The following is a 57,671-nucleotide window of genomic DNA, read 5'->3' as shown; positions in this document are numbered from 1 at the left end:
AAGCGCCCCCGGGTCAGATCTGACCGGAGGGCATGTATCATTGTTCATTAAAAATTGAAATAGGGATCATATCCTGGATAATATCCACTTTGGAGATTGTTCAGGGACAGACCGAAGTCCATCTGGAGGTGAGGGTAGTCTTTGAAGTCTTCCCAGTCTCCTCCCCATGTAAATCCAAATTCTTTGGCCATCTCTCCAACTTCAAACCAGTCCGGTTTGCTGTTACCATTTCCATCATATTCGAGATTCCACGTCACTTCACCGTTCTCCAATTCAATCGCATAATCCACAGCCAGGCCGTAGTTATGATATGATTCTCCGCCTTTTGCATAAGTAACGATATTGCCCGGTTCAGTTCTGCCCTGGCTGTACAGTTCGTCCTGTGCCTCAAATGAACGGAAACCGTCTGTGAAGCGGATCAGGATGCCCTGGTCGGCAGCTTTCTGCTGCAGCGCTTCAGCGTTGGCTTCGACAGTCGGATGTAAGTCTTCCGGCAGAGAATCTTTATATGTTTCGTCCGCTGAGGCGGTATTCGCATTGGCACTCAAAAATATTAAGGAAGGTACGAGGGCAAATGCAAAAAATACTGCAGAAAAAGATTTAATTGTGTTTTTCATGGATAGTAATGTCTCTCCTTTATAATTTTGATAAAAAATGGTACGGACTCACGTTAACATTTTGTCCAAATATTTGCACTTTGATTTAGGACTTAAATCAATTCTTAACCTCCTGTTAATAGGATTGAAAACTCAGTGTAATATTCATGGGAAATTTTATGAAATATATTTTACAGTTAAAATATTAATTTACTATTTATGTTAATTGGAGATTACTAGTATCGGACTTTCGGAATACTCCCTTTTTTAGCATAGACTTTAAAAATTGACTATAATGAAGAGAGAATATTCAAATATTTGGAGGTGTATCATGCATTATACAGAATTGGACACGCCAGCATTCTTGATTGATAAGAAAATCATGGAAAAAAATATCGAAAAGATGCAGCGCACAGCAGAGAGGAACAAAGTGACGCTGCGGCCCCATACGAAGACCCACAAAATGTCCAGGCTTGCCGAAATGCAGGAAACAGCAGGGGCAGCCGGCATTACTGTTGCCAAAGTGGGGGAAGCGGAAGTGATGGCATCCCGCGGTCTCAACAATATATTCATTGCGAATGAAATTGTCGGAGAGCAGAAACTCGCAAGAATCCGGAAACTCGCCGAATCTATTGATATATCGTTCGGCATTGATTCGATTCCGCAGGTGAATGAGATTGAGAGCGTGTTTGAAGGTGCGTCAGAAAAAGCACAGGTGCTTGTTGAAATCGAAGTCGGCGAGAAGCGCTCCGGTGTCATTGAGGAGGAATACTACAGGGCGCTGCTGGAAGCGCTCAGACAGTGTAGAAATGTGCAGTTCAAGGGAGTGTTCTCCCACGACGGCCATACATACAAAGCGGAAACCATTGAAGAATTGAGAGAACTGTTTTTGGAAGCGGCGAAAAGGACGCTGCATTTTGCCGGAATCGCATCTGAGACGGGATTCGAACCGGAGACAGTCAGCATCGGCTCTACGCCGCCCTTTATCCTCAATTTTGAAGTGCCCCGCGGCGTGACTGAAATCCGTCCGGGGACGTATATCCTGATGGATGCCGGCCAGTCGAACGTCATCGGCAGTTTTGAGAGGAGTGCGGCAACGGTGCTGACGACCGTCATTAGCAAGCCGACGAATGAGCGTGTGATTACGGATGTGGGAGCGAAAGGGATTACGATGCAGACGCGGACGAAAGGCCTGACTGCGACTGAGGGTCTCGGACTGATCAAAGGGTTCGACGGCGTGCATATCGACAGTGTGTTCGATGAGCATGCGATCATCTGCAATGAGGTGTTCAGCAGGCGGGTTGAAGTCGGGGATAAGGTCCGGATCATTCCGAACCATATATGTCCCGTATCCAATCTGCATGAAACGGCGTATCTGATCGAGGATGATGAAGTTGTGGAAGAAATCGATATCGACTGCAGGGGGAAACTTAAATAATGGAACAGTATAAATGCAGCAGCTGCGGCAGCACTTATGAAATTACGCTCTCCAGATGGAAATGCGGGTGCGGCGGCATGCTCGACCTTGAATATGACAGGAAGAAGATAAAACCGTCAGGTTGGCCGCAATATCCGAATTCGATTTTCAGATACGCCGATGCGCTGCCGTTCGATGGCGGAGAATGGCAGTCTGTGACGATGGGAGAGGGGCAGACACCGCTCATTGTGCTGGATGCCGGTGAGCCGGAAACTTATGTGAAAGTGGACTACATGATGCCGACATTGTCATTCAAAGACCGCGGTGCGGCGGTTCTGATGACAAAGGCGAAACAGCTGGGCGCACGGAAGGTCATCGCCGACAGCAGCGGTAATGCCGGGACTTCTATCGCAGCCTATGCGGCACGGTGCAATATCGGCTGCGATATTTATCTGAACGATGCGACATCGCCTAAGAAAGTGGCGCAGGTAAAGGCGCATGGTGCGAATATCGTGCAGATCAGCGGTACCCGTGAGGACATTGCAGCGGCTGCGCAAAAGGCAGTGGAGGATGAATCTGTTTTCTACGCAAGCCACGTATATAATCCGTATTTTTATGAAGGGACGAAAACCTATGCCTTTGAAATTTTCGAAGAGCTCGGGTGTGCCCCGGATACGCTGATCATCCCTGTGGGCAACGGGACTTTATTACTCGGAGCCTATTACGGGTTCAGGGAGCTGCTCGATAATGGACTCATCGGTACATTGCCCAAAATTGTAGCTGTACAGGCTGCGAACTGCGCACCGATTGCAGAGGCGTTCGGCAGCGGCGCTGAAGTGGCGGAGCCGGTGGAGAACACCGGGACGCTCGCCGAGGGGATTGCGATTGCGGCACCTGCACGGTCTGCCGGGATTCTTGAAGCGGTCAGAGAAACAGGCGGCACATTCATTTCAGTTGAAGAGCCGGAAATTGAGGCCGCCCGTGATGTGATGAGCGAAAAGGGATTTTATGTTGAAGTGACGACTGCAGCCAATTATGCGGGATTTCTGAAGTATGTGAAGGAAGCTGATGAAACAGTCATCATTCCTCTGTGTGGTGCGGGAATCAAATCCAAGTGACCGGATGGGATGAAGGAAAGTTTCCTGTGAACATTGTACCGGCAACTTTCCTATGCGTATAATTGGTTAAAGAGAGCTTTGAGACGGAGGAATCATGAAATGGGATCAAAAACTTTAAAGACCGGCAACGGCAACTTGTGGAAAGGCCGGCGGCCGATTCCGGGAAAACTTTACCTGACTGAGACGATTCTGCACCATGTGCCGAACTTTTCAGCATTTCACCGGACGGAAAGAACGGTTGAACTTGGGGATATCGAAAGTGTCGAAACCGGGACGACGATGGCATACGGTATCGTGCCGCTGCCGAATGAGATTATTGTCGTTTTAAAAGACGGCGAAGTGCTGAAATATATTGTGAACGGCAGGAAAAAATGGAAGAAGGCAATAGAAGAAGCGGCCGGAAAATATTGAAAGTGTTTGTGATGAAAAGGTTTGATATGTCAGTCTAAAAGGGGATTTGTGTAATGTCCGGACAGAATGCTTTGAGCTTTAAGGGAATGGGGATGCTTCTGCGGGTGATTGCGGTTGTCGGTTCCAGTGTGGCAACGGTCATTTCCACATGGCTGCCCCTCCTGCTTTTTTATGAATTTTCAGCAGCTGCTCTGCTGATGCTGCTGATGCTGCTCATCATCGGTGCATTCCTGATTCATGGTCTTTTGACCCATGTATTCAATGATATCACCGATTTCGAATCCGGAACCGATCAATTCAGTCCGGCCTTATTATCGGGAGGCAGCAGGGTGATCCAGACAGGGGTCATGAGTCTTCAGATGCTGAAAAAGATGGGGCTGACTGCTGCTTTGCTTCTTGCACTCATTGCAGCGGTGCTGGCAGGAGCCGGACAATTCGAACTTGCAATACTCATAATCGTGGGTACCTGGGGAGCGGCGACGTATTCACTGAAGCCATTCAGATTTGCATATCATCCATTTTTAGGGGAGTGGCTGAGTTTATTCCCGTCTATGCTGTTCCTGGGTCTGGCCGCGCCGTGGCTGATGCTCGAAACGATCCCTGTATGGGGATGGCAGAACGCTCTGGTCAATGCATTATGGTGCATGGCCTGGGTGATGGTGCATCATATACCTGATCTTGAGGCGGACCGCCGTGCGGTGCCCCTCAAACGGACAAGCGTCGTCTGGTCTGTGGGCAGGTTCGGAATCCGGGGCGCACGCTATCCTGCTGTTTTATATCTTGGAGTCATCGGATTGATGTCGCTCTGGATTCTGGCCAGCCGCCCGGTTGCCGCGATCGGCGTTGTTGCAATACTGGTGTACAGCGTGTTCCTGATCGGCAAGATGAATCCGGAGGATGCAGAGGAAGTAACTGATATTGAGAAGAAACTGCTGCTCGCTGCGATGGCTACGGCAGTATGGATGGGGATTTTCATCTGATGTGAAAACAGCCCGCTTCGTCACGAAGCAGGCTGTTTTTTCTCTTTGCGTCCGACCGAGATGTAGATCGCGATCCCGAGTATGATGATGATTCCGATGATCTGGTATATCCCCATGCTGACGTTCAGCCAAATGACGGAACTGACTACTGCAGAGGCCGGTTCTATGATGCCGAGGATTCCGGCTTCTTTTGAGGAGAGGTGTTTCAGGCTGCTGATATAGAGCAGGAAGGCGAGTGTCGTCCCAAGCAGGACAGACAATATCAATACTGCTGTAAGTCCGAACGTCCAGTTGAAACTGAAATCAAAGTCCCACAGCGGATGGATGAAGTTCATCGCAATCCCTCCGATCAGCATCGAGCCGCCGACCAGCTGCAGCGGATGCAGCCGGTAGAGCAGCTTTTGAGCATGCAGCGTGTAGTAGGCGAGGGCGATGCCTGAAATCAGTCCCCATATGAGTGCGGCGGGCTTTACGATCATTTTATCCAGATTGCCGTTTGTTGCAAGCAGCACTACGCCTGCAATCATACCGATGATGATGACGCCGTCTACCCGGGACCATTTTGAATATTTGCGGATGACGAGCCACAGGATGATGTATATAGGTCCGGTATACTGGAGTACCGTGGCGATTGCGGCGTTACCATGGCTGATCGCCGCCATGAAGGAATACTGGACCAGCGTCATGCCCAAAAGGCTGTAGACGAAAAGCATGCCGAGCGTTTTTCTGTCCATTCGGACGGGCTGCTGCTTTCTTGAGAAGAATGCATAGGCCCCGAGCAGGATGATTCCGCTGATTGTCAGCCTGAAAGTGACGTACCAGTCGACCGTCACAGGTGTGTTTCTGAATATGTAATCGGCCGCCGTGCCGCCGATGCCCCAAAGTGCGGCACCGATAATGACGAAGATAAGCCCTCGTATATGTCTGGAATTTTCATGCATTGATTACCGCCTCCTTTCAGTCATTATTAAAAGAATAGGATATAAACATGTAAAATACAATATGAAAATCAGTTTGGAGCAAAGTGGATGGGTGACATCCGCCATTATGATAAAATTGAAGTGATATAGAAAAATCAGATGGAGGTATGTATGATGACCGAACTTGATAACTGGTTTGACCAGGCGATGAGTGCAGAGGTATATATAAATGATATGGAAAAGCATAAGGAAAACCTGCAGAATGTGTATAACAACTTTGCGATTCCGGATGATGAGGAATTCTTCAGAAGATTGGAGAATAAAAACCTCCGTGCCATCGTCATCACAGAAGACTGGTGCGGGGATGCAATGATGAACACGCCGGTATTGCTGCATCTGGCGGAAAAGAGTCATATGGAAGTCCGTATGTTGCTGCGTGACTCCAATCTGGAACTGATGGATCAGTATTTGACGAACGGAAAATCCCGTTCCATTCCGATCATCATCTTTATCGATGAAAACGGGGAGGAAGTGACGCACTGGGGCCCCCGTTCAGAGTTCATCCAAAAAGAGGTCAACGAATTGATGTCCGGACTGCCCGACAAAGAAGATCCAAAGTATAAAGAGAAATTCACAAAGAAGATTTCAAGACTGACCGCACGATTTTCAACAGAAGCGGAATTGTGGCAATCCGCATATCAGAGTATGAAAAAGAAGTTGGAGGAAAACTTGTAAATAAACGCCCGGCCGGAGTGTCCCAATCACTCCGGCCGGGCGTTTTAACCCTTTTTGCTGTTTTGGTTTATCGGCCGTTGAGAAATCACAGCGTCCGAAAAGCCGGTTTTATCGCTCATTGAAAAATCACAGTGTCCGATAAACTGACAGTTACCGCTCATAGAGACAGCTATTCCGACTGTATCTTTTCACCGGAACCGTAGATTTCGAGTGAACTGAAGTCGACAGCTTCTGTTTTGATGAAGAAAGTTGTCGGCACCGCAGCTTCTGTACACGTGACGTCTTCCGGGTCTTCCCCGTTTTCAACAACAGGTGTCAGTTCGAACATGAACTGTAGTGCGCCGCCCTTATCAATGAGATCTTCGAGCAGGTAGCCGCACCCGTTTTCATATAAAGAGACCTGGAATATGTGGGATTCATCGAAATCCACGGCACCGGCATCGAGTTCCACACCGGTCTGTTCCACCGCCATCCTGAGCATTTCCTTATCTGTGATGTGCTGGGCTGAATTGGTGAGCGCCCCTGCATCTCCCGATTCCGCTTTTGCAACCACTTCATAATCGACACTTTTGTCCAGATTGCCGCATGCGGAAAACAGGGATATGCTGAAGACCAGCACTGGGAATAAAACAAAACGCTTTAAATTAATCATATTTCAACCCCACGAACTGCAGTTTTTTGTTGAACAGCTTTGGATATGCCATATATCCGACCATGACGGAGGCCATCGCCGCATTGTTGAGTATCAGAAACAGGATCAGCAGCTGGTACATCACGGCCTCTATCGGATCGGCACCGCCGATGATCAGGCCGCTCATCATACCGGGAAGCTGTACGAGCCCCATCGTCTTCTGCCCCTCGATCGTCGGTATCATGCTTGTCTGGATTGCGGATCTCAGGCTTTTCCTGATCGCTATTTCAGGCTTCCCGCCCATGGACAGGATGAGCTCAATCGTTTCATCACTGCGCTCCACTTCGTCTTTGAATTTATTCAAAAACAGGAGCGAGAGCACCATGCAGTTGCCGATGATCATCCCGCTTATGGGAATGATCTGCTCAGGCTCATCCGGTATGATTCCGAACCCCAATAATATCAGCATCGAGAGTGATTCTACAGCAATAAGGGTAAAGAATACCATCCAGGTGATTCCCGGAATCCCGCTCCCCTTTTTGATCACATTCTGGGTGGCGGCTCCGATCATGAGCATGATCATCAGTACGATATATACAGGATGGTCTGCTTCGAACACGAATGTCAGTATGTATCCGATGATCAGCAGCTGGACGATCGAACGCACAGTTGCGATGATGATATCTTTTTCGAGGCCGAGTTTCAACCATAGCGTCAGTCCAAGAGGGATCGCGACGAAGATCAGGGACAGGCTGAGCTGTGCAAATGTCATAGGGCTTCACCTCTTGTGAATTGTCTGATTTCATTATTCTCTGTTTCATCTATGAATGAAGCATCACCGAATTCGATGAGCTCCCCGCTGCGCAGAAACCACATGTCGTCACTCACGCGGCGTGCCTGATCCAGGTCATGCGTGATCCATATCACTGTCACTTTCTCCTCACGCTGCAGCCGGACGATCAGCCGCTCAATCTCCTTGACCAGGGTGTAGTCGAGGCTGGAAGTGATCTCATCAAGCAGCAGGACTTTCGGACGGTTGACGAAAGTGCGGGCGATGGAGATCCGGCTGCGTTCACCGCCGGATAACGATTTTATATTCTGGTTCAGCGGAATCGCATCGAGGTCCACCATCTCAAGGAGTCTTTTTGCCCGTTCTTTGGACAGGGTATCGCCAAATATTTCCCGGGGAAGGCTGAGGTTGTCGAACACAGTGCCCGCAATCATCGGCGAACTCTGGAAAGCCATGCCGATCTCTTTGCGGAGTTCTATGATATCGATATTTTCCAGGTTTTCACCGCGGTAATAAATTTCCCCTGCATCCGGCGAAAGAAGACCATTTATGTGTTTCAGGCAGGTTGTTTTTCCGGCGCCGCTCGGGCCGACGAATGTCGTAATCCTGCTTTCCCTGAAGTGGCCCGTAATATTGTGGAGAATGCCGCCGTGACTGACATTGTTGAATTCTATAATATTCATATGTAAGTGTCCCCCTTTAAAATTGTGTTACAATAAAGTAAGGTGATTTTTATGATTTATGCAGGTTTGACTGGCTGGGGAGATCACCATGATCTCTACACAGACATTACTAATAAAAAAGATAAACTGGCTACATATGCATCCCACTTCCCCATAGTGGAGCTGGATGCAACTTATTATGCTGTACAACGGACTTCCACAATAGAGAAATGGTGCAATGAAACGCCTGAAAAATTTAAATTTATCGTCAAGGCGCATCAGTATATGACCGGCCACAGTGACTACAGGGATCATTACAATTCCATAAAAGACGTATTCTCCGCATACCGCGACATGCTCCTGCCAATGGAGAAAGCCGGGAAGCTCGCTTTCGTACTGCTGCAGTTCCCGCCGTGGTTCGACTGCACTAACAAAAACATACGCTATGTAAAATATGCAATTACACAGCTCGTTCCTTACAAAGTAGCCGTCGAGTTCAGGAACCAAACATGGTTTTCCGAAAACTACCGCGAAGAGACCCTTTCCTTCCTGCACAATAACGGTGCGATCCACAGCATCTGCGACGAGCCCCAGGCCGGCATCGGCAGCATCCCGTTCGTGGGAAGGGTGACGGACAAGACCGCATTCATCAGACTCCACGGGCGGAATGTCCATGGATGGACACAAAAGGACAGGACAAGTGAAGAATGGCGCAATGTAAGATATCTCTATGATTATAACAGAACAGAGCTTGAATGGCTGAAGCGTCAGGTTGAAATTTTGGGACATAAGACAAAAGACATATACATCGTCTTCAACAATAACTCCGGCGGTCACGCAGCCGGCAATGCGCAGGATTTCCTGAAGATGATGGATATCAGGTACGAAGGACTTTCGCCCAAGCAATTGAGATTATTTTAGCATCGGAGCCCCGTGCGCTCCCTGATGTATAAGTGAAGCTCCGGCTGACGGGTCGGTCGGGCTTTTAAAGGAGAAAAGCTTATGGAATATCTCATATTGATTTTAATCGGGCTGCTGGCAGCAGCACTGGGTGCACTCATCGGCATCGGCGGCGGAGTGATCATCGTCCCGCTTCTCATCTTCTTCGGAGCCGATATGGGAATACTCGACCGCATCACCCCGCAGACGGCAGTGGGGACATCGAGTCTTGTCCTGATTGTCATCGGTTTCTCCGCGATGCTGTCATACGGGCGCAGCAACCAGCTGGATAGGAAGAATGGCACTCTGTTCCTCATTGGAATCATGCCGGGTGCATTTATCGGATCCTACGCCAGCAGGCTTTTTACAGCAGACAGTTTCAATCTGTATTTCGGTATATTCCTGGTATTCTTAAGTACGATACTCATACTGAGGAATAGAATCAAATCCATCACAATATTCCAGGACGAGCGCTATATGAAGCCTCATGTGGACCATATGGGTGAAGTGCACCACTACGGATTTGCACCGTGGATTGCGGTCGTCTCCACGTTCATCGTCGGTTTCTTCACGGGTCTCTTCGGTATCGGCGGTGGCGCACTGATGACCCCTCTGATGCTGATTGCGTTCAGGATGCCGGCTTCGATTGCCATCGGCACGAGCATGATGATGGTTTTCTTCTCCGGCCTTTCCGCAGCATCGGGACACGTACTGCAGGGGAACGTTGACTACTGGTATGCAGCATTTATATTGCCTGCAGCCTTCATGGGTGCGAAAATCGGAGTATGGGTCAACCAGAAGTTCAAATCCGATTCTCTTGTAGTCGTACTCCGTACAGTGCTCATGCTGCTCGGCATATATATGATTTTACAGACAATCCTATAGAGGTGATCAGATGGAGATAAAGCTTTTCCATACCAACGATGTGCACAGCCATCTATACAATTACTTAAAAATAATGTCTTTTTTGAAGAATAAAAAGCGCCAGTATGGTGACAGTATGGTATACGTCGATCTCGGCGACCATGTTGACCGCTCCCATCCGTATACCGAAGCGACGCTCGGCAAAGGGAATATTGATCTTTTGAATGAAGCGGGATGCGACGTTGCAACGATCGGCAACAATGAAGGCATCACACTCCAGAAGGAAGACCTGGAGCGCTTATATGACGATGCTGATTTTGACGTGATCTGTGCGAATCTGCGGGAAGTCGGCAGCACGGATCCGTACTTCAAACCATATGTCATCAAAGAGATCAAAGGCATCAAATTCGGCTTCATTGCGGCCACCGTCGAATTTACACCATTTTATAAAGCACTCGGCTGGGAAGTTTCCGAGGCGTTCGACTGGGTGCTTCACGCCATCCGCGATATCAACACGGAAGTCGACTGCATGGTGATGATGAGCCATCTGGGCCGGTATGATGATGAATCACTGGCGATGATGTTCCCTGAAATAGATGTCATCCTGAGTTCCCATACGCATCATTATCTGCCGGAGGGCGCATGGGTGGGGGACACCCTGCTCGCAGCTGCAGGCCGCTTCGGTGACTTTACAGGCGAAGTGACCCTCAATTTCGAAGGCACGGAATTGACGGGAAAGAACGCAAAACTCTATGAGACGGATATGCTCTCAAGTGTGGATGACAACTATTATGACATCGGACGCGACATGCTGCAGACAGTTGTGGAGGAGGATGCAAAGCCGATTGGACGCAGACTTTATTCTGCAAGCGAATTTGTCACCCGCCTTGCCGCCATGGTGCAGGCATTTACGGACAGTGACGCCGGTCTTGTCCATACAGGGCTTGTCGTGAAGGCTTTTGAAGGCGGAAAACTGACCGATTACGATCTTCATAAAGTACTGCCGCATGCGATCAATGCAGTGCGGATCGAATTGACCGGCCGTGAACTGAAGGAAGTATTCAACCAGGCGGCAAAGCATGAATTCAAAGATGAAATCATCCGGGGGCTCGGATTCAGGGGGGACATTTTCGGATGCTTCGTCCCGCACAATATCGGCTATATCCAGTCCGAGCGGGAGTACTACATCGGCACAGAACTGATTGATGACCGGAAGACGTACACACTCGGAACGCTCGACATGTATACGTTCGGCAGGATCTTCCCGCAGTTCAGGTATTCCAGGAAAACGTATCTGATGCCGGAGTTCCTGCGGGATATCTATAAGAAGTACAACGGCAAAATCTAGTTGATAAATGTATATAACATTGCTATAATATTCTGTGTCAATTGAAGAACGAAAGTAGAGGTCGCAATTTTCAACAGTACCCGGTGGAGCAGACATGCTTTGAAGCCGCAGGGAAAGGGGGAGTTGCCGAAGATCATCAGCCGGTGGGCTGATGACCTGGGACCGGATCTAAGAGATCCGGTACTGTCATTACGGTGATGCGCTACAATAATGTGATCTGGGACGTCACAGTGGCTGATTCTGTAATGCTGCTGTGACGTCTTTTATTATTGAAATTTTTAACGGAGGTAACATAGATGGAAAGTATTTTAAATTGGGAGTACATATCGCTTGTTCCGCCGCTTCTGACGCTGCTGCTTGTTGTGGCGACACGAAAAGTCGGCCTCAGCCTTGGCGTCGGAATCATCACTTCAGCGCTCCTTGTCGCAGAAGGCGGCATCGGAGGGACGCTTAAAACGATCTGGGATTCATTTGCCATGATTTTCGTCGTGGACGGTGCAATCAACACATGGAATGCATTCATCCTCATCTTTCTGACATTCCTCGGAATCATGACGGCATTCATCAATATGTCCGGCGGGGCAAAGGCATTTACAGTCTGGGCACTCACTAAAGTGAAGTCCAGAAGACAAGCTAACTTTGCCACTGCATTGCTCGGAATCATCGTATTCATCGATGACTACTTCAGTGCACTCATTGTTGGCCAGGTGGCAAAGCCGCTCACTGACAAATATGATGTTTCAAGGGCGAAGCTTGCCTACTTCATCGATACGACCGCTTCCCCTGTATCAGTGATCGCCCCGATATCCAGCTGGGGAGCAGGCATCATGGGACTGGTTGCACCGCTTCTTGCTGCAGCCGGCATGGTCGCAGTGACGCCGTTCCAGGCATTCATCTACATGATTCCGATGAACCTGTATGTCCTTACGGCACTGGCGATGATGTTCATCGTCATCACGACGAGATTCGATATCGGACCGATGCGTAAACAGGAAAGGCGTGCAATCGAAGAGGGCATCCTCGTTGAGAACGCAATGGAGGCACCGGGAGAGACGGATAAAGAACTTCCGGTCCATGAACAGGGTTCTGCGAAAGCGCTGATCATCCCGATTCTGGGCCTTGCCGTCACAGTCATCATTTCAATGCTGATCACCGGCGGACTCGAGGGCGGGGAATGGACACTGCTCAGCATGTTCGAGAACACACTTGTGACCCACTCACTCCTGATCGGCGGGGTTGTCGGCCTTGTGCTCAGCCTGTTCTATTTCTTCAGATATACGCGCAGAAACAATGATTTCGGCAAATCGGAAATCTGGCTGGGAATAAAAACCGGTTTCCTGGCAATGTTCCCTGCGATGCTTGTGCTCACGCTTGCCTGGATGATCGGTGAATTGATCTCGGCAATCGGCACGGGTGAACTGCTCGGCGCCATGGTCGAGCAGTCCAATCTGCCTGTGAGCATGCTGCTTGCAGTAGTATTCGCAGTGGCATGTCTGATGGCCGTTGCCACAGGTACGAGCTGGGGCTCATTCGGCATCCTGATTCCGATTACGGGTGAAATCATGATTTCACTTGGTGAGACCGAACTTTTATTACCGGCGATCGCAGCAGTCCTTGCAGGTTCGGTATTCGGAGACCACTGTTCACCGATTTCCGATTCGACGATACTGTCATCCACCGGAGCGGGATGTAACCATATCGTCCACGTCATGACCCAGCTGCCCTATGCAATCCTGTCCGCTCTGATTGCACTTGCGGGATATATCGTACTGGGACTCACAACAAGCGTATGGCTTGCGCTTGGAACGATTATCGTACTGCTCGCGGTCGTGACGTTCATTTCAAAATTCGTCTATTCACCGATTGTCAAAAAAGTTTAATAATTTTATGATTCCCCGCATGGCAGCTGCTGTGCGGGGTTTAAAATTAAATTCCGTTTTGAAAATAAGGAATAAAGTTAAATATCAAACTTCTTTGTCTCATGAAAGCGCCAAGTATGCTAATATAGTGGTAACTTTTCTTATGGGGGTCTTAATTGCATGGCAACTAAAAATGAAGAAATCTTAAGAAAGCCGGATTGGCTTAAGATAAGATTGAACACGAATAAGAACTATACCGGGCTCAAGAAGATGATGCGTGAAAAGAATTTACATACGGTATGTGAGGAAGCGAAATGTCCGAACATCCATGAATGCTGGGCGGAAAGGCGCACGGCGACATTCATGATCCTGGGTGCAGTGTGTACGCGTGCATGCAGATTCTGTGCGGTCAAGACAGGGTTGCCGAACGAATTGGACCGCGACGAACCGAACCGCGTGGCGGAATCCGTTAAACTCATGAATCTGAAACATGTCGTGATTACCGCAGTTGCGAGGGACGATCTGAAAGATGCCGGTTCAAATGTCTACGCAGAAACAGTGAAAAAAGTAAGGGAAGAGAATCCTTATACTACAATTGAAGTCCTGCCGTCGGATATGGGCGGCGAATTCGAAAACCTCAAGACACTGATGGATGCAAAGCCGGATATCATGAACCATAACATTGAAACGGTTGAACGCCTGACGCCGAGAGTCAGGGCAAAGGCAAAGTACTGGAGAACGATGGAATTCCTCAAACGTGCAAAAGAAATCAATCCGGAAATCCCTACGAAATCAAGCATCATGGTCGGACTGGGTGAAACAGTGGAGGAACTCCATCAGACGATGGATGACCTGCGCGCACATGACGTGGATATTCTGACAATCGGCCAGTATCTGCAGCCGTCCAGAAAACATTTGAATGTACAAAAGTACTATACACCGCTTGAGTTTGGCAAATTGAGGAAAGTGGCTATGGAAAAAGGCTTCAAACATTGTGAAGCAGGTCCGATGGTCCGTTCAAGCTATCATGCTGACGAACAGGTCAATGCAGCAGCGAAAGCCAAACAGGCGATGGGCGATGAATTATTGAAGGGTGAGTAAATCTATGATTACGATTGATCATATGCATTTTGAAATTATTGAGAACTACAGGGATGCTTTCGATGAGGAGCAGTTTCAGGAAAAATACAGTGAGGTTCTTAATAAATATGATTATATCGTTGGAGATATCGGCTATGAAAAGCTGAGGTTGGCCGGCTTCTTCAGAGATAATAAAGCGAAAGCCGACCGGGATAAGAAGTTCAGTGCAGTACAGGATTACCTGTATGAGTACTGCAATTTCGGATGCGCTTATTTCATTTTGAGAAAAGTGCCGAAGTCGGAGATCAGGGAAATGATTGAGAATGGTGAGCTGAAAGAACAGTCAGATGAAACGGCAGAACCATCCAAGCCAAATCCTGACGAAACCGTCTCTGGTGAAGGTGAACCTGATGAAACAGCAGGCGGGTCAGGCAGTGAAGCGATATCGGGAACTGGGGTAGAATCCTCTGAATCAGAATCCACATCTGTGGAACCCGGCCGGCCGGATGAATCTTCTCCCGTGCATAAGCCGGAACCCACAGAGCAGAAGCAGACTCAGAAACAGCCGCAGCACAAGCGCAGAAACCAATCCCGCAACAGGAAGAAACCGAACCAGCAGAAACAAAGACAGGAAGGTAACGGCAAAACTTCCGGCAAAACACTCGCTGCGCATCAATCATTGAAAAAATCATAAAGAAGAAGGAGCGGCATCGTCTTATTTTTACGGATGCCGCTCCTTTTTGATATGTGGTGAGTGCTCAAATGAGAACGGCGGCCGACAAAAGCGGATATCGGCCTCCGCGGCGAAAACGCCGGCCGACAAACCCAGTTATCGGCCGCCGGCATTCAAAAATATACGCTAAACGATAATCTGATTCAGGAATCCTTCGACTTCCTCTGCCTCTTCATCATCGAGTCCGAGAATGTGGGCGATGTAGCCTTCTTCGTCCAGGTCATCGGGTCCGATGATGCCGAATTTATTCCCCTGTGTGTTGAGTACCAGGCTCTTGCCGAAATACCGGTCTGACTTTATGATTGCAAGATCGTAGCGGCCGTGATCGCCGACGAAGCTTACGAACCGTGTCTGTGTGTCTTCTGTATCATCGTATAGATAAAAGTCGATCAAAGGGATCTCCTCCAGTTCAAGTGTGTTTAAATTATGCTATCATATAATTATACTATACAAAAGAACACTGGAATAGGAGTGGCAGCAATGTATTTCGTAGATAAGGAAGTGCTTTTGGAACGCCTTGAATATATCGATCAGCTCACTGCAGGGTATGAAGGGATGGAAGGTCTTGCATTGGAACGTTCTTCCCAGATGCTGATTGAAGCGGTGGTCGATGTGGGCAATATGATCATTGACGGGTTCATCCTGCGTGATCCGGGAAGCTACCAGGATGTGATGGACATCATGGAAACCGAAGGGGTGATTCCTGCCGCTGACAATATGAAGTTCAAAGAGACTTTCAAATGGCGTGTAGAATTGACGCGAAACTATACAAGACTCGATCATGGACAGATGAAGGGTGACTTCGAGGAGAACCTCTCCGCCTATCGGGATTTCAGAAAAAATGTATATGCATTTTTCGAAAATGAAGGTCAGGCAATCACTGCCTTCAAAGGGGATCAGCAGGATGTATAAAGGATATCTCATCGATCTTGACGGGACGATGTACAACGGAACGGCCGTCATCGACGGAGCAGTCGATTTTATCGACCGGCTGAATAAAGAAAGCATCCCCTACGTCTTCCTGACGAATAATGCGACGAAAACGCAGGTGGAAGCGGCGCAGAAACTGCTGGACATGGGTTTTAATATCCATCCTGAAACTCTTTATACATCAGCGATGGCGACGGCTGCCTATCTGAGTGAGACAGCTCCTGGAGCGAGTATTTATGTCATCGGCTCGGACAGTCTGAAGGAGACGCTTGAAGCGTCGGGCCTCACAATCACGGAAGACGATGCAGATTATGTCGTGATGGGTCTGGACCCTGACATCAACTACGGAAAGCTGTCCAAAGCGGCACTCATGATCAACAGCGGCTCCACGTTCATCGCCACGAATCCGGACAGGAAATTCCCGACTGAAAAAGGGTTTGTGCCGGGTAACGGCTCTCTCGTTTCAGTACTCGTCTCTGCTACAGATGTAGAACCGGTCATCATCGGCAAACCCGAAGGCATCATCCTGGAGGCCGCGGTCGCCGCACTGGACCTTCCGAAAGATGAGGTCCTCATGGTCGGCGATAACTATGATACGGATATTTTGACAGGCATCAACGGCGGAGTGGATACCCTCCATGTCAACACTGGTGTAACATCCAGAGAAGAAGTGGAAGGGAAGACGCACCGCCCGACATATATGATTGATAACTTAAAGGAATGGAGTGTCAGGTAGTTGAAAAAAATAGTTATTACGAGAAACATCAATCCGGATATTATTGCGAAGCTGAGAAAAGATTTTGAAGTGGCTGTATGGGAAGAAGATCAGAAACCCATGCCACGCGGGAAATTCCTCGAAGAGACAAAAGATGCACACGCAGTGCTCACGATGCTGAGCGATAAAATAGATGAAGAGTTCCTGGCGAATGCACCTGACCTTAAAATCGTCGCCAATCTTGCGGTCGGTTTTGACAACATCGACCTGGAAGCGGCACACCGGCATGAAGTGGTGATTACAAATACACCTGACGTGCTGACTGAAACGACTGCCGAACTTGCATTTACGATGATGCTCGTTTCAGCGCGCAAAGTGCTTGAGGCGAATAAAGAGCTCATGGCCGGGGAATGGTCCGGCTGGAGCCCGTATCACATGGCTGGTACGGATGTATTCGGCAAAACAGTCGGTATCTTCGGGATGGGCTCCATCGGTGCGGCTTTCGCCAGACGTCTTTCCGGATTCAAATCGAATATACTGTACCACAACAGATCAGAGTCCGAAGCGGCAAACGCGCTCGGAGCAAAACTGGTCAGCTTTGAAGAACTTTTGCGCGAGTCTGATTTTGTATTGTGTGCAGCACCGCTTACGGAAGAGACGAAGCACAAATTCGACAGAGAAGCATTTGAACAGATGAAGGAATCCGCGCATTTCATCAATATCGGACGCGGTGCCCACGTTGTGGAGGATGATCTCGCCGAAGCAATCAAATCCGGGAAAATTGCCGGAGCTGCACTTGATGTATTCGAGAATGAACCGATCGGTGCAGACCACCCTTTCATAGGCCTTGACAACATGACGCTGCTGCCGCATATCGGCAGCGCCTCGGTTGCAACACGCAACAATATGATGAATCTGTGTGTAAATAATATTATGGAAGTGCTGAACGGCGGCACGCCGATTACACCTGTCAAATAAGTGAGAAAGTCCCCTTCGGAAGGGGACTTTTATTATGGGTTTATTGTAAACTCATTTAATTTAATGGTTAACAATATGGGTGTATAGTGATATGATATCCCTATAATACATAAAAAGGGGACATCACATGAAGACAAAACATATTATCTATGCCGCATTGTTCGCAGCGGTCATTGCAGTTGGCGCACAGATCAGGATACCGATTGGACCGGTGCCGGTCACATTCCAGGTTCCGATGGTACTGTTGGCCGGATTCCTGCTCGGGCCGAAGCTCGGTGCATTGAGTACACTTGTATATATGCTTGTCGGCCTCGCCGGCGTTCCGGTATTTGCAGGAAGCGGCGGCATCGGTTCACTGGTTTCACCGTCATTCGGTTTCATCATCGGATATATTCCAGCGGCATTCATCGCCGGGTTTGGATCGGGTAACAATAAAAGTCTGCTCAAAGCATCAGGTTTCGGCATGCTTGCACTTGCCGTCATCTATATATTCGGTTTCCTGTATTTCGTATTCATCATGAACCAGGTCATCGGCACACCGGTCAGTCTGATCGAAGCACTCATGGTCACAGTGGTGCCGTTCGCCATCAAGGATACGATCATTACAGTGCTGACGGCAATGTTCGCAAGAACACTCTATGCCAGGGGTCTGAGACCGGCCGTATAATGAAACTCCCCTGGCTTCTGCACGGGGGAGTTTTTATGCTGTTTTCGCGTCCATCCATCTCTGGATCGGTTTCAGCTGGACATAGCCGTCCTGGACAATTTCATCGTTGATTGCAACGAGCGGGTAGAAAAGCTCGTCCTCATTTATGCGTTCGATGATGCTCTGATCATAGTCCGAAAGATTTTCATCACGGTCCATATCGATATAATTGAAGTACAGATCATGGTCGGGATATTTTCTGCCCAATACCGCCTGCAGCCAGTCATACGTATCTTTTGAGCCTGGAGCATTGACGCAGCTTGCACACACGACATCACGCCCGTAAACATTCACAACATATTTCATTTTAAACTACTCCTTTCAGATGATGGATTTTTTCTGCTGTATCCATTATAATATAGATACAAGAATTTGCGTATGAATTGATAGGGAGTGAACTGGAATGACAATTGGACAAGATACAATGTTTGAACAGGTTGATGAAGTTTTAGATAAATTGCGCCCGTTTCTGCTTAGGGACGGAGGAGACTGTGAACTCGTGGATGTGGAAGACGGCATCGTGAAGCTCCGCCTTCTTGGGGCGTGCGGTACATGCCCAAGTTCCACAATCACACTTAAAGCAGGCATTGAGCGTGCTTTACTTGAGGAAGTTCCAGGCTTCGTAGAAGTGGAACAGGTTTTCTAAGTGAAATTATTTTGACATAACAAGAGCCCTCAGCAGTTTCTGCAGGGGCTCTTTTCTGTCTTTATGAAAGATCTTAATTATTTCCAAGCTTGTACATCCAGAGTACGCCGCTCTTCAGCATGCGTGCGATGCGGCCTGTGACTGTACGTTCTTTCAGGTAGGCGAAGCCTTCTTTGGAGCCGAGTGATCCGAGTATGCCCTGCATTTTAATCTCAGGCATTTCTCCCGGCAGTTCCCTGCCCTGCAGAATATCATCGATCACTTCTGCTATCTGCTCGGCCTGACCTTCGGCGACCTGCGCGGAGGGCGCATGTTCAAGCGCTGCACAATCACCGACGACGTATACGTTGCGGTAGCCCGGAATCTGATGATACTGATTGAGTTCAACACGTCCGCCGGGACCGAATTCAACCGGAAGGTTGCGTACCACTTCCACAGGCTGGACGCCTGCGGTCCAGACGCACATGTCGACATCGTGGGAATCATTGTTGTTGTAGACTTTGTCTGCTTCGACTTTGACGATGTTTGAATTCGGGATGACTTCCACGTCATTTTCATCGAACCACCTTTTGACATAGGCACTCAGTCTCGCTGGATACATCGGCAATATGCGTTCGCCGCGGTCAAACAGCTTGATTGCGAGATCATTCCTTGATTCGCGGAGTTCACTTGCAATTTCTATGCCGCTGAGTCCGGCACCGACGATGCCGACTGTCGCATTGGGCTTCAGCTGGCCGATCTGTTCGTACGTGGCACGTGATTTTCTGAGTGTCTGGATGCTGAATGTATGTTCGGATGCACCTGGCACATCATGGTACTTGTCAACGCAGCCGAGTCCGATGATGAGCTTGTCATAGTCCAAAGTACCGTGTTCGAGAATGACCCTCCCGTTTTCGATGTCGATTTCTGTGATTGTGTCAAACAGCACTTCCACATTGTCATCATCGGGGAAGTCAACACGTACTTTCTTTTCACTTTTAGTACCTGCAGCAAGTGCATAGTACTCGGTTTTAAGTCCGTGATATGGATTCATATCAACGAGTGTAATGCTGTAACCGGATGGCAGTTTCGGGAGCATGCGCTGGATAAATCGCATGTTGCCATAGCCGCCGCCGAGACAAACTATTTTCTTCATATCAGTACCGCCTTGTTTAGAAATTCTATTATATACAGTATAATAGTTAAAACTGGAAACTACAATGGAAGTTGTAATAATGATCACAGGAGGTGACCGCAATGTTTACATTGGTCGAATTCTGTTCTTCGAACATGCTGAAAGGAACCGGAGAGTTATATCAGACACTTGAGGCAGACCCGGAAATCGATGTCCTCGATTATGGATGTCTCAACAACTGCGGTCTTTGCAGCAAAGCATTTTTCGTTCTGGTCGAAGGCAGGATAGTCAGTGCGACGACTCCCGAAAAACTGCTTGAAAAAATCTATAAAAGAATTGACAAGTTGAAAGAAGAAGAGGAATCATGGTTTGAAGATTTGAGTTAGGAACCCATGGTGATATATAATGGAATAAATGGAGGAGTGATATTATGGCAATTGAATTGACCGAAGGTGCTGCATACGAAGTTCAGGATATGCTCAAAAATAATGACATGCCGGATGGATTCCTCAGATTCAAAGTCCAGGGCGGCGGATGTACCGGTCTGACTTACGGTATGGCTGCTGAAACGGAAAAGCAGGAACGTGATGAAGAATACGAATTTTACGGTGTTAAAGTTCTTGTTGATAAATATGATCTGCCGGTTGTAGACGGCACTGTAATCGACTTCAAACAATCGCTCATGGGCGGAGGCTTTACGATTGAAAACCCAAATGCGTCACTTTCATGCGGATGCGGATCTTCGTTCCGTACGAAACAAGTTGCAGGACAGCCTGAGGATTGTTAATTATTCAGCTTAAATGGCTTGAAATATGTGAAGAAAATCGCTAATATTAGGAGTGACTAATATTAGCGATTTTGATTATGGCTAAAAAAGCATTAAACCATAAATAATTGGAGAGAAAAGGTGACATATAATGAGTTTTGAGCGAAAAAAAATCCTTGTACTGGGTGCGGGATACGCAGGTCTTCAGACAGTTTCAAAATTACAGAAACTGCTGGGTCATCAGGATGCAGACATCACACTTATCAACAAAAATGAATACCATTATGAAGCGACATGGCTCCATGAAACAGCAGCCGGTACGATTGACTGGGAGGACGGAGTCTATCCGGTCAGCAAGGTTGTAGACGCTTCCAAAGTCAAATTCGTCCCTGCAGAAGTGACTGCAATCCATAAGGATGAAAAGCGTGTGGAAACAAACCAGGGTGATTTCGAATACGACATCCTCGTTACAGCACTTGGCTTTGAAAGTGAAACGTTCGGCATTGAAGGTATGGAAGAGCATGCACATTCCATCGTCAGCCCTCAAACTGCTCTTGCTGCACGTCATGAGATCGAGAGGAATTTCGCAAACTATAAAAATTCAGGAGCGGAAAAGGATATTTCCATCCTGGTGGGCGGCGCTGGCTTCACAGGTGTCGAGTTCCTTGGCGAACTTGTGGAAAGCGTCCCTGTGCTGTGTGAAAAATACGGCATCGACTACAGCAAAGTCAACCTGACCTGTGTAGAGGCGGCACCTTCGATGCTGCCGATGTTCCCTGAAAACCTTACAGATTACGCGGTCAAGTATCTGGAAGACCGCGGCGCCAAATTCATGATCGGCACTCCAATTGTGGCGGCGAACGAAGATGGATTTGTCGTTAAAATTGATGATGAAGAACAGCAGCTGGAAGCAAGCAGTGTAATCTGGACTGCGGGCGTCCGCGGAAACAGTCTGATGGAAGAGTCATTCGACGGCGTGAAACGCGGCCGGATCGTTGTAAAGCCTGATCTTACAATCGAAGGCTACGAAGATATCTACGTCATCGGTGACGTGGCGGCAGTAATGAACGGCGAAGGTGACGATGCACGGCCTTACCCGACAACTGCACAGATTGCCATGCAGCTCGGTGAGCACGTTGCCAAAAATATCGAGCTCACTCTTAAAGGAGATAAGAAAGAACCGTTCAAGTATGATGATAAGGGTACTGTATGTTCCCTCGGCTCCAAAGATGGAATCGGAATTGTCATGGGCCGTGAAATCAAAGGCAAGAAAGCAGCCTTCATGAAGCGTGTCATCGATTCAAGGGCAATCCTTAAAATCGGCGGACCAATGCTTGCTTACTCCAAAGGTAAATTTTTCTGATTTAATTGATAAGATCGGCATGGGTATTGATTCAATGCCCATGCCTTTTTTAATATGGAGGCAACAGATTTATGTCAATAGTTCAACTTGTAATATCCATGCTTCTGTTCTTCGTCCTGTTCTACGGCATCAGCTTTTTATTGAACATGATATTGAAAGTGACATGGCTCATGGTCGGCATCTATCCATTCATTGTACTTATGATTGTAGATGGCATTTCGACGGCAGATTATTTTACAGCTACAAAAGAGGCGTTCAGCACATTGGGCACAAAACTGGTAAATCTGTATACTGCAGACATTCTGATGCTGTTAAGCGGACTTGTCGGCACGATACTTGCGGGAATGACGATACGCTACCTCCGCAAGGCAGGATACCAGATGTTCTAAGGGGGAAAAACCATGAAATTCGACTACCGCGAAAACTATACAGTAACAGAAGCACCAATTATAATCGGATTGCCGGCTAATTTCAGAGAGATGGATAATTTCGAGGAAGTGGATACACTTCTAAACGGACTTACCGCACGTATCGTTGAAGAGAAAGTGCTGTCGGCAGAACCGGGTGTGGTCACGACGACAGGCGTAACCATCCAGACGGATTACCGTAAAGTGATTGCTGTGGGACTTGGAGATGCGGCCGGACTGGATCAGACCGATATCCAAAGATATCTGGGAAAGCTGTTTCAATACTTAAAGGATACGGGTACGAAAGAAGGCCAGCTGCTGATGGGTACATTCCCGTATGATCAGGAAAAACTGGCTGAAGCACTCGGACTGATGTCCGTAATCAGCATCTATGAATTTGAATCCTATAAAACGGACCGCGGACCTTTATTCTCAGATGAAGCTGCACTGCTTATTACAGGCAGCAGGGATGTCAGGGAACCGGTCAGCCGTGGTGTCAGACTCGGAGAAAGCATTGCGATGGCACGGAATTTCAGTGAAACACCCCCGAATATCATGACACCGGAACATATGGCGGATAAAGTTGCGGCAATCTTCAAAGACCGCAAATACATCTCGGGCAGGGTGAAAGACGATGAAACGCTGGAAGAGGAAGGCTACGGACTCATTACTGCCGTAGGAAAAGCCTCCAAAGCAAAACCGCGGCTCGTGACGATCGAATACAAGCATCCTTCGGCAGAGTCCTGCAGACCGGTTGCACTTGTCGGCAAGGGTGTGACTTACGATACCGGCGGTTATTCCATCAAATCCAAAACAGGAATGCCCGGTATGAAGTATGACATGAGCGGGGCGGCAAATGTCATCGGCATGATGCATGCAGTGAGTGAGTTGGAACTGCCTGTCCATGTTGTCGGCGTAATTGCTCTCGCTGAGAACATGGTAGACGGCAACGGCATGCGTCCGGATGATGTCTATACATCATACAGCGGCCAGACAGTCGAAGTGAAGAATACGGATGCTGAAGGCCGGCTGGTACTGGGGGACGCCGTATTCCATGCGTCACAGTATTCACCCAGCCTGATCATGGATTTTGCCACGCTGACCGGTGCAGTCGTAGCCGCACTTGGAACAAAGCGTTCAGGCATATTCACTAATAAAAAGCCAGGATTCCTGACGCCTTTCTTTGACATCAGCAGAGAAACGGGCGAAGAGATCTGGCAGCTTCCAATTACGGAAATCGAAGAAAAGAATGTAAAATCCTCAAACATCGCGGATCTGACGAATCACGTCGAGAAACCGGGAAGGGCTTCATTTGCCGCCTGCTTCATCAAACAGTTTGCCAATGGTACACCGTGGGTGCACTTTGACATCGCAGGCACCGGAACAGCATCGAAACGCACACCGTACGGTCCGGCAGGGGCAACAGGCGTGATGATCCATACAGTCGTGAAATACCTGGAAACAGGTGATGTGCATGAGTAGGGCGGAGGGGCTCATCGACCTGCTCGGAATTGAGATTGTACGGGAAGAAAAAGGGCTGATGGTGATGCAGATGCCGGTAACCGAGAAAGTGCTGCAGCCATACGGATATCTCCACGGCGGCGCCAACGTCGTCCTGGCTGAGTCTGCAGCAAGCATCGGTGCCGCCCGTCAGATTGCGGACGATGAAATTACTTTCGGGATGGAAATCAATGCGAACCATCTCAAAACGAAACAAGACGGCATACTCACTGCAACAGCCGGATGCCGGCATCAGGGACGCACTACACAGATCTGGGAAATCGAAATTACAGACGAAGAGGATGATCTCGTATGTCTGTCCAGATGTACGATGGCAGTAAAGAAAAAGAGATAATATCATATAACAGAAAGGGACTCCGCAAGGAGTCTTTTATTTTTGCATAAGAAAACCCCGATCCGTTTTGGACCGGGGATGCGTCTATTTTTCGGGCTCTCTGTTTTCGAGTTCAGGTCTGCGTTTGCCTTCAATGATCACTCTTTCGCCGTGATCATCTTTCGGAGCACCCGTCTCATCACGTTTCAGCTCGTTTAATATTGTCAGCTGATACGGTTCCACATCTGCGTGGAAGGCACTTCTTGAGAGAAGATGTGCTGCAACCGGTGCAGTGATGAAAATGAACAGGACTGCCAGAATCAGCTCAGTATCGACATGTCCTTCTATATACCAGAAATAGAGGAATGTGCCGGTCATCATCATCATGACGCCGAGCGTCGAACTCTTGGATGCCGCGTGGAGTCTCGTATACATATCCGGCAGGCGGATGACACCGACGGCGGCGACGAATCCGAAGAACGCACCGCCGAGTATGAAGAAGGCGATAATGCTACTCATCACTATTTCTATCATATTGGATAATCACGCCTTTCTCCAGGAATTTTGCGAAAGCAATGGTTGCAACGAAAGCAATGATCCCGATCAGCAGTACGACTACGAGCAGGTAGGTTGTCTGAAGCATCATTGCCGTCAGGGCGATCATACCCATAAGCAGGACACCGAATGCATCGAGTGCGACAAGCTTGTCATGAAGTGTCGGTCCCTTGAGCATGCGGTAGACCATGCCGAGCATGGCGAAAGCTAAAACGATGATTGAGAATATAATGACTACGTCAAGGAAAGTGTTCATGGTTTCGCCACCTCTTTGATTTCTTTTTCAAAAGCGTTTTTAATATTTTCGATCTCCTCTTCGGCGCTTCTCATATCCACCCCGTGGATATATATCGTCGAGTGGTCATCGGATATGGCGACCACCACTGTCCCGGGAGTCAGAGTGATCAGCGAAGCCAGCAGTACGACTTCCCAGTCTTCCTCCAGATCGCAGGGGTATGCATAGAACCCGGGATGTACATCAATTTTTGGACTGAGTACGATTTTGACGACATCAATATTTGCTTTCACCATTTCTATTATGAAGATGAAGAACAACTTGACGATGCGCCAGACGCGTTTGACGTAAAAGGAACCGGGCAGGAAGCTGCGCAACAGGAATACCGCGACAAGTCCCATGATATAGCCGGTAGTGAATGATGCAACGCTGAATTCAGAACCCATGAACATCCAGACTACGGCAAGGAATAGGTTGATCAGTATTTGTAATGGCATCTATTCCACCTCCGTTAAATAGCTGGCATAAGATGCCGGATCATGGAATGATGATGCGGCCATCTCAAAGAATGGATAAAGGAAATCTGCTGCAAGGCCGAAAGTTACGGATACGATGACGAGTCCGATGGAGGAGAAGAGCAGCTTATCACTCTTAATTGGCTTCAATGTGCTGAAGTCCATTTCTTCCCTCCAGAAAACATTCATGAATATGCGTACAACCGACACGAGTACGGCCAGACTCGAAACAAGTACAATGATGCCGGCGATGTAATGGTCGTTGTCAAAAGCGGACTGCACGATGAAGAATTTGCCGTAGAATCCTGACAGCGGCGGTACACCTGCAAGTGCAAAGCCTGCGACAAGGAACATCCATCCGGTGACCGGATGTTTCCTGATCAGTCCGCCAAGCCGTTCGGAGTCGGCCTTTCCCGTCCGGTATATGATGAAGCCGACGAGCATGAACAGTGCAGCTTTGATGATCATATCATGGATGAGATAATACATCGCACCGATGGTGCCCACTTCATCCATTAATGAGAAGCCGACAAGGATGATGCCGACAGCAATCAGAATGTTGTATATGATGACTTTCTTCATGTCCGTGTATGCCATTGCACCGACAGAGCCGAGTATGATTGTCAGCAGTGCCAGAAGTAGCAGTGCCTGATGGGTGAATGCCTGGTTGTCTATGAAGAACAGGCTGTAAGTCCGGGCAATTGCGTAAATGCCGACCTTTGTCAGCAGGGCGCCGAACAATGCAATGACGGGCATCGGCGGTGCGTAATAGGAGCCCGGCAGCCAGAAGAACAACGGGAATACCCCTGCTTTCGTCGCAAAGACGAACATAAATACTACGGCGATGATCGTCATGATTACGAGACTGCCGTCATAATCCTCGAGCTTAAGGTAAATATCCGCCATGTTGAGTGAACCTGTGACGGAATAAAGATAAGCGACGCCGAGGACGAAGAAGTTCGACGATATCATGTTGACCAGCAGGTATTTGAATCCTTCCTGCAGCTGTATCTTGGTTCCTCCGAGCGTAATCAGTACATACGAAGCAAGCAGGAATACTTCGAAGAATACGAACATGTTGAATATGTCCCCGGTGGAGAATGCACCGTTCACACCGGCAATCATGAACATGACCATTACATAGTAATAGTATCTCTCCCTCTCGATTCCAATTGACTGGAATGAGTAGACGACGACTGCAAATGTAATGATCGATGTGGTCAGCAGCAGCAGTGCGGATGCCATATCGATAACAACGTTGATTCCGAAGGGAGCCATCCAGTCACCGATGTAGGTGACCATTGTGCCGTTCTGAAAAACATGTGCCACAATCCATATGGCTGCAAGTATCATAAGGAGTCCTGATATGCCGGAGACGACTCTGTGCATCACCGGGCGTTTTCCCATGAACAACATGATGATCCCGGCAAAGATTGGGATCATTATCGGTAATAAAGCTAATATATTAGTCGTCATGTGGAACTCCTTTCATTTCTTCTACGTTATCTGTGCCGATTTCCTTGTACATTCTCAGTGCAAGTACAAGGATGAAGGCGGTAAGTGCAAAGGCGATGACAATTGCTGTGAGAATCATTGCCTGCGGCAGAGGATCGGTATAGTTGGATACTTCCGGATCCAGTACCGGCACGTTGCCCCTTTTCAGCTCTCCCATGGTCAGCAGCATCAGATGGACACCATGTGACAGAAGCGCTGTACCGATGATGATCCTGATCAGGCTTTTTGAGAGCATCAGATACACGGAGGAGCCGATCAGGATACCGCTTATAATAATCGTTATCAGTTCCATCAGGCATCCTCCTCTGCTATGAGCTTGATCATGAGGAGGGCCGAGCCTGCAACAGTCAGGAATACCCCGATATCAAAGATTACTGCAGAATGCAGTGCCACTTCGCCGAATACAGGCACATTGACGTATGTGTGCTGGTGGGTGAAGAACGGTGTGCCAAAAAAGAATGACAGTGTCGGCAGTACAGCAGCGAACGCCAGTCCCACCGCAATCAGTAGTCTAAAATCGATCGGAATCACCTTTTCGACGGTTTTCTGATCAAATGCAATCAGCAGAAGGATGATTGCAGCAGCTGCGAGCAGTCCGCCGACGAAACCGCCGCCCGGTGTATAATGCCCGGCAAAAAATAATTTGAAAGCGAACAGGATGATGATGAAAAATACTACTTTAGCAGTAAACTGTAAGAAAACATCATGGACCTGTTTTTGTACCTTGTTATATCCTGCTTTCTTCAGCGTGCTCTTCATTGTCCTCATCCTTTCTCTTTAATTTCAATTTCATCAATCCGTATATGCCAATGCCGGCAATAGCGAATACGAATGTTTCAAATAAAGTATCAAATCCACGGAAATCGACAAGTATAACGTTTACCATGTTGCCGCCGGCCGCCAGATCATAGACGTTTTCAATGTGAAATTCACTGATGGGCTCGAAAAGGCGGTTTGAAAACGCAGACAGGCCAATTACAATGGCAAGTACACCCACACCGAGTGAGATGATGAAATTCGTAAATTTGAATCTCATGCGCTCTTCATGCCTGCTCTTCTTTGGAAGGTGGTAGAAACATACCAGGAAGAGTGCCGTCGTTACTGTTTCTATCGCAAGCTGTGTCAGAGCCAGGTCAGGTGCTCTGAAGAAGACGAAGAACAGTGCCATCGAGAAACCGATGGAGCCGAGCATTATGATGGCCACCATGCGTGAACGGGTGATCAGTATGACCGCCGTTGCAATGAGGACGATAAGGCTCAGTATGACTTCCTGTATCCCGACAGATGCAAAATTGCTGAAATCCATGTGGAGACCGGTGTTCATCAGCGTAATGAGACCCATCAGGATGAAGAATCCGAAGATATATACCAGATAGTTCCGGATGTAGCCTGTCATATAGCCGTCAGTGATCTTCTGTGAGCCGATGCGGCTGTACATGAGTCCCTGGTCATACAGGTAATTGAGTGTAAATGCTTCTTTATGATAGTCGTATATGAACATCCACTTATCCTTAAAGTAGAACATTACCGAACCGATGATGACGATGGCGATTGTCGCCCACAGTGCAGGATTGGCAAAACCATGCCACATTGCAAGATGGGTGCCAAGCGGGGCATCACTGGCCATGATGCTCATTGCCGCCGGATCGATGATTGTGGCTGACAGGATATTCGGGAACAGCCCGAATACAATGACAAGCAGGGAAAGTATCGCCGGTGAAATAAGCATGAGCGCAGGTGCTTCATGCGGTTCTTTCGGCGTATTATGCGTACGTTCGCCGAAGAAAATGCCGTAAATGATCAGAATAGAGTAGATGAAAGTGAAAATACTTCCCACGATCGCAACCAGCGGGATGAGGAAGTCGACACTCGCCATCGCTCCAAAGTCAGCGTTCAATACAGTGATCATTGCTTCCAGGAACAACTCCTTCGAAAGGAAGCCGTTGAATGGCGGAAGACCTGCCATTGACAGTGCTGTGATGACCGTCATCGTAAACGAAATCGGCATGATGGTAAGGAGGCCGCCGAGGCGTTTCATGCTCCTTGTACCCGTCTCGTGATCGACGATGCCGGTAATCATGAATAATGCACCTTTAAAAGTTGCATGGTTGATTGTATGGAATACAGCCGCAACAACTGCAACTGTGAACAGTTCGTCATTTGCACCTGTAGCCAGGCTCAGGGCACCGAGCCCCAGTAAGGACATGATGAGGCCAAGCTGGGAGACGGTGGAGAATGCGAGAACTGCTTTTAGATCGTCTTTCCTTATGGCATTGAAGGATGCCCACGTCATTGTGAACAGCCCGACGATCAGGATCGTCCACACCCAGAGGTTTGAGAATGCAAACAATGGTGTAAAACGGGCAACAAGATAGATTCCCGCTTTGACCATAGTGGCAGAGTGCAGATACGCACTGACTGGTGTAGGTGCCTCCATGGCATCCGGAAGCCAGATGTAGAATGGGAACTGTGCGGATTTTGTGAAAGCACCGAACAGGATGAGCACGATGGCAAATGGTGTAAGCGGACTTTCCTGTATCATCGGCAGAGCGTCGATCATCCCTCTGATACTGAATGTATCTGTAATCAGATAGAGGGTGATGAATCCACCGAGCATTAGGAAGCCGCCGAACATTGTAATGATCATCGATTTCAGGGCACCATACAGTGAGCGGTCACGTGTGTTCCAGAATGCGATGAGCAGAAAACTGGAGATTGAAGTCAATTCCCAGAAAAGGTAGAGCATGACTACGTTGTCATTGAGCACGATACCGAGCATGGCAGTCATGAACATGAGAAGGTAGACATAGAAGTTACCCAGGTTTTCTTTAGTGGAAAGGTAACCGATTGAATATAGGACGACAAGCGCCCCGATTCCTGATATAAGTATGGCGAACAGCAGTCCAAGACCATCTATGTAAACATCGAAATTCATCCCGATCCGCGGCATGAACTGCATTGTTTCATATATCACTTGCCCGTTCATTACCCGGGGGATCAGAGTAAACAAGTAGATAACAATCAGGAGTGGTACAGGCAGGACGAACCAGCCCAGGTGTATACGTCTGTAATACCTGTAAAGAACGCCGATGCCAATGGCGGCAATGACAGGCAGCAGAATCGCCAGATGTATTAACGTCACTGTGTGACCTCCTTCGTTATTGTACAAATCTTTGCACATTATATGATAAATTATACATGAAACATCAGGTTAAATAAATGTATAGGGTTTGAAAATAATTAAAATAACTGTATAGTATAAATAGGAATAAAGGCATTTGGCGTCACAAAATTTTCATATTTTTATTTATAAAACTGAAACGTTTGAAATTTTTAGGAGGATTAAAATGGCATTTCCACAATTGACCAATGAACTGCAGGAAAACGAGATTAAAGCGGTCATCCATACGAACCATGGAGACGTAAGCGTAAAACTTTTCAAGGACATCGCTCCGAAAACAGTAGAAAACTTTACAACACATGCGAAAAACGGCTACTATGACGGTCAGATTTTCCACCGTGTAATAAAGGATTTCATGATCCAGGGCGGCGACCCGACAGGCACAGGAATGGGCGGTGAAAGTATCTACGGCGGATCATTCGAGGATGAATTCTCGACAGAAGCATTCAATCTTTACGGCGCACTGTCAATGGCCAATGCAGGCCCGGGCACAAACGGCAGCCAGTTCTTCATCGTACAGCTGAAAGAAGTGCCATCCCAGATGCTCACGCAGCTGGAAGGTGCAGGCTATCCTGCAGAAATTATTGAAGCATATACTAAAAACGGCGGCACACCATGGCTCGACCAGCGTCATACAGTATTCGGCCATGTCATCGAAGGATATGACATCGTGGAAAAAATTGCAGCAGTCGAAACAGGTGCTCAGGACCGTCCGGTGGAAGACGTAGTCATCGAAAATATCGAAGTACAGTAATATAGAAGAGATTGATCCATCTAATGATGGAATGGGAGCAAAACCTTTCGGGGATTTGCTCTTTTTTGGTGATTTTATGGAATGCGGTGATTTGTGTTACGAAGGCCGATATTTGTATTTGTCGGCCTCCATTATGGAAACCGTGGCCGATAAATGTGTTTACCGGCCTCCGTGCAGAAGTAGTGGCCTGTCTCCGGCATAACCAGGAATGTTATGCAACAGAGGTTTTGCTGATTTGGATAACACGGATATCATCTTTACTGCACATTTATACTTCGATTTCAACAATTTAGTGCTGAAACGATCACAAAATAGTCACTAATATTGCCAAACTGCATAAGACACGGCGGGAGATTCTTTGTTATAATCTATTGAGATAAAGGTGAGTGATTAACTATGATGGAGTTTCTGTATTTCCCGGAAGATAAGACTGAATATATCCCGGCTTTTTTGGCTTTGGCAATCTGTATCCTTTTGGCATACATTGCGTTTCGCATAGTTAAAAAATATTCCCGGAAACAGGAAGAGAAGATGAAGGCATTTGAACAGCAGGTGCTGAAACGGCTGGATGAGGAAGAAAATGATGAGTCCAGAAGGTAACGTCGAGTTATACAGGCTGCTGAAAAACTGGAATCCCCTGGATTTAGAGCTGGCAGGCAGAGACGCTTTCGACTTTGATGCTGAAATTTACGACAGCATGGATGTGCTCTTCAAGTACGAAGGTAATATGGAAAAGGCAGGTTTTGGAATCCAGGATATTTTCCATTTCTCTTTTGAAGAAACGATTCCGATGGACCGCATCCGGCCGATTGTAATGGAAGCTTTTAAAATCATTGAATTATATAAAGAACCCTGACCGCAGGCGGTGCTTTCACAAAGAAGTGCTGTACTGCGGTTTTTTCTGTCTGAAATCACCCGGCAATGATTAGATAATCATTATTTAATATGATAAAATAAGCAGTGCGTATGTACTACCGAAAGTAAGCGGGGTAATATAAGTGGCAAAAAAATATCGGAAAGGCCAGTTCGTAAAAGTTAAAGTGACTGGCATCCAGCCGTATGGCGCTTTTGTCAAAACCCCTGATAATCAAGAAGGACTTATTCATATTTCGGAAGTGATGAACGATTATGTCCATGATGTAAACCAGTTTCTATCCAAAGGTCAGATTGTCAAAGCGAAAATTTTAAGCGTGGACAAACACGGCAAACTGAATCTCACTTTAAAAGAGAATGAATACTTTAAGAGTGAGGAAAAGAAGCGGGACAGGCGGTCTGTTTTGGAGCAGATCAGGGAAACGGAGAAATATGGATTCGAATCCATCAGACAAAAGATGCCGGAATGGATCGAAGAGGCTAAGAAAGAACTTAAAGGAAAATGATTCCGTCTCTCTTTTCACATACGGCTTAAACAGGAAAAATCTGCAGCTCGATGCTGCAGATTTTTTTGATTTTTTGATGCAAATATATGTAGGGGAACGCTTTTAAACGCACTTTTTAAAAACGCTTACATAAAATTTTATGAATATCATTTTCATTTGAAATACTTGAAAAGGTTAATACATTAATGAAATATAGTCTGTCAATTGAATAGTTATTAAGAGCTGTGAATAGCTTTGCAGAGCGTTTGATTTTACAATGTGATACAGTTATCAAAAGGGTTGAAAAAATCTGACAAAACGTTCATTATATTTTATAGAGTCAATACTTTAAGGAGGTCATCTGTAATGATACCGTACAAACACGAACCATTTACGGATTTTTCGCTGGAGGAAAACCGGCAGAAGCTTCAAGATGGATTAAAAACTGTTAAATCTTATCTGGGTCAGGATTATCCACTGATCATCGGCGGCGAACGCGTCACAACCGATGATAAAAAGGAATCCTACAACCCTGCAAATAAAACGGAGACGATCGGTAACATGTCCCAGGCAAACCAGGAACATGCTCAACAGGCAATGGATGTTGCACTGGAAACATTCGAGTCCTGGAGAAAATACTCTTTCGAATTCCGTTCTGATGTACTGTTTAAAGCGGCAGCGATCATTCGTAAACGCAAGTTCGAATTTACAGCACTTCTTGTCAAAGAAGGCGGTAAACCGTGGAAAGAGGCGGATGCGGATACAGCTGAAGCAATTGACTTCCTGGAGTATTATGGACGGAATCACCTCAAACTCAGGAACGGGGACCATGTGGAATCACGCCCGGGTGAATACAACCAGTTCCATTACATTCCACTGGGTGTAGGACTCGTCATCTCACCATGGAACTTCGCTTTCGCAATCATGGCGGGCACTACAGCGGCAGCACTCGTTACAGGCAACACGGTTCTGCTCAAACCATCCTCCCGTACACCGGTCATCGCCTATAAATTCATGGAAGTGCTGGAAGAAGCGGGTATGCCAAAAGGCGTGGTCAACTTCATCCCGGGCTCATCGAGGGATATCGGTGACTACCTTGTGGAACATAAGGATACACGCTTCGTGTCATTCACGGGTTCCCGTGATGTCGGTACACGGATCTTTGAAAAAGCGGCAGTTGTACAGGAAGGCCAGACGCATCTCAAGCGTGTCATCGCTGAAATGGGCGGCAAGGATACAATCGTTGTCGACTCGGATGCAGATCTGGAACTCGCGGCAGAAGCGATCACCTATTCGGCATTCGGTTTCAGCGGGCAGAAATGTTCTGCATGTTCTCGCGTGATCGCACTGGAAGACATCCACGACGAACTGCTTGAAAAAGTGGTTGCCAAAACAAAAGAACTTAAAGTGGGCAACCCTGAATCCGACGTCAATGTCGGACCGGTCATTGATGATGCATCACTTGAAAAAATCCAGAAGTACATCGAAATCGGCAAGGAAGAGGGCAAGCTTGAAGTCGGCGGCACGACTGAAAATGACGAAGGGCATTTCGTCCATCCGACTGTCTTCTCCGGTCTTAAGCATGACGACCGCGTGATGCAGGAGGAGATCTTCGGTCCTGTTGTCGGATTCGCCACAGCGAAAAACTTCGATCAGGCAATTGAATATGCCAACGCGACGGACTACGGTCTGACCGGTGCGGTGATCACTCAGAATCGCGAGCATATCGAACAGGCACGCCGTGACTTCATGGTGGGCAACCTGTACTTCAACCGCGGCTGTACTGCGGCGATCGTCGGCTACCAGCCGTTCGGCGGATTCAAGATGTCCGGTACAGACTCCAAAGCAGGCGGTCCGGACTATCTGACGCTTCACATGCAGGGTAAAACATCTTCTGAACAGCTGTAATCTTCTATTCATCAAAATTACAATCGGAACAGCAGGAGTTACAAGCCTGCTGTTTTTTTAAGAAAGGGTGTCAATATGACAAAATCACAAGAAATCATCGAACAGACAAACCATTATGGAGCACCGAACTATAACCCACTGCCAATTGTCATCTCTGAAGCGGAAGGCGTATGGGTGAAAGATCCGGAGGGTAATAAATACCTCGATATGCTCAGTGCATATTCAGCAGTCAATCAGGGGCACAGACATCCGAAAATCATCCAGGCGCTGAAAGATCAGGCGGACAGACTCACATTGACTTCCCGTGCATTCCACTCGGACAGGCTGGGCCCCTGGTATGAAAAGGTCTGTAAACTTGCCGGCAAAGATATGGCATTGCCGATGAACACAGGTGCAGAAGCGGTGGAAACGGCAATCAAAGCAGTGCGCCGCTGGGCATATGATGTTAAAGGTGTAGAGGACAACAAAGCGGAAATCATCGCGATGAACCAGAACTTCCACGGCCGTACGCTTGCCGCGGTATCTCTTTCATCCGAAGCGGAATACCGCCGCGGATACGGCCCGCTGCTCGACGGCATCAAGCTTGTGGATTTCGGTGATATCGAACAGATAAAAGAACAGATCAATGAAAATACTGCGGCGGTCCTCCTTGAGCCGATCCAGGGCGAAGCGGGCATCAACATTCCCCCGGAAGGCTTCCTGAAGCAGGTGCGCGAACTGTGTGACGAACACAATGTCCTTTTCGTGGCTGATGAAATCCAGGCAGGCTTGGGACGTTCGGGCAAGTTGTTTGCAACGGACTGGGACAATGTAAAACCGGATGTATACATCCTGGGCAAGGCACTCGGCGGCGGAGTATTCCCGATTTCAGCCGTCCTTGCAGACAAGGAAGTGCTTGGCGTATTCAATCCTGGATCCCATGGTTCCACTTTCGGCGGCAACCCGCTTGCATGTGCCGTGTCGGAAGCTGCGCTTGATGTGATGATTGATGAAAATCTGATTGAACGCTCCAATGAACTCGGTGAATACTTTAAAGCTGAGCTTAAAAAGATTGATAATCCGGCAATAAAAGAAATCAGAGGCCGCGGTTTATTCATCGGTGTGGAATTGACTGAATCCGCACGTCCGTATTGTGAAGAATTGAAGGAGCTCGGCATCCTGTGCAAAGAGACACATGAGACTGTCATCCGTTTTGCGCCGCCGCTTATTATTTCCAAAGAAGATCTGGACTGGGCGCTTGAAAAAGTGAAAGCAGTGCTGTCTAAATAACGCTTTAAAAAAAGATTTAATATGATACAATAAAGTTGAAAACAGTTTCATAAAAAGAGGCGGATAAAAAATGTCAGAGAAATCAAATCTTATCACTTCTACACAGGCGATCATTCATGAAGCTTTGGACAAACTCGGCTTTGATGAGGGCATGTATGAACTTATCAAAGAACCGATGCGTCTATTGACTGTCCGTATCCCGGTACGCATGGATGATGGTTCTGTCAAAGTGTTCACTGGATACCGTGCACAGCACAACGATGCTGTCGGGCCGACAAAAGGCGGCGTGCGCTTCCATCCTGATGTGAATGAGGAGGAAGTCGTGGCGCTTTCCATGTGGATGACTTTGAAGGCAGGAATCGTCGATCTCCCGTACGGCGGAGGTAAAGGCGGAATTGTTTGTGACCCGCGTGAGATGAGCATTGAGGAAGTTGAACGTTTGAGCCGTGGATATGTCCGTGCAATCTCCCAGATTGTCGGACCGGCCAAGGATATACCGGCACCTGATGTGTTCACGAACTCACAGATCATGGCGTGGATGATGGATGAGTACAGCATGATTGACGAATTCAACTCTCCGGGATTCATTACAGGTAAACCACTCGTACTGGGTGGTTCCCAGGGCCGTGACCGCGCAACGGCGATGGGTGTCGTACTGTGTCTTGAGCAGGCGATGGAAAAACGCGATATGAAGATGGAAGATGTCCGTATCGTCATTCAGGGATTCGGGAATGCAGGCAGCTTCCTATCCAAGATCCTTTCAGACAAAGGCGCCAAAATCGTAGGTATTTCAGATGCGAACGGCGCACTCCATGATCCGGACGGACTTGATATCGATTACTTACTGGACCGCCGTGACAGCTTTGGTATGGTTACAAACCTGTTCGATGATGTCCTGAGCAACGAAGAACTGTTTGAAATTGACTGTGATATCCTGATTCCGGCGGCAATTGCCAATCAGATCACAGAAGAGAATGCAAATGGCATCAAAGCCGATATCATTTGTGAAGCGGCCAACGGACCGACTACCAAAGAAGCGACAACAATCCTTACTGACAACGGTAAACTCATCGTTCCGGACGTCCTTGCATCTGCAGGCGGGGTAACCGTGTCCTACTTCGAGTGGGTGCAGAACAACCAGGGCTATTACTGGGATGAGGATGAAGTCAACGAAAAGCTTCAGCTCAAACTCAGAAAAGCATTTGATGAAATCTATGACCTGCATGACAAGCGCCAGATCGATATGCGCCTTGCAGCATATATCATCGGCATCAAACGCACAGCTGAGGCAGCAAGATACAGAGGCTGGGCATAAGATTCATATTGAAGTCCCGGGAATCCAATGGATTTCCGGGCTTTTTAATATCCGGCCGGACTATTTCTTTTTTGCTGCTGACGATGGCGCACATTGAAACGCACTTCAGTTCCCGCATCATATATCTTCTTTTTACACTCTCTTCAGGAGGATGCTTTTTACAGTTTCTCTTGCATTATGCGAACTTTTGTACTATTATAAATATTTAAATTGGTGGAATTATCCAACAATACAAACATATCGTTTTACACTATATTTCCCGGCCTTTTTCAAAGCCGTAGAAATGATTAATGTAGACTGCACATAGTATAAATATACATATTATCAGTAAATCTACATTATATTCTGCTTTAGACACAGAAATCTTATTAATGGGTGGTAAAAAAATGGGGAAGACTTCTAATCTTATTACATCAACACAATCGGTAATTCATGAGGCACTGGATATGCTCGGTTTCGATGAGGGCATGTATGACCTGATCAAAGAACCGGAAAGGCTGCTCAAAGTACGCATCCCTGTGCGTATGGATGACGGCACGGTAAAGGTATTCACAGGTTACCGTGCCCAGCACAGCGATGCTGCGGGCCCGACTAAGGGCGGCATCCGCTTCCATCCTGATGTCACCGAGGAGGAAGTAATTGCACTTTCCATGTGGATGACATTGAAAGCCGGCATCGTCGGCCTTCCATACGGAGGTGGCAAGGGCGGTGTCATCTGTAATCCGAAGGAACTGAGTGACAAGGAATTAGAAGGCATTTCCCGAGGGTATGTCAGAGCGGTATCACAGATTGTCGGACCGGCCAAGGATATACCGGCACCCGACGTCTACACGAATGCCCAGGTGATGGCCTGGATGATGGATGAGTACAGCGTGAAGCATTCTGATAATGCGTTCGAGTTTATTACAGGCAAACCGATTGCACTGGGCGGTTCGCAGGGACGCAACACAGCTACCGCCATGGGTGCAGTCATCGTTATTGAACAGGCCCTGTCCAAGCTCGGCATCAAAGTCGAAGACGCACGTGTCGTCGTTCAGGGATTCGGTAACGCCGGCAGTTTCATATCCAAGATCCTGTACGACAGAGGTGCGAAAATCGTGGGGATTTCAAGATCCACACGCGCACTCTATAACGCAGAAGGCATTGATATCGACTATGTCATCGAGAATAAAGACAAGGTGGACGTTGCAGAGGAGCTCGGTCTCGACATTGTCACAAACGAAGAACTCCTGGAACTGGAATGCGATATCCTGGTCCCGGCAGCGATCGCCAACCAGATTACAGAAGAGAATGCCCACCGCATCAAAGCGGATATCATCTGTGAAGCGGCCAATGGTCCGACAACCCAGGAGGCGACAAGTATCCTGACTGAAAACGGTAAACTGCTTGTACCGGATGTTCTTGCATCCGCAGGCGGTGTGACAGTGTCCTACTTTGAGTGGGTACAGAACAAGCAGGGCTATTACTGGAATGATGAAGAGATCCATGAACTGCTTGTCAGGAAAATGAAGGAGTCATTCGACGAAGTGTACAAAGTCCATGAAAACCGCCGTGTGGACATGCGCCTGGCGGCGTATGTCGTCGGCATCAAACGTACTGCCGAGGCCATCAGATTCCGCCACTGGGCATAGGAGTAATTTAACTTTTCAGAAAAAAATTATATTTAATGGTTGCATTATTGTTTCCTGTGTATTAGTATAGGATTCAATCATTTGAATAATATTGATTAAGGAAGATGAGTAGCAATTCCCTGATGTTCCAGAGAGCCGGTGGATGGTGTGAACCGGTGCATTGGATTTGTGAATGGACTTCCCTTGAACCAGCAGCTGAAATCGATTTGAGATTAGGCTCTGGCGTACGTCCCGCGTTACAGGGATTTGCAGTCGCAGATTTTGACTGCAGCCAGAGTGGACCGGCGAAGGCCGGTCAATAAAGGTGGTACCACGGCTCCCCGTCCTTTTCAAAGTGATTTGGGGAGCCTTTTTGTATTCATCCGGCAGTTGCGCAGTATTTAAAATTATATAGATCCGTATTTCAGAACAAGTAGGAACAGAGTGCATGGCACAGAGAGTCGGGATGGTGGAAACCGATGCATGATTCTGTATCTGAATGGGCCTGGAAACATGATACGGATGTATGTCGTACATTACACGAATGAGAGAATGCCCGGATGAATACTCCGGCATTAACACGAGGTGGCACCGCGGTGATATCGTCCTCCACAGACAAATGAGTCTGTGGAGGATTTTTTTATTCGAAAGGAGAAATGAACAATGAACACAAATCAGGCAGTCAAATTACCGGTGGAACAAAGAAGCTTACGCACACATCTGATAAAATTATCGGCACGGGAAAATCTGGAATTCGGCGAAATGGCAGAGGCTATGGAGATCATCCTGAACGATTCTGTCAGTGATTCCGAAGTGGCGGCATTCCTTATGGCGCTGAAGGCAAAAGGAGAGACGGTGGATGAAATCGCGGCACTTGTGGAAGTGCTGAGGGAGAACGCCATGCCGATCAGACGCACGATGACAAACGTCATGGACAATTGCGGGACGGGCGGTGACGGCTCCCACAGCTTCAATATTTCAACGGCTTCCGCGTTTGTGCTTGCCGGTGCAAATGTGACCATTGCGAAACACGGCAACAGAAGTGTAACAAGCAAGACAGGAAGTTCGGATGTGCTTTCAGAACTGGGTATCTCACTTGATTTCGGCCCGGATGATACGGATCTGATGCTTCAGGAAAACAACATTGCATTTCTCTTTGCACCGCATGTCCACCCGAAATTGAAACAGATCATGAAAGTCAGACAGGATCTCAAAGTGCCGACGATCTTCAATCTTATCGGACCGCTCATCAATCCGGTGGAACTGGACCATCAGTTCCTCGGCATATACGACCGCAGCCAGCTGGTGATGATGGCAACCGTACTCAAACGCCTGGGCAGGAAAAGGGCAGTTGTCATCAACGGCGCTGGTTTCATGGACGAAGCTTCCCTTGCAGGGGAAAACCATTTTGCACTGCTTGAAAACGGTGCAATCTACGAGAAGAAATTCACACCGGAATCGGTCGGACTCACGAGTTATCCGCTTGACGCGATCGTCGGCGGCGGCAGTAAAGAGAATGCAGCAATCCTGAAAAATGTGCTCGAAGGCAATGCGACACCTGCGCAGAGGGATACGGTCCTTCTGAATGCGGGACTCGGCATGTATGCAGCGGGCGCGGCGGATTCGATTGAAAACGGCATCGAGCTTGCGAAAGAAAGCCTGGAGACAGGGAATGCACTGGCGAAACTTAAAAACATGATCAAATATTCCAATGAAAGAGTGATATAGATGGCAACGATACTAGATGACATCATCATCCAGAAGAAAAAGGAGCTGGATGCCCTGCCGGCGGGACCTGTGAGTGGAGACAGGCAGCCGGTGTCACTGCTCAAGCGGCTGAAGCAGGCAGAAACGATGGCAGTCATATCCGAAGTGAAGCGCTCGTCACCCTCAAAAGGGGACATTAACCAGGCCGTCAATCCGGCGGAACAGGCAGCGAAATACGCAGCAGGCGGCGCAGATGCAATATCGGTCCTCACAGACCGGAAGTTCTTCTCAGGCAGCATGGAAGATCTGGAAACCGTTAAAGAGACCGTCGGCGTCCCGGTGCTCAACAAGGATTTCATCATCGACAGACGGCAGATCGACAATGCCTGTCGCTTTGGCGCCGATGTCATCCTGCTCATTGTTGCGGCACTCGACGACAGCAGCCTCCACGAATTGTACACACATGCGAAATCGCTCGGCCTCGATGTTCTGGTCGAAGTGCACGACGAAGCGGAGATGGAGCGCGCACTTAAGATAAACCCTGAAATCATCGGCATCAACAACCGTGACCTGAAGACGTTTACCGTGGATATTGCGAATACAGAGCGCCTCCTTGGGAAATACGGCGGCAGTGACGCGGTATTCATTGCCGAAAGCGGCATTAAGACGGCGGAAGATGCACTCCGGATGCAGCGTGCCGGCGCGAAGGCACTGCTGGTCGGTGAGACGCTGATGACGGCAGAGAATCCGTCGGAGAAAATCAGGGAACTCAAGGTGGAATTATAGATGAAAGTGAAGATCTGCGGCGTGAAGACGGTGGAAGCGGCAAAAGCGATAGAAGATGCGGGCGCTGATATGATCGGGTTTTTATTCGCCGAAAGCAGACGCAGGGTGACAGTCGACCAGGCGGAAGAAATGGCTCGGGCGCTCGCGCCGGGCATCAAAAAGGCCGGGGTGTTCGTCAACGCATCGAAAGAGGAGATCGAGGACGCCGTAGAGAGGGTCGGCCTCGACTACGTACAGCTGCACGGGGATGAAGATGCAGATTTCGCAAAATCCATCGACACTGGCATCATCAAAGCCTTTTCGAATGCGTCAGGATGCACATTCAAAGAAATGTTCGAATACCCTGCGGATTTCATTCTGATCGACAGCGGCAGCGGGCAGTCACGCGGGGGAACGGGAAAAACATTCGACTGGTCGGATCTCAATCATGCAGATGTTGACAAAGACCGGCTGATCCTTGCCGGCGGACTGAACCGGGACAATGTGGCGGCGGCATACAGGGAAGTCGGTCCGTATGCGGTCGACCTTTCCAGCGGTGCAGAGACGGACGGTAATAAAGACCCGGAAAAGATTCAAAATATCATGGAGAAAGTAAAAGGAGTGGTGAATGATGGAAAAGACATATAAACAGCCAGATGAACGGGGATATTACGGGGAATACGGCGGGAAATATGTGCCGGAAACGCTCATGAAAGCAGTGAAGGAACTGGAAGCGGCGTATAACGCGGCGAAGGATGACCAGGAATTCCAGGATGAGATGGGTGCCTATCTCAAAGATTATGTCGGAAGGGAAACCCCGCTGTACCTGGCGGAGAACCTGACTGAACAGTGCGGCGGCGCCAAAATCTATCTTAAGCGAGAAGATCTGAACCATACGGGCGCGCACAAGATAAACAACACGATCGGCCAGGCACTGCTCGCACGGCGCATGGGCAAGGGAAAGATCGTGGCAGAGACGGGAGCGGGCCAGCATGGTGTGGCGACCGCAACGGTATGTGCACTGCTCGGCCTCGAATGCGTGGTATTCATGGGGAAAGAGGACGTAAGGCGCCAGGAGCTCAATGTATTCCGCATGGAACTGCTCGGTTCCAGGGTCGTCAGTGTAGACCAGGGACGCGGCACATTGAAGGATGCGGTGAACGAGGCGCTCCGCTACTGGGTCGCAAATGTCGAGGATACCCATTACATCCTGGGATCGGCGCTCGGCCCGCACCCGTTCCCTCAGATCGTGCGCGATCTCCAATCCGTCATCGGCAAAGAAACGAAGCAGCAGATGATTGATAAGGAAGGGAAACTCCCGGATGCAGTCGTTGCATGCATCGGCGGCGGCAGCAATGCAATCGGCATGTTCCACCCGTTCATCGGCGACGATGCTGTAAGGATGATCGGTGTGGAAGCATCGGGAATGGGAATCGATACAGAAGAGCATGCATCATCAATCACAAACGGACATGTGGGTGTCCTGCACGGGGCGAAGATGCACCTGCTGCAGGATCCGGCAGGGCAGATCCAGGAAGCATACTCCATATCGGCGGGGCTTGATTATCCGGGAGTCGGACCGGAACACAGTCATCTTAAAGATATTGGACGTGCGGAATATGCGCACATCAGCGACGATGAAGCGGTTGAGGCTTTCCAAGTGCTTTCACAGACGGAAGGCATCATACCGGCACTGGAAAGTGCACACGCAGTCGCGCATACACTGAAGATTGCACCGAAGATGGGTAAGGATCAGAGTATCGTCATCTGCCTGTCCGGCAGAGGAGACAAAGACGTCAGTGAAATCAAAGAACGCTTGAAAGGGGACGGGGCAGATGAGTAAATTTTTAATTGAAGAGACGTTCAGTGCGCTGAAGGAAAAAGATGAGAAGGCCTTCATTGCCTATATCATGGCGGGCGACGGCGGTTTATCCGAACTCAAAAATCAGATACTGACCCTGGAAGCGTCCGGCGTATCCATTGTCGAACTCGGCATACCATTCTCCGACCCTGTGGCGGACGGTCCGTCAATCCAGGCGGCGGGGCAGCGGGCGCTCGCCCGGGGGGTGACCCTTGAAGCTGTGCTTGAGGAACTCGCCCGGATAAAGAGTGAAATCAGCATCCCGGTCGTCATCATGACCTATGCCAATCCGGTGCTTCGTCTCGGCCCGGATAAGTTCGCAGATCTCGCACATGCGGCAGGCGTCTCCGGCGTCATCCTTCCGGACGTCCCCCTTGAACAGGAGGATGAATTCGGTGCACCGCTTGCCAAGTATGACATCGTGAACATCAGATTCGTCACGCTGACAAGCAGCGGGGAGCGGATCAGGGAAGTGACCGGAGAAGCCGAAGGGTTCGTCTATGCAGTGACGGTAAATGGTACGACGGGCGCAAGGGAAGGTTTTGATGAGACTCTCTACGGCCATCTTGAACATATAACAGAAGTCAGCAATGCGCCGGTATGCGCAGGTTTTGGAATCGGTACCCGGGAACAGGCCGAAGCGGTGGGCGCGGCATGTGACGGCGTCATTGTCGGCAGCCGCATCGTCAATCTCCTGCACGAGGGCAAAGCTGAAGAAATAAAGGGAATTATACCCCGGAAAAGCGCTGCGGGCAGCCAGTCTTCAAAAAACATTTGATTAGTCATGCACTTTTTATCTACAATATAGAAGACAGATAAACTATTTGGAGGATGCTATGACACATATTAAATTTGATTACAGTAACGTATCAGCATTTTTAAACGAAGATGAATTGAAGAATCTGGAACCGTTTGTTTCAGCCGCGCATTCACTCATCCATGAAGGCACCGGTGCAGGCAGTGACTATCTGGGCTGGGTGAAGCTTCCTGAAAACTATGACAAGGAAGAGTTTTCCCGCATCCGTTCCTCAGCGGAAAAAATCAGGAAAGATTCGGATGTGCTGGTCGTCATCGGCATCGGCGGATCCTACCTCGGAGCAAAGGCGGCAATCGAAATGATGGCACCGGTTTTCGGCAAGAACGGACCGGAAATCATTTTCGCCGGCCACCATCTTTCCAGCCACTACATGAATGAACTCAAAGACTATCTGAAAGACAAGGATTTCTCGATCAATGTCATCAGTAAATCCGGCACGACGACAGAACCGGCTATCGCATTCCGTGTATTCAAAAAACTGCTCGAAGAAAAATACGACAGTCCGGCAGACCGCATCTATGTAACGACAGACCGGGAAAAGGGTGCACTCAATACGCTGGCGAAAGAACAGGGCTACGAAATGTTCGTCGTGCCTGATGATGTCGGCGGCAGATACTCTGTATTGACCGCTGTCGGCCTTCTGCCGATTGCGGCTGCGGGAATCGACATCGGCCAGATGATGGAAGGCGCACGCAGTGCAATGGATGACCTGTCTGCAGAGGCACTTGCGGATAACCCGGCGTATCAGTATGCAGCGGTGCGCAACGCACTGCTTGCGAAAGGGTACGATGTGGAAATGCTGGTGAACTACGACGAACGCCTTAAATATTTCGGCGAGTGGTGGAAACAGCTCTTCGGCGAAAGCGAAGGGAAGGACAACAAAGGCATCCTGCCCCACAGCGCGAACTTCACGACGGACCTCCACTCCCTGGGACAGTATATCCAGGAAGGCAGAAGGATGCTGATGGAGACGGTCATCGATATCGAAAAGCCGTTATCGGATCTTACGATCGAAACGGAAGAAGCGGATCTTGACGGCTTGAACTACCTTGCAGGCACGACAGTAGACGAGGTCAACCATCAGGCCATGACAGGCACCATACTTGCACACGTGGACGGCGGCGTGCCGAACATGGTTGTACGCATTCCGGAACTCGACGCCTACACATTCGGCTACATGGTCTACTTCTTTGAAACCGCATGTGCTGCGAGCGGCTATCTGCTCGGAGTCAATCCGTTCAACCAGCCGGGGGTGGAAGCATATAAGCAGAATATGTTTGCACTGCTTGGAAAATCAGGCTATGAAGATTTAAGAAAGCAATTAAATGACAGATTGAACTAAAAATTATATAATTGTATAGAATTGCAGGCTATATTACAAAGTAATATAGCCTTTCTTAAATAGGGCGAGGTTATGAATTTGGAAGCAATACTCGAAAAACTGATGACACAGGAAGGGCTGGAGCAGCTGTTCCAGGAAGTCGAACAACTCGGTATCATCGTGGGGTTCCTCCTTGTGTTCATGGAATCATTTCTGCCGTTTCTGCCGCTGTTCATCATCGTTGTGGTCAATATCAATTCGTACGGATTCATCCTGGGTTCCCTCTCAAGCTACTCGGGGACCGTGCTTGGCAGCTATATGGTGTTCCTGCTCGTACGTTACTTTTTCAGGAAACCGGCACAAAACTATATCAGGAAGCATAAACGACTGGCCCAGCTGCTCGATTTCATCGACAGGCGCGGGTTCGTCTTTCTGTTCATTCTGCTGGCACTGCCGTTTACACCGACATCTGTGATAAATGTCATTGCGGCTTTATCGAATCTTAAAAAAGTCGTATACTTATATATATTACTTGCAGCAAAAGCGATCATGATTCTGACGATGTCTCTCGTGGGATACGATGTCACATCATTCTTCAATTCCCCGCTGCGTCTGACGCTGTCAATTGCAGGCCTGGTGCTCATCTATTTCTTTTCGAAATGGTACCAGAAATACATCAACAGAAAAATGGATAAATAGAGGTGTGGCATTATGTTAAAAGAGATTAAAGAGTGGCTCGTTGCGATAGTCGTCGCAGTGGTGCTCATCATACTCATCAGACAATTCCTGTTCGTCTCCTTCACGGTCGACGGACTCAGCATGGACCCGACGCTTGAGGACGGGGACAAAGTTGTCGTCAACAAATTCATTGATACTTTTACCGATTACGAGACGGGTGATGTGATCGTCTTCAATTCCGAAAAGGGGCCGGCCTATGTGAAAAGGGTGATCGGCACCCCGGGCGATACTGTCCGGATGGAGGACAAACAGGTCTATGTCAACGGCGAGCCGATTACGGAGGACTACGTTACCCATACAGAAGATTCATATATGGATAATTTCACACTGGCGGACCTTGGTGTCGAAGGGGATACCATCCCGGAAGGCACGCTGCTCGTTCTCGGGGACAACCGGCCGGTGAGCCGGGACAGCCGGGATTTCGGACTGGTCGACCAGTCGGCAGTGATCGGGGAAGTCCAGCTCCGCTTCTGGCCGCTGAACGATATATCTATTAATTTTGACTAACCGAAAAAGACACCCTTCACCCGGGTGTCTTTTGTCTACTCTGAAGGAGTGAAAACAATGGCGATAAAAATTTGGACAGGAGTCAGCGGTACCGGCAAGACTACGCGGATGTTCGATGACATCCATGCGGAAACCGCCGGCCGGCCGCTCGGCTCGAGCATATACATCATCACACCGACACAGAATACACTGAGATATGAAAATATCATTACGAACCCGGAGAACGGGGATGGAAATGCCGGCAGTCTGAGGGCTGCCGTATTCAGTTTTTCACGTTTCATGTGGCATGTCTTCAATGAAACCGGCCATTCCACACGCGATGCCCTGTCAGAGAGCGGACATATCATGCTGCTCCATAAAATGATGACCGAGATGAAGGATGAACTGTCATTCTACAAGGACAGTTCCCAATACATAAAATTCTCGGACAAGGTCCTCGATATGCTGAAGGAGCTGAGTGCATACCGGGTGAAACCTGAAGACCTCTCACGTGTGGAATCGGGGTCCGGCCGCATGAAGGATAAATTCAGTGACCTTCACCTCATCTATGACGAATGGATCAGACGCGCAGCCGAACTTCAGATAGAAGATCTGAATCTGACGGACCAGTTCATCAACCTCATATACTCAGATGCCGTCATTCAGTCTCTGGAAGATGCCGTCCTTTATATCGACGGCTTCCATAACTTCACTGAAATCGAATACGCACTCATCCAGGCACTCACAACCCGGGTCAAAGAAATCAATATACTGCTGACCCATCAGGGATCCAACAAGGAACTGTTCAGGAAGACGGATGCAGTCATTGAGAGGCTCAGGTTCTTTGCCGGAGACGACAATCTGGAATTCATCCATTTCGGCCAGGACTTCAGGCGCTCCGACAAGAAAGGGCTCATCCAGATCGAGTCCCATTTTGCGGAACATGAGCAGATGTATGACTACGAAGGCGTGACGATCACAGAGGCGCCGAACGCCCTCGAGGAGATCACTGAAGTGGCGCGTGAGATAGAACGGCTGGTTTTTGAAGGACGTGCCTATTACAGCGACATCGGCATCCTCTACCGGGACATCTCCTATGAACCGGTCATCAAATCGGTATTCCGGCGGTTCGATATCTCTTATCATATCGACAAGAAAGTCCAGATGTATTCGCATCCCTTCATCCAGTTCATCATGGCGCTTCTCGACTGCTATGCGAAAAATTACGAGTTCAATGCCTTCATGAATGTGCTGAAGACGGGATATCTGTGCGAGACATCGGACCGGATGTATATCGACCAGCTGGAAAACTTCGCACTTGAGCGCGGCCTCAGCGGCTCCGCCCTGTTCGATGATGACAAGTTCCGCTACATCACCGTACCGGATGAAAACGGCGTGCTCCATGTCGTGGACAAGAGTGCATCGTATGAGGACATGATCGCTTTTAAGAATAAAGTTCTCGGGAAGCTCGAAGTGCTTTTCGCAGAATTCAGGACGGAGCGGACCGTGAGGGACTACATCGGCCTCATCTACGATTTCCTGATTTCTGAGGGCATCGTGGACAAAATCACGGAGGAGATGATCCGCCAGGACGAAAATAATCAGATCCAGGAGCGGGACGAAACAGAGCAGGCATACAATATGTTCATCCGTCTCCTGGATGACGCCTACGTTGTCTATGACGATGAAGCCGTCCGGTTCCAGATATTTTACGAAGCTTTCATGGATGGCCTTAAAAATGCGGAATTCAGTCTGCTCCCTTCCACGATCGACCAGGTGATGGTCGGTTCGCTGGATCTCTCCAAAGTGGAGAACAAGAAATATATCTTCCTGATCGGCGTGAACCGGGACGCGCTGCCGCGGGAAACGAGGAACAGCGATATCATCTCCGATGAGGAAAAAGCCTTGTTCGAACGGGCGGATATCGAACTGTCCCCGAGCACGAGGACGCTCGCGCAGGACGAGCGGTTTGTATTCTACCTGGCAATTACCCGGGCGACCGAGGGGCTTTATCTCAGCTGGAGTGTCACCCTGCCTTCAGGTGACGTCACAAAACGCAGCCCGTTCCTCGATGAAGTGATGCCGGAGGCTCCTGAGAATGTCAGGAATTACGAGTACAGGCGGGTGAGCGAATACAGCCGCTTCAATCCGGAACGGCTGATATCATCGGCCGCGAGCATGGAGCCGCTCCTGCATTTGAAAATGCGGGAAATGATGACGTCCCAGGTGGATGCACCGGCCGATTTCCTGAAGCTGCCGGAGTACAGGCCGTGGATCGAGACATTCCAGATGCTGATGAAGGACAGCTGGCATGATATCTACCCGAGGCTGCGGAGAAACCTGACCTATGACAACCGGGCGGAGCCGCTGACAAAAGAAGCGGCGCTTGCGCTCTACGGCGAAGAGATGAACGCCAGTGTCTCCCGTTTCGAGTCATTCCACCGGTGCCAGTTCCAGCATTTCAGTGCATACGGCCTGAAACTCAGAGTCAGAAAGCCGTATCAGGTGGCACCGCTCGAACTCGGAAACCTTTACCATGAAGTGCTATATGATGTGGTGACGAAACTCGGGCTCACACTGCTGCACGAGGAAGAGACGATCAGGATGCAGGTGGCCGACTCGATTGAACGGTTTGCCCAGGCCATCCAGTTCGGCATCTTCGATCAGACGGGCTACTACCAGTCGCTCAAGCAGCGGGCGGGCGATGCAATCGTCCGGCTCCTCCTGTTCATGCAGGATATTGAAAGACTCGGGGACTACAAAATCGCAGATGTTGAACTGTCTTTCGGATTTGTGAAAAGCCCGCTCGATGAAGTGACCCTGACGAGCGACTGCGGCCATACGATCCACCTGCGGGGGAAAATCGACCGCGTGGACATGTATGAGACGGCGGACGGGGCCTATGTGAACCTGATCGATTATAAATCAAGTGCACGCTCCATTTCGAAAGCCGGCATACTGAACGGGCTGGAACTTCAGATGATGACGTATATGCACGTGCTGGTGCAGAAGGGGCCGGAGTATTTCGGCAAGGAAAAAATCCGGCCCAACAGCATGCTGTTCTTCCCGGTCCGCGATCCGCTCATCACGCTTGACGGCGGGGAGTCACTGGAGAAGGCGGAGCAGGAACAGAAGAAACGCATGCGCCCGGACGGGGCTTTCATCAACGAAAACAGCGAGTATGACGCGGTGATCGATGAAACATCCATAGGGATTACAGGCATGCTGTCGAAACTCGACGAGTACAGGGAGTACAGTGCGTACTATCCGCTCTCTGTGACGAAAACGGGGAAAATCAACAAAATGACGAAACACAGATACTTCAGCCCGATGCTGTTCGAACATTACGCCGGACATATAATGGAAATGTACAGGCAGACGACGGACCGCATGTACGGGGGTGAAGTGCTGGCCTCGCCGATTGCACTGGATGCATCTAACACCAGGCTCGCCTGCGAAATGTGCGACTTCAAATCGGCCTGCCAGATCGATCCGCTGATGAACCGGCGGGATATCAGAATGAATACCGTGGATGACGAGACAATATGGAATTTTGAAAGCGGGGCGTGGGAAAATGGTCCAATGGACGGATAAACAGCTTGAAGCGATTGAATATGAAGGCTCCGACGTCCTCGTTGCAGCTGCAGCGGGAAGCGGAAAGACGACGGTGCTTGTTGAACGCATCATCCGTAAGATACTGGATGAAAAATATTCGATCGATGAAATACTTGTCGCGACATTCACCAACATGAGTGCCCGCGATATGAAGGATAAGATCGAAAAGGCGCTGAGGAAGGCATTCCTGGAAAAAAGGGAGCCAAGGATCTATGAGGAGACGCTGAAGCTCAAAGAGGCGCATATATCGACGCTGCACAGCTTCTGCCTGTATCTCATCCAGATGCACTACAATGCAATCGGACTGTCTCCGGATATGCGGACCCTCGGCGACATAGAGATGAAGATCCGTCTGGAAACGGTGATTTCAAATGTGCTGGAGTCCTACTATAAGGATCCGGACGATGATTTCCATGCGGTTTCCACAATGCTGTCCACGGACAAGAGCAATGACGGGCTGCTCGGCACCGTACGCGACCTTTATTACACTGCGGTCGCAAGCCCGGATCCGTATGACTTTCTGGAGCGGAACCGGGACCAGTACATCGATGTGGACCGGCTCGAGGGGATTCTGGCTGACCACAAGCATAATATCAGGGTCAAACTCGATGCGCTCGCATCGGATCTGACCCTGCTCCGGACCCATTACAGGACCGTGACCCATGAATCGATCAAGGAAAACCAGGTGCTCGATGCCTTCGACTCACTCGAGGCGCTGATCATGACAGTCGAGCAGGCATCAGGCGGCATGATGGCTGAGCGTCCGGTGGAACTGCCTGCCTTCGGGCTGAAGGACGGCCGGTCGTCCTTCATCAGGAATATCTCGGACCCGGATGATAAGGAAGCGCTGCTCGCCGTGCAGAAACGCGTGCGCGACCGCTATAACGACATCAGGGATGCGCCGGTGTATGACCTGGACCGGGTGAAGGCTGAACTGGCGCCGATGAACGGTGCGAACAACGTACTCGTGGATATTGCCCTTGAGGTGATCAGGAAATTCAGGCAGCAGAAGCGCGCAAGGAATGAAATGGACTTCTCGGATTATGAACATTATGCGCTGGCGATACTCGAATCCCGGGACGGTGCGATCAAAGAACGCTACCGCAGCCAGTTCAAGGAAATCATGATTGATGAGTACCAGGATATCAACCGGGTGCAGGAAGCCATCATCCAGGCGCTTAAAACCGGCGGGGAAAGTGACGGCAATCTTTTCATGGTGGGTGACGTCAAGCAATCCATCTATAAATTCCGCCAGGCCGATCCGTCTTTATTCATCACGAAATCAGAACGGTTCAAAGAACCCGGCAGCGGCCGGCTGATCAGCCTGAATCACAACTTCCGCTCCCGCGGGGAAGTGCTTGGACTGACGAATACGGTCTTTGAAAAGATCATGGACAAGGAAGTCGGTGAAATTTCCTACGACGCGACGCACCGGCTGGTGCAGGGGAACTATCTTGAAGCGCCTCCGCTCCAGTCGGAATGCCATATCATCGAAAACAAATCGGAACAGGGCGGCGATGTGGAGATAAAACACATCATCAACGTGGTACGGGATCTCGTGAGAAAAGGTGTGTCCTACAGGGACATCGTCATTCTGACGCGCAATACGAGGGATAATGAATCCTATCGCAAGCTGCTCGGTGAAGCGGATCTGCCGGTGTTCGTAAACAACCGTTCGGGCTATCTGGATACGCTCGAGATCCGGACGATGATCAGCATACTGTCCGTCATCGACAATCCGCTTCAGGATGATCACCTGGTCGGCATGATGCGGCTGCCGATGTTCGATTTCTCGGAAGATGAAATCGCACGGATCCGCGCATCGTCGCAGGCGGATTATATGTATGAAGCGCTGATCGAATTCGACGGGCAGGCAGTGGTCATGAAGAAAATCCACGAATTCAAAGCTGCGCTGCGCACGCTCCAGGAGTATGCAAGGTACATGAGTGTGCCGGAGCTGATCGATGAAATCTATCTCGAGTTCAGCGTCCTTGAATATTTCGCAGGACTGGCGGGGGGCATCTCCAGGCGGGCCAATCTGAACGGCTTCATCGAAAAGGCTCGTGAATTCGAATCGATGTCGCACCTGTCACTGTATGAATTCATTTCGTACATCCACCGCATGATCAATGACGGACAGGACTTCGGAGAGGAGAACACGGTTTCGCCGGATGATGATACGCTGCGCGTCATGACGATCCATGCCTCAAAGGGGCTTGAGTTCAATTACGTCATCTATGCGGGAATGTACAGGAAGCTGAACATGATGGACATTTCGAAGAAAGTGAGTGTCCACCCCGAGGCGGGCATCGCCTTCAAGCGGTTTGTCCCGGAAGCACTTGCGGTGATGCCGAGCATCCATTCGGAAGTTCTGGGGAAACTGATCCTCCGCGAACTGATCAGTGAAGAGATGCGGCTTGTTTATGTGGCCATGACACGCGCAATCGACAAACTCATCATGCCGCTTGTCTATAACGCGGAATATAAGGGGAAATATGCCTATGAGCCGGGCGTCATCAATGCGGATGACAGGCTTTCCATACGCAGCATCCAGGAGCTCGTCGCACCGATTTTCGTCAATGAGGACATCCCTTTCCTGAAGGTGGAATACGTTGACCCTCCGGAAGCGGAGGAAGCGGATTTCAGGCGCTTTGCCTCTCTCGGGGATCTTGAGTCCCTGAAGGTGCCGGACAATGAGCTGCTGAAGGACAGGCTGTTTTATCAATATCCGCATCAGGCCGAAACGCGCACGGTATTTAAGGAATCCGTGACGGAAATCAAGCGCCGGAATGAAACGCCGCCCGACGACAGTGCAATCATCCGGCACGACCGGACACCGAACCTGCGGCTGCCGAACTTCCGGAATGAAACGCTCGATGCACCGGTTTTCGGTACGATGATGCACCAGATGATGATGTACGTCATGAACCGTTATGAAGAGATCAGGGACCTCGATGATGAAGAACAGGCAGCATACATCAGCAGGCTGGTTGAAGAGAGTACTGCAGAAGATGTGTTAATCACTGATATGCACAGGACGAGGATGATTGGAAATATCCATCAGTTCCTCGGTGACAGTGTGATGGAGAACGTGCTCGGACACCAGAGAGCCATCCATACGGAAATCCCGTTCATCATGAACCAGAAGGCGATCGGCTACTCCCGGTACGGAGACCAGATGGTCCAGGGAATCATGGATGCACTGCTCGAAATGGACGATGGTTATGTCATTTTGGACTATAAGACCGACAGGGTGGCAGGCACGGAGCTCACAGAAGCGGACCTTGTGAACCGCTACCGCACACAGATGGATATTTACAGACGTTCTGCGATGCAGGCGCTGGGCAAAGATGTTACTGTATATCTATATTTCTTTGACTATGGAGCGATTAAAATTGAAAACTGAAGACAGTAACATCAAATTCATGCTGGGCATCACCTTTTTCCTTGTACTCCTCATGAACGGCATGTACTACATGATGCCCTTTGACGCGATAAATATATATGAATATCTGAACGGTGATGAACTCCGGTCATATCATCTGCTCAACATATTCACGGGCAGTGCGGTGCTGCCTCTTTTGGCACTTCTGACAGGCTATATGCTGAACCATTACAGGGGGTCAGGAATTGGAAACATTGCAAAAATACTTGTAGCCGTGTTCGCAATCGGTACGCTCCAGGCGGTATTCATCTTTGCCTACGATTTTCTGCCGGGACTCGCACTGATGGCGTTCGCGGGACTTTTATTCCTGAAGCCACGGTGGTATGTACCGATGGTTTCGTCAATCGTGCTGTTCGGTTTCCATATGGCTGTGAATGTACTGCCGGATATTCTTGAAAATATCGGTTCACCGACGGATAAGATATACTCTGCAATCCAGACGGTGAATGACCATACAAGCGTGTTCAGAAGCAGTGACTATTTTGCCATCCTCAGCAAGAACATCGAAATATTCACAGGGGACATTGCCGGCGGGATGTATACGCTCGTATTCACTGTACTGCCGTGGATACTGTTCGGCATCGCGCTCGGGAAGCTGGATATCCGTACACTGCTCGGGTCGAACCAGCTGCTTACAATCGCAATGTTCATCACATTGGCAGGCGGCGGGCTTGCACTCAAGATGATCCAGGTCGTCACGCTCGGGACATACAGCGGTACGCTGCTTGCTGATAATTTCGGCGGACCGGTGCTCGCGCTCGGATATTTCATACTGCTGGTCTACCTTGCGGATGTGAGTCCCGGAAAATTGCATAATCTGTTCGTACCGCTCGGCCGCCGCAGCCTGACGATGTATATATTCTCGAATGTCTTCCTGATATTCATCTTCTACGGCATAGGCTTCACAGCATACAGTGATGTCACTATCCTTACGATGGTGATTATCATGACGGCGCTTTACGCGGTGCTTCTCGGCACCGGGTTTTTATTCCAAAAGTTTGAAATCAGCGGCATTGAATCATTATTTACGAATAATTCAGATAAATTCGGGAAAAAATCATAGATTGTCTGTTATAATGGACAAAACAGCAAAAGGAGCGTAATCCATGAAATTTTTAACATTTGACTACGGGAATCAGACTTATTATGGAGTTAAAGTAAAGCGCGAGGAGAGTGCATGGATATTACCGAAACTGTTCGAGGACTTCGGCGGTGGATCGGATTATCCGAAAACACTGCTCGAGGGCATTTCGACATATCACACTCTGGATTTCCAGGAAATCGTAAGAAAATTAGTGGAGAAAGCAGATGCATCCGGTAATGCGGATCAATATAAAGCACCCTTTACGGAAATAGAATTCCTGGCTCCGGTGACACCGCCGAACAACGTGATCGCTTTTGGGCGGAATTACAGGAAGCATGCGGAGGAACTGGATAATGAAGTGCAGAGCCTGTATGTGTTTACCAAGGCGGCAACGAGCCTTGTGGGAGACGAAGCGACGGTCCCGGACCACCAGGATGTGACGCAGGCGCTGGATTATGAAGGGGAGCTCGGCGTCGTCATCGGCAAGCGTGCGGATAAGATCGAAAGTTCGATGGCGCTGGATTATATATACGGCTACACAATCATCAACGATATCACAGCGCGCGATCTGCAGAAGGAACATCTGCTGCCGTTCCTGTCGAAAAGTCTGAAGGGCGGCTGCCCGATGGGGCCGTTCATCGTCACAAAGGATGAGCTTCCGAATCCGGAACAGACGTCCATCGTCACGAAGGTGAATGAAGAGATCCGCCAGGACGGAAGCACGGCGGAGATGGTGCTGAAACTCGACGAACTGATTGCGGAAGTTTCCAAGTATGTCGTGCTCGAGCCGGGGGATATCATAGCGACCGGCACACCGGGCGGTGTAGGAGCCGGAATGAACCCGCCGCAGTACTTGAAAAAGGGTGACGAAGTCCGTATTTCGATCAATGGAATCGGCACACTTACGACATATATCGGGGAATGAAAATCGGCGTGAATATGTTAGAATGGTAAGTGATTCACAATAGAAAGGAAGATTATATGATACACTTGCACATTACAGCAATTGTCATCGCTCTTGTATTTTTCTTCATCACTTACTTCTCAATTAAAAACCCCGGGGATCCGGATGCAAAATATGCCAAAGCTCCCCATATGATCGCAAGATTGTTCTACGTCATTGTGCTTGTAACCGGGCTCGTCCTGTTCATCCAGGCAATGGGCATCAACGGAATGATGTACGGCCTCAAGTTCCTTGCCGGACTGTTCACAATCGGACTGATGGAGATGGCAGTAGTAAGGAAGCGGAAGAAAACAGCGGGACAGCCGATGTTCATCGCATTTCTTGTGCTGGCAGTCGTCACAATCAGCCTGGGAATCTTTCTCCCGATGGGGCCGATTACTGCTTTATTCAGATAATGGTTTTAAAATTCCGGACACTCTGTCACAGAGTGTCTTTTTTTTAATGAGATTTTGTGAACATTTTATGAAATGAGGCTATTTTAATTTTTAATCTAGTATACTGGGGATATTAGACAAGAAGGTAGGATGTCAATGCAGAAATTAATGAAATACATAGCAGTGCTGCTGATTTTGGGCGGGGTGTTCCATCAGGAAGCTTCAGCTGAAGAAAAGCCGCACGACCGCATATATACGATTGTCGTCGACCGTTTCCTGAACGCGGATGACTCAAACGATGTCAACGTGACGGATGACGAAAATGAACCGCTGCCGTTCGGAGGAGACTTCAGGGGCATAGAGGAAAATCTGGAATACATACAGGACATGGGCTTCGATACACTCATGCTGTCACCGGTGTTTGAAAAGGCTGAGGATGACTACATGGGCTATGCCGTGGAAAACTACGGTGAAATCGAATCGTCATTCGGCGGTGCCGAAAGTTTCCAGTCGCTTGTTGACGCCGCCCATGAAATGGGTATGAAAGTCGTCGTCGATATGCCGGTGACTGCAACGGAGCAGTACGAAACGCTGGATAATCCTGCGCTGAATGAACTCCAGGGAGAGTATTACAGCGAAGTCGCCGATGTGGAATTCATCGATCTGTCCGTGCCGGAGAACCAGGACGCATACAGGGAGATGGCCCGGGCATTCGTGGATGAGTTCGGTGTCGATGGACTCAGCATGAACGTCGTGCAGGATGGTGTGGATGCAGAATCATTCATGCCGGAAGGTGTGACGACATACGGTATTCTGGGCAGTGAGTCCGTGACGGCTGAAGGGTTCGATCATGTTGCATCCGAGGCCGCAAGACAGGATGTCGCAGAAGCATTCAGTACTACGGATAAAGCGATTCCCGCCTATCCGGAAGACGGGCAGATACTGCTCGCCGACCACTGGTTTACAGAACGGTTTACAAAACATGCAGCCGATGAGAATATGTTCCCGGGCACACGCATCCAGCAGCTCACAGCCTATCTGTACGGCTATCCGGGGCCGATCAGTTTCCAGTACGGTACGGAAGTGGCGCTGAACGGGGAAACGATTCCGCAGGTGCACAGGCAGATGGATCTCTGGACAGACCAGGAAGTGGTCGACTACATCAAACAGATCAATACAGTATTCACCGATCACCAGCAGCTTTTGGACGGTGCGGTGACAGAACTGAAATCCGGTGAAGACGGTCACTATGTCGTCAGGTACGATACGACGGATGTCGATTTCATACTGAACATCAATGACACATCCAAGACTGAGAACTTCAGAGTGCCGCTTGAAGCGGAAGACGAGGGCAAAATGCTCAGCGGATTGCTCATCGGTGATGCCTTAAGGGCAGAAGAGGGACAGGACAGCTATAATATTGTGCTTGATCGGGAAGAAACGGAACTGTACGCAGTCATCGAAGAGACCGGACTGAATAACGGATACGTCTACGCCGGACTCATCATCTTCGGCGGATTCGGAATATTCATCTGGGCAGTGGCGAAACGCCGCAAACCAAAAGAAGAAATGTAGTGGAAGATAGGAAGAGGCCGGAAGGCCTCTTTTTTGTGGTGTTGCGGCGGCCGATAAGGGTGTTTGTCGGCCTTCGTTGGGCGCGACGATGTCCACATGCTGGGGTATCCGGCCTTCGTTGGGGGCGACGACGTCCACATGGCGCGGGTGCTGGCATTCGTT

General features: G+C 49.0%; 59 protein-coding genes, 1 riboswitch and 1 other annotated feature. Of the genes, 44 read left to right on the top strand and 15 right to left on the bottom strand.

The window, feature by feature from the left end; all coding sequences use genetic code 11:
* Positions 1-47: 47 nt before the first annotated feature.
* Entirely contained in the window at positions 48-617 is a 570-nt protein-coding gene (locus BM271_RS09455; protein ID WP_046789464.1) for a M15 family metallopeptidase, read from the bottom strand.
* Positions 618-927: 310 nt separating this feature from the next.
* Between BM271_RS09455 and BM271_RS09450 the strand changes: the two genes are divergently transcribed.
* The 4 genes from BM271_RS09450 (at position 928) to BM271_RS09435 (ending at position 4,522) form a co-directional block, all read left to right on the top strand.
* Complete coding sequence (locus BM271_RS09450) at positions 928-2,034, top strand: D-TA family PLP-dependent enzyme (protein ID WP_046789465.1); 1,107 nt, start codon at positions 928-930, stop codon at positions 2,032-2,034.
* Positions 2,034-3,131, top strand: coding sequence for a threonine synthase (locus BM271_RS09445; protein ID WP_046789466.1), 1,098 nt, complete (start codon positions 2,034-2,036; stop codon positions 3,129-3,131). The genes BM271_RS09450 and BM271_RS09445 overlap by 1 nt, the downstream gene beginning before the upstream one ends.
* Positions 3,132-3,230: 99 nt before the next feature.
* Positions 3,231-3,542, top strand: coding sequence for a PH domain-containing protein (locus tag BM271_RS09440; RefSeq protein ID WP_046789467.1), 312 nt, complete (start codon positions 3,231-3,233; stop codon positions 3,540-3,542).
* A 53-nt stretch (positions 3,543-3,595) separates the two neighbouring features.
* A complete protein-coding gene (locus tag BM271_RS09435) occupies positions 3,596-4,522 on the top strand; it encodes a prenyltransferase (RefSeq protein ID WP_046789468.1) in 927 nt (308 codons plus the stop codon).
* Positions 4,523-4,542: 20 nt separating this feature from the next.
* Here BM271_RS09435 and BM271_RS09430 read toward each other — a convergent pair whose 3' ends face one another.
* Positions 4,543-5,463 (bottom strand): EamA family transporter, encoded by a 921-nt coding sequence (locus BM271_RS09430; protein WP_046789469.1) that lies wholly within the window; start codon positions 5,461-5,463, stop codon positions 4,543-4,545.
* Positions 5,464-5,616: 153 nt separating this feature from the next.
* Between BM271_RS09430 and BM271_RS09425 the strand changes: the two genes are divergently transcribed.
* A complete protein-coding gene (locus BM271_RS09425) occupies positions 5,617-6,177 on the top strand; it encodes a thioredoxin family protein (protein WP_046789470.1) in 561 nt (186 codons plus the stop codon).
* 169 nt (positions 6,178-6,346) lie between these two features.
* On the opposite strand, the gene BM271_RS09420 is transcribed toward BM271_RS09425, so the two are convergent.
* From BM271_RS09420 to BM271_RS09410, 3 genes are read right to left on the bottom strand one after another with little or no spacing between them, the layout of a single operon-like run.
* Positions 6,347-6,829 carry a hypothetical protein gene (locus BM271_RS09420; RefSeq protein ID WP_046789471.1) on the bottom strand — a complete coding sequence of 161 codons (483 nt, stop codon included), beginning with the start codon at positions 6,827-6,829 and terminating at the stop codon, positions 6,347-6,349.
* Entirely contained in the window at positions 6,822-7,580 is a 759-nt protein-coding gene (locus BM271_RS09415; RefSeq protein ID WP_046789472.1) for an ABC transporter permease, read from the bottom strand. Before BM271_RS09415 ends, BM271_RS09420 begins: the two co-directional genes overlap by 8 nt.
* Complete coding sequence (locus BM271_RS09410; RefSeq protein WP_046789473.1) at positions 7,577-8,281, bottom strand: ABC transporter ATP-binding protein; 705 nt, start codon at positions 8,279-8,281, stop codon at positions 7,577-7,579. The genes BM271_RS09415 and BM271_RS09410 overlap by 4 nt, the downstream gene beginning before the upstream one ends.
* 51 nt (positions 8,282-8,332) lie before the next feature.
* Between BM271_RS09410 and BM271_RS09405 the strand changes: the two genes are divergently transcribed.
* From BM271_RS09405 to BM271_RS09380, 6 genes are all read left to right on the top strand, one after another.
* On the top strand, positions 8,333-9,181 hold the full coding sequence (locus BM271_RS09405) for a DUF72 domain-containing protein (RefSeq protein WP_046789474.1): 849 nt from the start codon (positions 8,333-8,335) through the stop codon (positions 9,179-9,181).
* Between the two features lie 81 nt (positions 9,182-9,262).
* On the top strand, positions 9,263-10,084 hold the full coding sequence (locus tag BM271_RS09400; protein ID WP_046789475.1) for a sulfite exporter TauE/SafE family protein: 822 nt from the start codon (positions 9,263-9,265) through the stop codon (positions 10,082-10,084).
* Between the two features lie 10 nt (positions 10,085-10,094).
* Positions 10,095-11,411: a bifunctional metallophosphatase/5'-nucleotidase gene (locus BM271_RS09395; protein WP_046789476.1), complete on the top strand. Its 1,317-nt coding sequence runs from the start codon at positions 10,095-10,097 to the stop codon at positions 11,409-11,411.
* A gap of 47 nt (positions 11,412-11,458) precedes the next feature.
* Positions 11,459-11,624: riboswitch (Lysine riboswitch) on the top strand.
* 83 nt (positions 11,625-11,707) lie between these two features.
* Positions 11,708-13,291, top strand: a complete 1,584-nt coding sequence (locus BM271_RS09390; protein ID WP_046789477.1) for a Na+/H+ antiporter NhaC family protein — start codon at positions 11,708-11,710, stop codon at positions 13,289-13,291.
* A 159-nt stretch (positions 13,292-13,450) separates the two neighbouring features.
* Complete coding sequence (gene lipA / locus BM271_RS09385; protein ID WP_046789478.1) at positions 13,451-14,371, top strand: lipoyl synthase; 921 nt, start codon at positions 13,451-13,453, stop codon at positions 14,369-14,371.
* A 4-nt stretch (positions 14,372-14,375) separates the two neighbouring features.
* Positions 14,376-15,044 carry a YutD family protein gene (locus BM271_RS09380; RefSeq protein ID WP_046789479.1) on the top strand — a complete coding sequence of 223 codons (669 nt, stop codon included), beginning with the start codon at positions 14,376-14,378 and terminating at the stop codon, positions 15,042-15,044.
* 165 nt (positions 15,045-15,209) lie between these two features.
* Here the strand turns inward: BM271_RS09380 and BM271_RS09375 are convergent, their stop codons facing one another.
* A complete protein-coding gene (locus BM271_RS09375) occupies positions 15,210-15,476 on the bottom strand; it encodes a DUF3055 domain-containing protein (protein WP_046789480.1) in 267 nt (88 codons plus the stop codon).
* Between the two features lie 87 nt (positions 15,477-15,563).
* Between BM271_RS09375 and BM271_RS09370 the strand changes: the two genes are divergently transcribed.
* The 4 genes from BM271_RS09370 (at position 15,564) to BM271_RS09355 (ending at position 18,373) form a co-directional block, all read left to right on the top strand.
* Positions 15,564-15,995, top strand: coding sequence for a DUF86 domain-containing protein (locus tag BM271_RS09370; protein ID WP_046789481.1), 432 nt, complete (start codon positions 15,564-15,566; stop codon positions 15,993-15,995).
* On the top strand, positions 15,988-16,749 hold the full coding sequence (locus BM271_RS09365; protein WP_082103637.1) for a TIGR01457 family HAD-type hydrolase: 762 nt from the start codon (positions 15,988-15,990) through the stop codon (positions 16,747-16,749). The genes BM271_RS09370 and BM271_RS09365 overlap by 8 nt, the downstream gene beginning before the upstream one ends.
* The gene (locus tag BM271_RS09360) at positions 16,750-17,706 is read left to right on the top strand and encodes a 2-hydroxyacid dehydrogenase (RefSeq protein WP_046789482.1); all 957 of its coding nucleotides are present in this window, start codon (positions 16,750-16,752) and stop codon (positions 17,704-17,706) included.
* 127 nt (positions 17,707-17,833) lie between these two features.
* Positions 17,834-18,373 carry a biotin transporter BioY gene (locus tag BM271_RS09355; RefSeq protein WP_046789483.1) on the top strand — a complete coding sequence of 180 codons (540 nt, stop codon included), beginning with the start codon at positions 17,834-17,836 and terminating at the stop codon, positions 18,371-18,373.
* Positions 18,374-18,406: 33 nt separating this feature from the next.
* Here BM271_RS09355 and BM271_RS09350 read toward each other — a convergent pair whose 3' ends face one another.
* Positions 18,407-18,718 carry a YuzD family protein gene (locus BM271_RS09350; protein ID WP_046789484.1) on the bottom strand — a complete coding sequence of 104 codons (312 nt, stop codon included), beginning with the start codon at positions 18,716-18,718 and terminating at the stop codon, positions 18,407-18,409.
* A 97-nt stretch (positions 18,719-18,815) separates the two neighbouring features.
* On the opposite strand from BM271_RS09350, the gene BM271_RS09345 reads away from it, so the two are divergent.
* Positions 18,816-19,058, top strand: coding sequence for a NifU family protein (locus tag BM271_RS09345; protein WP_046789485.1), 243 nt, complete (start codon positions 18,816-18,818; stop codon positions 19,056-19,058).
* A gap of 73 nt (positions 19,059-19,131) precedes the next feature.
* Here BM271_RS09345 and BM271_RS09340 read toward each other — a convergent pair whose 3' ends face one another.
* Positions 19,132-20,193 (bottom strand): NAD(P)/FAD-dependent oxidoreductase, encoded by a 1,062-nt coding sequence (locus BM271_RS09340; protein WP_046789486.1) that lies wholly within the window; start codon positions 20,191-20,193, stop codon positions 19,132-19,134.
* 101 nt (positions 20,194-20,294) lie between these two features.
* Between BM271_RS09340 and BM271_RS09335 the strand changes: the two genes are divergently transcribed.
* From BM271_RS09335 to BM271_RS09310, 6 genes are all read left to right on the top strand, one after another.
* Positions 20,295-20,558, top strand: a complete 264-nt coding sequence (locus BM271_RS09335) for a YuzB family protein (protein WP_046789487.1) — start codon at positions 20,295-20,297, stop codon at positions 20,556-20,558.
* A gap of 44 nt (positions 20,559-20,602) precedes the next feature.
* Positions 20,603-20,959 (top strand): HesB/IscA family protein, encoded by a 357-nt coding sequence (locus BM271_RS09330; RefSeq protein ID WP_046789488.1) that lies wholly within the window; start codon positions 20,603-20,605, stop codon positions 20,957-20,959.
* 130 nt (positions 20,960-21,089) lie between these two features.
* Complete coding sequence (locus BM271_RS09325) at positions 21,090-22,301, top strand: NAD(P)/FAD-dependent oxidoreductase (RefSeq protein ID WP_046789489.1); 1,212 nt, start codon at positions 21,090-21,092, stop codon at positions 22,299-22,301.
* Between the two features lie 71 nt (positions 22,302-22,372).
* Complete coding sequence (locus BM271_RS09320; RefSeq protein WP_046789490.1) at positions 22,373-22,690, top strand: YuiB family protein; 318 nt, start codon at positions 22,373-22,375, stop codon at positions 22,688-22,690.
* A 12-nt stretch (positions 22,691-22,702) separates the two neighbouring features.
* Entirely contained in the window at positions 22,703-24,190 is a 1,488-nt protein-coding gene (locus BM271_RS09315; protein ID WP_046789491.1) for a leucyl aminopeptidase, read from the top strand.
* A complete protein-coding gene (locus tag BM271_RS09310; RefSeq protein ID WP_046789492.1) occupies positions 24,183-24,563 on the top strand; it encodes a PaaI family thioesterase in 381 nt (126 codons plus the stop codon). The genes BM271_RS09315 and BM271_RS09310 overlap by 8 nt, the downstream gene beginning before the upstream one ends.
* A gap of 84 nt (positions 24,564-24,647) precedes the next feature.
* On the opposite strand, the gene mnhG is transcribed toward BM271_RS09310, so the two are convergent.
* Genes mnhG through BM271_RS09275 form a run of 7 tightly spaced genes read right to left on the bottom strand, consistent with a single transcriptional unit; the run spans position 24,648 to position 30,504 of the window.
* On the bottom strand, positions 24,648-25,061 hold the full coding sequence (gene mnhG / locus BM271_RS09305) for a monovalent cation/H(+) antiporter subunit G (protein WP_338061315.1): 414 nt from the start codon (positions 25,059-25,061) through the stop codon (positions 24,648-24,650).
* Positions 25,054-25,353 (bottom strand): Na(+)/H(+) antiporter subunit F1, encoded by a 300-nt coding sequence (locus BM271_RS09300; RefSeq protein WP_046789493.1) that lies wholly within the window; start codon positions 25,351-25,353, stop codon positions 25,054-25,056. Before BM271_RS09300 ends, mnhG begins: the two co-directional genes overlap by 8 nt.
* A complete protein-coding gene (locus tag BM271_RS09295; protein WP_046789494.1) occupies positions 25,350-25,829 on the bottom strand; it encodes a Na+/H+ antiporter subunit E in 480 nt (159 codons plus the stop codon). The genes BM271_RS09300 and BM271_RS09295 overlap by 4 nt, the downstream gene beginning before the upstream one ends.
* The gene (locus tag BM271_RS09290; protein WP_046789495.1) at positions 25,830-27,323 is read right to left on the bottom strand and encodes a Na+/H+ antiporter subunit D; all 1,494 of its coding nucleotides are present in this window, start codon (positions 27,321-27,323) and stop codon (positions 25,830-25,832) included.
* On the bottom strand, positions 27,313-27,654 hold the full coding sequence (locus tag BM271_RS09285) for a Na(+)/H(+) antiporter subunit C (protein ID WP_046789496.1): 342 nt from the start codon (positions 27,652-27,654) through the stop codon (positions 27,313-27,315). The genes BM271_RS09290 and BM271_RS09285 overlap by 11 nt, the downstream gene beginning before the upstream one ends.
* On the bottom strand, positions 27,654-28,121 hold the full coding sequence (locus tag BM271_RS09280) for a Na(+)/H(+) antiporter subunit B (RefSeq protein ID WP_046789497.1): 468 nt from the start codon (positions 28,119-28,121) through the stop codon (positions 27,654-27,656). Before BM271_RS09280 ends, BM271_RS09285 begins: the two co-directional genes overlap by 1 nt.
* A complete protein-coding gene (locus BM271_RS09275; protein ID WP_046789498.1) occupies positions 28,090-30,504 on the bottom strand; it encodes a Na+/H+ antiporter subunit A in 2,415 nt (804 codons plus the stop codon). Before BM271_RS09275 ends, BM271_RS09280 begins: the two co-directional genes overlap by 32 nt.
* A 205-nt stretch (positions 30,505-30,709) precedes the next feature.
* Between BM271_RS09275 and BM271_RS09270 the strand changes: the two genes are divergently transcribed.
* The 22 genes from BM271_RS09270 (at position 30,710) to BM271_RS09170 (ending at position 57,509) form a co-directional block, all read left to right on the top strand.
* Positions 30,710-31,297, top strand: coding sequence for a peptidylprolyl isomerase (locus BM271_RS09270; RefSeq protein ID WP_046789499.1), 588 nt, complete (start codon positions 30,710-30,712; stop codon positions 31,295-31,297).
* 396 nt (positions 31,298-31,693) lie between these two features.
* On the top strand, positions 31,694-31,897 hold the full coding sequence (locus BM271_RS09265; protein WP_046789500.1) for a hypothetical protein: 204 nt from the start codon (positions 31,694-31,696) through the stop codon (positions 31,895-31,897).
* Positions 31,878-32,153: a DUF1871 family protein gene (locus BM271_RS09260; RefSeq protein ID WP_158462219.1), complete on the top strand. Its 276-nt coding sequence runs from the start codon at positions 31,878-31,880 to the stop codon at positions 32,151-32,153. The genes BM271_RS09265 and BM271_RS09260 overlap by 20 nt, the downstream gene beginning before the upstream one ends.
* A 142-nt stretch (positions 32,154-32,295) precedes the next feature.
* A complete protein-coding gene (gene ygs / locus BM271_RS09255; RefSeq protein WP_046789502.1) occupies positions 32,296-32,676 on the top strand; it encodes a S1 domain-containing post-transcriptional regulator Ygs in 381 nt (126 codons plus the stop codon).
* A gap of 345 nt (positions 32,677-33,021) precedes the next feature.
* On the top strand, positions 33,022-34,563 hold the full coding sequence (gene pruA, locus BM271_RS09250; RefSeq protein ID WP_046789503.1) for an L-glutamate gamma-semialdehyde dehydrogenase: 1,542 nt from the start codon (positions 33,022-33,024) through the stop codon (positions 34,561-34,563).
* A 75-nt stretch (positions 34,564-34,638) separates the two neighbouring features.
* Positions 34,639-35,832, top strand: coding sequence for an ornithine--oxo-acid transaminase (locus tag BM271_RS09245; RefSeq protein WP_046789504.1), 1,194 nt, complete (start codon positions 34,639-34,641; stop codon positions 35,830-35,832).
* A gap of 70 nt (positions 35,833-35,902) precedes the next feature.
* Positions 35,903-37,147 (top strand): Glu/Leu/Phe/Val family dehydrogenase, encoded by a 1,245-nt coding sequence (locus tag BM271_RS09240; RefSeq protein ID WP_046789505.1) that lies wholly within the window; start codon positions 35,903-35,905, stop codon positions 37,145-37,147.
* Positions 37,148-37,533: 386 nt separating this feature from the next.
* Positions 37,534-38,778, top strand: a complete 1,245-nt coding sequence (locus BM271_RS09235; protein ID WP_046789506.1) for a Glu/Leu/Phe/Val family dehydrogenase — start codon at positions 37,534-37,536, stop codon at positions 38,776-38,778.
* A gap of 85 nt (positions 38,779-38,863) precedes the next feature.
* Positions 38,864-39,109, top strand: a binding site (T-box leader).
* A gap of 311 nt (positions 39,110-39,420) precedes the next feature.
* Complete coding sequence (gene trpD / locus BM271_RS09230; RefSeq protein WP_046789507.1) at positions 39,421-40,485, top strand: anthranilate phosphoribosyltransferase; 1,065 nt, start codon at positions 39,421-39,423, stop codon at positions 40,483-40,485.
* Positions 40,486-41,250 carry an indole-3-glycerol phosphate synthase TrpC gene (trpC, locus tag BM271_RS14095; RefSeq protein WP_046789508.1) on the top strand — a complete coding sequence of 255 codons (765 nt, stop codon included), beginning with the start codon at positions 40,486-40,488 and terminating at the stop codon, positions 41,248-41,250.
* Positions 41,251-41,877 carry a phosphoribosylanthranilate isomerase gene (locus BM271_RS14090; RefSeq protein WP_046789509.1) on the top strand — a complete coding sequence of 209 codons (627 nt, stop codon included), beginning with the start codon at positions 41,251-41,253 and terminating at the stop codon, positions 41,875-41,877.
* Complete coding sequence (gene trpB, locus BM271_RS09220) at positions 41,861-43,072, top strand: tryptophan synthase subunit beta (RefSeq protein ID WP_046789510.1); 1,212 nt, start codon at positions 41,861-41,863, stop codon at positions 43,070-43,072. The genes BM271_RS14090 and trpB overlap by 17 nt, the downstream gene beginning before the upstream one ends.
* Positions 43,065-43,868 (top strand): tryptophan synthase subunit alpha, encoded by an 804-nt coding sequence (gene trpA / locus BM271_RS09215; protein ID WP_046789511.1) that lies wholly within the window; start codon positions 43,065-43,067, stop codon positions 43,866-43,868. The genes trpB and trpA overlap by 8 nt, the downstream gene beginning before the upstream one ends.
* A gap of 58 nt (positions 43,869-43,926) precedes the next feature.
* On the top strand, positions 43,927-45,249 hold the full coding sequence (locus BM271_RS09210; RefSeq protein ID WP_046789512.1) for a glucose-6-phosphate isomerase: 1,323 nt from the start codon (positions 43,927-43,929) through the stop codon (positions 45,247-45,249).
* A gap of 72 nt (positions 45,250-45,321) precedes the next feature.
* Positions 45,322-45,927: a TVP38/TMEM64 family protein gene (locus tag BM271_RS09205; RefSeq protein ID WP_052749815.1), complete on the top strand. Its 606-nt coding sequence runs from the start codon at positions 45,322-45,324 to the stop codon at positions 45,925-45,927.
* A 12-nt stretch (positions 45,928-45,939) separates the two neighbouring features.
* Positions 45,940-46,473 carry a signal peptidase I gene (lepB, locus tag BM271_RS09200; RefSeq protein ID WP_046789513.1) on the top strand — a complete coding sequence of 178 codons (534 nt, stop codon included), beginning with the start codon at positions 45,940-45,942 and terminating at the stop codon, positions 46,471-46,473.
* Between the two features lie 57 nt (positions 46,474-46,530).
* Positions 46,531-50,046, top strand: a complete 3,516-nt coding sequence (locus BM271_RS09195; RefSeq protein ID WP_046789514.1) for a PD-(D/E)XK nuclease family protein — start codon at positions 46,531-46,533, stop codon at positions 50,044-50,046.
* The gene (gene addA, locus BM271_RS09190) at positions 49,985-53,473 is read left to right on the top strand and encodes a helicase-exonuclease AddAB subunit AddA (RefSeq protein ID WP_234960529.1); all 3,489 of its coding nucleotides are present in this window, start codon (positions 49,985-49,987) and stop codon (positions 53,471-53,473) included. Before BM271_RS09195 ends, addA begins: the two co-directional genes overlap by 62 nt.
* Positions 53,448-54,575, top strand: coding sequence for a DUF418 domain-containing protein (locus BM271_RS09185; RefSeq protein WP_234960527.1), 1,128 nt, complete (start codon positions 53,448-53,450; stop codon positions 54,573-54,575). Before addA ends, BM271_RS09185 begins: the two co-directional genes overlap by 26 nt.
* Positions 54,576-54,618: 43 nt before the next feature.
* On the top strand, positions 54,619-55,521 hold the full coding sequence (locus tag BM271_RS09180; RefSeq protein WP_046789517.1) for a fumarylacetoacetate hydrolase family protein: 903 nt from the start codon (positions 54,619-54,621) through the stop codon (positions 55,519-55,521).
* 56 nt (positions 55,522-55,577) lie between these two features.
* Positions 55,578-55,955 carry a YisL family protein gene (locus BM271_RS09175; protein ID WP_046789518.1) on the top strand — a complete coding sequence of 126 codons (378 nt, stop codon included), beginning with the start codon at positions 55,578-55,580 and terminating at the stop codon, positions 55,953-55,955.
* A gap of 147 nt (positions 55,956-56,102) precedes the next feature.
* The gene (locus tag BM271_RS09170; protein WP_234960525.1) at positions 56,103-57,509 is read left to right on the top strand and encodes an alpha-amylase family glycosyl hydrolase; all 1,407 of its coding nucleotides are present in this window, start codon (positions 56,103-56,105) and stop codon (positions 57,507-57,509) included.
* The last annotated feature ends 162 nt before the right edge of the window (positions 57,510-57,671 follow it).

Origin of the sequence: Salinicoccus halodurans (genome assembly GCF_900114445.1) — a bacterium.
GTDB lineage: Bacteria > Bacillota > Bacilli > Staphylococcales > Salinicoccaceae > Salinicoccus > Salinicoccus halodurans.
This window is presented reverse-complemented; position numbering and strand designations above follow the sequence as displayed.

Bases quoted from the DNA above. Each gene is read 5' to 3' on its own strand.
- BM271_RS09455 (WP_046789464.1), bottom strand. From the start codon at position 617: ATGAAAAACACAATTAAATCTTTTTCTGCAGTATTTTTTGCATTTGCC.
- BM271_RS09450 (WP_046789465.1), top strand. From the start codon at position 928: ATGCATTATACAGAATTGGACACGCCAGCATTCTTGATTGATAAGAAA.
- BM271_RS09445 (WP_046789466.1), top strand. From the start codon at position 2,034: ATGGAACAGTATAAATGCAGCAGCTGCGGCAGCACTTATGAAATTACG.
- BM271_RS09440 (WP_046789467.1), top strand. From the start codon at position 3,231: ATGGGATCAAAAACTTTAAAGACCGGCAACGGCAACTTGTGGAAAGGC.
- BM271_RS09435 (WP_046789468.1), top strand. From the start codon at position 3,596: ATGTCCGGACAGAATGCTTTGAGCTTTAAGGGAATGGGGATGCTTCTG.
- BM271_RS09430 (WP_046789469.1), bottom strand. From the start codon at position 5,463: ATGCATGAAAATTCCAGACATATACGAGGGCTTATCTTCGTCATTATC.
- BM271_RS09425 (WP_046789470.1), top strand. From the start codon at position 5,617: ATGACCGAACTTGATAACTGGTTTGACCAGGCGATGAGTGCAGAGGTA.
- BM271_RS09420 (WP_046789471.1), bottom strand. From the start codon at position 6,829: ATGATTAATTTAAAGCGTTTTGTTTTATTCCCAGTGCTGGTCTTCAGC.
- BM271_RS09415 (WP_046789472.1), bottom strand. From the start codon at position 7,580: ATGACATTTGCACAGCTCAGCCTGTCCCTGATCTTCGTCGCGATCCCT.
- BM271_RS09410 (WP_046789473.1), bottom strand. From the start codon at position 8,281: ATGAATATTATAGAATTCAACAATGTCAGTCACGGCGGCATTCTCCAC.
- BM271_RS09405 (WP_046789474.1), top strand. From the start codon at position 8,333: ATGATTTATGCAGGTTTGACTGGCTGGGGAGATCACCATGATCTCTAC.
- BM271_RS09400 (WP_046789475.1), top strand. From the start codon at position 9,263: ATGGAATATCTCATATTGATTTTAATCGGGCTGCTGGCAGCAGCACTG.
- BM271_RS09395 (WP_046789476.1), top strand. From the start codon at position 10,095: ATGGAGATAAAGCTTTTCCATACCAACGATGTGCACAGCCATCTATAC.
- BM271_RS09390 (WP_046789477.1), top strand. From the start codon at position 11,708: ATGGAAAGTATTTTAAATTGGGAGTACATATCGCTTGTTCCGCCGCTT.
- lipA (WP_046789478.1), top strand. From the start codon at position 13,451: ATGGCAACTAAAAATGAAGAAATCTTAAGAAAGCCGGATTGGCTTAAG.
- BM271_RS09380 (WP_046789479.1), top strand. From the start codon at position 14,376: ATGATTACGATTGATCATATGCATTTTGAAATTATTGAGAACTACAGG.
- BM271_RS09370 (WP_046789481.1), top strand. From the start codon at position 15,564: ATGTATTTCGTAGATAAGGAAGTGCTTTTGGAACGCCTTGAATATATC.
- BM271_RS09365 (WP_082103637.1), top strand. From the start codon at position 15,988: ATGTATAAAGGATATCTCATCGATCTTGACGGGACGATGTACAACGGA.
- BM271_RS09355 (WP_046789483.1), top strand. From the start codon at position 17,834: ATGAAGACAAAACATATTATCTATGCCGCATTGTTCGCAGCGGTCATT.
- BM271_RS09350 (WP_046789484.1), bottom strand. From the start codon at position 18,718: ATGAAATATGTTGTGAATGTTTACGGGCGTGATGTCGTGTGTGCAAGC.
- BM271_RS09345 (WP_046789485.1), top strand. From the start codon at position 18,816: ATGACAATTGGACAAGATACAATGTTTGAACAGGTTGATGAAGTTTTA.
- BM271_RS09340 (WP_046789486.1), bottom strand. From the start codon at position 20,193: ATGAAGAAAATAGTTTGTCTCGGCGGCGGCTATGGCAACATGCGATTT.
- BM271_RS09335 (WP_046789487.1), top strand. From the start codon at position 20,295: ATGTTTACATTGGTCGAATTCTGTTCTTCGAACATGCTGAAAGGAACC.
- BM271_RS09330 (WP_046789488.1), top strand. From the start codon at position 20,603: ATGGCAATTGAATTGACCGAAGGTGCTGCATACGAAGTTCAGGATATG.
- BM271_RS09325 (WP_046789489.1), top strand. From the start codon at position 21,090: ATGAGTTTTGAGCGAAAAAAAATCCTTGTACTGGGTGCGGGATACGCA.
- BM271_RS09320 (WP_046789490.1), top strand. From the start codon at position 22,373: ATGTCAATAGTTCAACTTGTAATATCCATGCTTCTGTTCTTCGTCCTG.
- BM271_RS09315 (WP_046789491.1), top strand. From the start codon at position 22,703: ATGAAATTCGACTACCGCGAAAACTATACAGTAACAGAAGCACCAATT.
- BM271_RS09310 (WP_046789492.1), top strand. From the start codon at position 24,183: ATGAGTAGGGCGGAGGGGCTCATCGACCTGCTCGGAATTGAGATTGTA.
- mnhG (WP_338061315.1), bottom strand. From the start codon at position 25,061: ATGAGTAGCATTATCGCCTTCTTCATACTCGGCGGTGCGTTCTTCGGA.
- BM271_RS09300 (WP_046789493.1), bottom strand. From the start codon at position 25,353: ATGAACACTTTCCTTGACGTAGTCATTATATTCTCAATCATCGTTTTA.
- BM271_RS09295 (WP_046789494.1), bottom strand. From the start codon at position 25,829: ATGCCATTACAAATACTGATCAACCTATTCCTTGCCGTAGTCTGGATG.
- BM271_RS09290 (WP_046789495.1), bottom strand. From the start codon at position 27,323: ATGACGACTAATATATTAGCTTTATTACCGATAATGATCCCAATCTTT.
- BM271_RS09285 (WP_046789496.1), bottom strand. From the start codon at position 27,654: ATGGAACTGATAACGATTATTATAAGCGGTATCCTGATCGGCTCCTCC.
- BM271_RS09280 (WP_046789497.1), bottom strand. From the start codon at position 28,121: ATGAAGAGCACGCTGAAGAAAGCAGGATATAACAAGGTACAAAAACAG.
- BM271_RS09270 (WP_046789499.1), top strand. From the start codon at position 30,710: ATGGCATTTCCACAATTGACCAATGAACTGCAGGAAAACGAGATTAAA.
- BM271_RS09265 (WP_046789500.1), top strand. From the start codon at position 31,694: ATGATGGAGTTTCTGTATTTCCCGGAAGATAAGACTGAATATATCCCG.
- BM271_RS09260 (WP_158462219.1), top strand. From the start codon at position 31,878: ATGATGAGTCCAGAAGGTAACGTCGAGTTATACAGGCTGCTGAAAAAC.
- pruA (WP_046789503.1), top strand. From the start codon at position 33,022: ATGATACCGTACAAACACGAACCATTTACGGATTTTTCGCTGGAGGAA.
- BM271_RS09245 (WP_046789504.1), top strand. From the start codon at position 34,639: ATGACAAAATCACAAGAAATCATCGAACAGACAAACCATTATGGAGCA.
- BM271_RS09240 (WP_046789505.1), top strand. From the start codon at position 35,903: ATGTCAGAGAAATCAAATCTTATCACTTCTACACAGGCGATCATTCAT.
- BM271_RS09235 (WP_046789506.1), top strand. From the start codon at position 37,534: ATGGGGAAGACTTCTAATCTTATTACATCAACACAATCGGTAATTCAT.
- trpD (WP_046789507.1), top strand. From the start codon at position 39,421: ATGAACACAAATCAGGCAGTCAAATTACCGGTGGAACAAAGAAGCTTA.
- trpC (WP_046789508.1), top strand. From the start codon at position 40,486: ATGGCAACGATACTAGATGACATCATCATCCAGAAGAAAAAGGAGCTG.
- BM271_RS14090 (WP_046789509.1), top strand. From the start codon at position 41,251: ATGAAAGTGAAGATCTGCGGCGTGAAGACGGTGGAAGCGGCAAAAGCG.
- trpB (WP_046789510.1), top strand. From the start codon at position 41,861: ATGGAAAAGACATATAAACAGCCAGATGAACGGGGATATTACGGGGAA.
- trpA (WP_046789511.1), top strand. From the start codon at position 43,065: ATGAGTAAATTTTTAATTGAAGAGACGTTCAGTGCGCTGAAGGAAAAA.
- BM271_RS09210 (WP_046789512.1), top strand. From the start codon at position 43,927: ATGACACATATTAAATTTGATTACAGTAACGTATCAGCATTTTTAAAC.
- BM271_RS09205 (WP_052749815.1), top strand. From the start codon at position 45,322: ATGAATTTGGAAGCAATACTCGAAAAACTGATGACACAGGAAGGGCTG.
- lepB (WP_046789513.1), top strand. From the start codon at position 45,940: ATGTTAAAAGAGATTAAAGAGTGGCTCGTTGCGATAGTCGTCGCAGTG.
- BM271_RS09195 (WP_046789514.1), top strand. From the start codon at position 46,531: ATGGCGATAAAAATTTGGACAGGAGTCAGCGGTACCGGCAAGACTACG.
- addA (WP_234960529.1), top strand. From the start codon at position 49,985: ATGACGAGACAATATGGAATTTTGAAAGCGGGGCGTGGGAAAATGGTC.
- BM271_RS09185 (WP_234960527.1), top strand. From the start codon at position 53,448: ATGGAGCGATTAAAATTGAAAACTGAAGACAGTAACATCAAATTCATG.
- BM271_RS09180 (WP_046789517.1), top strand. From the start codon at position 54,619: ATGAAATTTTTAACATTTGACTACGGGAATCAGACTTATTATGGAGTT.
- BM271_RS09175 (WP_046789518.1), top strand. From the start codon at position 55,578: ATGATACACTTGCACATTACAGCAATTGTCATCGCTCTTGTATTTTTC.
- BM271_RS09170 (WP_234960525.1), top strand. From the start codon at position 56,103: ATGAAATACATAGCAGTGCTGCTGATTTTGGGCGGGGTGTTCCATCAG.